Here is a 55,266-nt window from a genome sequence, read left to right as displayed (position 1 = left end):
TCGTGAGCTTGCCCAGCCCCAGCTCGCCGCCCGTCGGCACATCGGGCAGCAAGCCGCTGCGCTGCGGCAACAGCGTGACCAGCGCGCGGATGCGCCCCTCCTTCACGAAGCCTGGCGCCAGCGTGCCGGTGGTGAACATCATCTGGATCTGCCCGCCCAGCAGGTCGGTCATGGCCTGCATGTCGCCCTTGTCGCGCGCGTTGACCACCTTGCGCTCGCCCAGCAACTGCAGCATCGCGAGCTCCGAGGCGCTGTTGCTCGATGCCGAGTTGAGCGCGCCGGGCTTCGACGCCACAAGCGCCAGCAGCTCGTTCACGCTTTTCACCGGCAAGCTCGACGGCACCACGAGGAACATCGAGAACTGCCCCGCCGAGCTGATCGGCGTGAAGGCCTTGAACGGGTCGTAGGGCGAGGTCGGCCGCAGCGTGGGCGCGGCGACCATCGCGGTGTTGGTGCCCATCAGCAGCGTGTAGCCGTCGGGCCTGGCCGACGAGGTGGCCTGCGCCGCGAGCACGCCGTCGGCGCCGGGTCGGTTCTCCACGATCACCTGCTGGCCGAGCTGTTTCGACAGCCCTTCCGCGATGATGCGCGTGAGCGAATCGGCGCCGCCGCCCGCGGCAAAGCCGACGATCAGCTTCAGCGGCTTGTTCGGGTACGCGTCGGCGCTCCAGGCCGCAGCGCCGGGCAGTGCCGTGGCGGCGAGGGCCGCGAGAGTCAAGGTTCTGCGTCGCATGAAAGCCTCCTTGTTCAGAAGAGGTGCCGCACGCCGAACTCCCAGCCCGACGAGCGCATTCCGCCCGCCGGCGCGCTGCCGCCGCTTACCACGTAGCGCGCCTGCCCGCTGTTCATCAGCCGCGCGTACGTGCCGTACAGCGCGGTGCGCCGGGAGAGGTTGTGCACGTAGCCGATGCCGAACTGGCGCGCGTCGTCGCGGTTGCGCGGCATGCCGTTGGCGTTGCGCAGGCTCTCGTCGCTGCGGTCGTCCAGGTAGGCGTAGCTCACGCGGATGCGGCCGACCTCGAAGGCCGGGATGTGCGCGCCGATCTCGACGGTGTTCTTGCGCACCGTGCCGGCCGCGAGCTTCACCGTCACCTTGTTGTAAAGCGCGAAGAACTTCGCGAAGCCCGCATCCCACGAGCCGCCGATGTTGGCGTGCGTGTAGTTGCCGATGGTGGAGGTGGCGTTGAAGTGCGAGCGCGTCACGGCCGCCGCGATGTCGAACGCGCCCGAGGCGAAGCCGAAGCGCGCGCCGCCGAAGTTGCCGTCGTCGCGGTTCGGCGCGGTGGAGTTGTTCTCGCCCGTGCCGACCATCGCCATGCCGTAGAAGCCGCCCAGCTTGGCCGGCAGCCAGTAGCTCACCGTGTTGCTGCCGGTGATGGCCGTGGGCAGCGGCCCGGTGCCCGCGCCCGCGAAGGTGAGGTTGCCCGCGCGCGCCACGCCGTTGGCGTTGAAGGGGTCGAAGTAGATGCTGTTGTAGTGCGTGGGAATGAAGTCATGGCCCAGCCGCACTTCGCCCAGCGAATCGTGCGACAGGCTCACGAAGGACATGCGGTCGAAGGTGATCGGTCCCGCCGGGCCCGCGCCGCTCGTCTGGTTGTTGGTGTTGCTCGGCCGACCGGTGCCCAGGTCGGGGTTCAGGCTGCCTTCGAGCCAGAAGCCCGCGCGCAGGCCACCGCCCAGGTCTTCGGTGCCGCGAAAGCCGATGCGGCTGGTCGAGAGACCGCCGTTCGACAGCGCCTTGACCGAGCCGCCGCCCTCGCCCTTCGTGTACTGGACGCCGAGGTCCATCACGCCGAACACGGTGACGCTGGATTGCGCGTGCGCCGCACCGCTGCTGGCCAGGCCAATGGCCGACCACATCAAAAGTCTCTTCATGGTTTCTTGTCTCCTGCTCTTTTTTGGGTTGAAAACTTGGATCGCGCGCAGGGCTGCGCCACCGGGTGCGCACGGGGGTGCGCACCGGTTGGCGAAGGCCGGGGTGAAAAAGGTCTAGCTGGCGGGCTGCGGGCGCTCGGTGCGCACGAGCACGGCCCCCTTGGACAACGGGCTCACGTTGCGCCGGTACTGCTGCAGCCAGCCGGTGTCGAAGGCCGGCGGCGGCGCCTGCCAGTCGGCGCGGCGCGCGGCGAGTTCGGCGTCGGTCAATGCGATGTCGAGGCGGCGTTCGTCGAGGTCGATGGTGATCACGTCGCCGTCACGCACTAAGCCGAGCGGACCGCCCAGTGCCGCCTCGGGCGACACCTCGGCCACCACGAGCCCCTTGCAGACCAGGCCCGAGAGATGCCCGTCGGTCAGCAGCGCGACCTGGTCGCCCAGCCCCGCGCCATCGACCGCGAAGACCACGCGCGATGCGCCGCCACCCATGGCCGGCCCGCCGCACGCGCCGGCGCCGCGCATCACGACCACCTGGCCGGGGACGATCTCGTGGTTCTTGATCGCGGCGATGGCGGCATCTGAAGTCCAGAAGCACACGGCCGGCCCGGTGAAGCGCCGCACCTTGCGCTCGGCGATGCCGGTCTTGATGAGGCCCGACTCGGGCGCGAGGTTGCCGCGCAAGAGCACGATGGCCGGCAGCGGCGCGACCGGACGGTCGATGGGGCGGATCACCTCGGCGTCCATTACTTCGGCGCGGCGCAGGTTGTCGGCGACGGTACCGCCCGTCACCGTGAGCGCGCCCGTGTCGAGCAAGGGCGCGAGCTGCTTCATCAGCGCACGGCAGCCGCCCGCCGCCTCGAAGGCCTCGATCGAATGCTCGCCGATGGGTCGCACGCCGGCCAGCACCGGTGTCGTCGGGCCGAGGCTCTCGAAAAGGCCGTATACATCGACGCCGCACTCGCCTTCGGTCGATATCGCCTGCAGGTGCTTGGCCGTGTTGAGCGAACCGCCGACGGACAGCACCGCGCGCACCGCGTTGGCGAAGGCGCCGGCCGAGAGGATGTCGCGCGGCTTCAGGTCGTCCAGCACCATCTGCACGATGCGCGTGCCGGCCGCGCGCACGTCGTCCATCATCTTCGGGCTCAGCGCGGCGACCGGCGCGCTGCCGGGCAAGGCCATGCCGAGCGCCTCGCACACGATGTGCATCGAGTTGGCCGTGCCCAGGCCCGAGCACACGCCCGGCCCGCGGATCGCCTCGCGGCTCATGCCCACGAGTTCTTCCACGGGCAGGTGGCCGGTGACCGCGTGCATCGCGCCGATGAACACCTCCTCGATGTCCATGTGCTTGCCGCGGTACTCGCCGCTCGGCTGGTAGCCGCAGGGCACGAGCAATGTCGGGATGTTGAGCCGCGCGGCCGCCATGAGCTGCCCCGGCACCGTCTTGTCGCACGAAGTGAGGCAGACCATGCCGTCGAGCTGCGCGCCTTCGACCGCCACTTCGATGTCGTTGGTCACGAGGTCGCGCGCGCCGAGCATGTAGGCGCCGCGTGCGCCCGCGCCGGTGATGAAGTCGCTGGGCGCGGCCGTGCGGATCTCGAACGGCACGCCGCCCGCCGCGCGGATCGCCGCCTTGATTTCCGCCGCCACCTTGTCGAGGTGGCTGAAGCACGCAGCCAGTTCCGAGGAGCTGTTGACGATGGCGATCTTGGGCTTCTCGCAATCCTCTTCGGGGATGCCAAGCGCGCGCCAGTGCGCATTGCGCACCGACCAGAGGTAGGAGCCGCGCGGGAAGTTGCTGCGCAGGGGGCGGGTCATGAACGGTCTCCGGTCTTGTGGTTGTTCTTCTTGGTGATCTCGATCACGCCACGGTCGGCGTCCACGCGCACCCAGTCGCCGGTCTCGATGCATTCGAGGGGGTCGCGCTCAAAGTCGGTCATCGAGGGCGAATGCGTCACCACGGCGCCGAGCGCCATCTTGGTCGTCATCTCGTTGAACAGGAACGCAGCGGGCGCGGAGTTCATGAGCCGCGTCATGTGGAACATCGCGGACCAGCCCGACGAGCCCTTGGCGCCCGGGAACACCAGCACCTTGCCCGCGAAGCTCTGGCCGCGCAGTTCGTGCCGCGTCTCGATGACGGTGCCGGTGCGCGGGTCGATGCCGCCCCAGCCCGAGATGCGGTCGCGCGTGACCAGTGCCTCGCCTTCCGCCACGCCGCCGACCACCTTGCGGCCACGGATCACGATGGTCTTTTCTTCGGTCGTGACTGCGGCGTTCATGCGTAGCCCCCGTTCCAGCGGCCGGTGCAGGCCGCATCGACGCATTCGGCCGTGCTGCCGAACCACGCCTGCACGCCGAGGATGGCGGGCAGGTAATGCGCCTGCTTGGCGGAATCGAGCGCCACGGTCTTCGTGCCCTTGGGCACGGCGCGGCTCATGGCCGAGCAGCTGTCGCTCATGAGGATGCCGCCCGCGTCCTCGATGATCTTCGTGTAGCCGTTGCGGTCGGCCAGCGACTTGATGGCGCGCGGCGTGAAGATCCACAGCTCGCAGTCGGGGTGCACCTTGCGCCCTTCGATGAGCTGCGCGGCCTCCCAGATCTGCTCGATGGTGTAGTGCGGGCAGCCGAGCATCACGTACTGGACTTCGCTGTCCTTGCCGGTAACGTTGATCTTCTCGTAGGTGGCGCGGCGCTCGGCCTCGCCGTAGCGCAGCACCTCGACGGGCGCCTTGCCGCCGAGCGCCTGCTCCAGCGTCAGCGCCTCGGGCGTGACGCCGGCGATGTGGTACATCTCGACGCCGCCCGAGGACGAGGCGGCCGCGCCGAAGTGCTTGAGCCGCGGCAAATTCGGCACGCGGCCGATGCCGCGCCGGCTGTGCACCACCGGCACGCGCTCCTGCACGTGCTCGCCGATGTAGTAGCCGAGCAGGCCCCAGTCCTGCACCGACTCGACCTCGATGTCGAGCTCGATCACATGGGTCGCGCGGCGGTTCTCTTCGAGGTGGTAGCCCCAGTACGGAATGCGGCCGGTGAGCATCGCCGCGCCCGTGCTCTCGCGGCCCTCGGTGTTGGTGCGCGCGCCGAGCACCGAATTGCAATACACCACGGCCGACGATTCCATCCACGCGCAGTGCTCACCGCGCGTCGGAATGTTGCCCACCTGGTAGGGCGTGCAGGTGTTCATGATCTGCGCGCCGAGGCCGGCCGCATGGCGCTCGCTCTTGTTGTAGAACTGCACGATCTCCTCGCTCACGCCCATGCGCTCGGGCTGGCCGGGGTCGAAGCCCAGTTGCAGGTGGCTCGTGAAGACCTTGAACTTCGGGATCTCGACCGTCTCCTGGCTGTCGAGGCTGAATTCGGAGAACACCGCGTCCATGCCGCCGCCCTTGGCGAGCGCGAAGTCGCGCTGGAAAGGCGTGGTCGAGGTGATGGTGGCGCAGACGTTGCGCGTCTCGACCAGTCGCTCGGCGCCGAGGGCTTCGCCGTAGCGCATCAAGAGGTCCATCGCCTTCTGCACGGCCGGTCCGTCGCGGCCGTCGTACATGGCTTTTTCTTCATCGCTCAGGTGCATGACCTGTGTCTCCGTTCTTCTATGTCGTGGGGGATCGAACCCCGGCCGGGCTGCTAACCCGGCGAGGGGGAAGGCACATGCCCGCCGATGTCGCGCGCAATGGTGAGCGCGATGTCGTGCAGGCGCGGTGCGAGTTCGTTGCGCAACCGGTCTTCGGTGAACACGAAGGCGGCACCGCCGCCGTTGAGCGCCATCACCTCGCCGTCGGGGCCGATGAGCGGCACCGACACCGAGTTGATCTCGCGGTGGAATTCGCCGAGCGAGAGGCAGTAGCCCAGCCGCTTGGCTTCGCCGATGGCGCGCGTCATGGGCGCGGCGATGCCGTCCCACTCGGGGCCGCGCAGGAGGCGCATCGAATCGACCAGCTGGTTGCGCTGCGCGTCGGGAAGCGCCGAGAGGTACGCGCGGCCGAGCGCCGAGTTCGGCAGCGGCGCGCGCGAACCCACGTCCAGCCGTGCCGAGAGCATCGACGAGCGCGGACGGCAGGCTTCGATCAGCACCATCTCCATGCCGTCGCGCACCGCGAGGTAGACGGAGGCACCGACCTCCTCCGCCATCGCCTGCATGCTGGGCCGCGCGGCGGCGCGCACATCGAGGCTGCCGAGGAACACGCGCGAGAGCGACACCACGCCCGGCCCGAGCATGAAGCGGTCGGGCGCCTGCGCGGGCTTGAGCATGCCCAGCGAGAGCAGCGTCGCGACCAGCCGGTTGACCGTGGGGCGCGGAATGCCGGTGATGCGCGCGACGTCGGCGTGGCCGAGCACCGGGCGGTCTTCGCTGAAGCAGCGCAGCACCGAGATGCCGCGCTCCAGCGCGCTCACGGTGTCGGAACGTTCGCCGCGCGAATCGGAGGCATCGGCCGCGGAAAGAGAGCTGTCGTTTTTATCGGTGGACATGGAAGGACCCTTTGAACGCTTTGCAAGACTCTGCAATGTAGAGGCTCGCGAAAGGAGGTCGGCCGGGTTCATGGCAAAAAAGGAGCCGGGTCAGGCGCTGGCTTCGGCCGCGACGGAGGCCGCGCCCTGCCCGGCTTCGCCCCCGGCCCGCAGGTACACGCCCTGCGCCAGCAGCGCGGACTGCAACGCGCCGACATCGACGAAGCGCGGCGCGATGCCGCCCTGCGACGCCAGCGCCGCCGCCACGCCCGCGGCTTGGCCGGTGATCCAGCACTGCGGAATCTCGCGCATGAAGCCGTGCGAGTTGCGGTCGCACGAGATGTGGCGCCCGCAGGCCACGAGGCCGTCGAGCTGCTGCGGCACCAGCGCGCCGTAGGGAATGGAGATGTTCGGGAATTTCGGCGACACCGCGGGCGTCACGCCGATCTCGTCCGCCAGCGCCACGCCGTCGGGCCACTGGCTGCGCAGCACCGCGCCCACGCCGGTGAGGCGCCGCGCATGGCGCACGCCGATCTGCGGCGCGCTCAGCATCAGGTAGGCGTCCTCGAAGCCGGGCGCGTGCGCCTTGAAGTAGTCGAGGTGCGCGGCCATGGCGCGGTGCGAGCGCACTTCCACGGCCGTGAGGTCGTCCACGTCGAGCGCCGAATAGCCCGACTGGCGCGGCCCCATGAAGAGCGCCACGTCGTTGCGCCACGAGACGAAGGGCCGCTCGAACAGGCCGAGCTGCTCGCGTCCGCGCGCCATGAAGCCGGCGAAGGCCTCGGGCTGGCCGGCCTTGAAGTCGATCCAGCGGTTCATGTCCACGCCGCCGAAGAGCCACGAGGTGTTCATGCAGTGGTGCACGTCGGCCTCCTCGATGTCGTTCACGTAGGCGGCGCCGGCGCGGGCGAACAGGTCGCCATCGCCGGTGGCATCGACCACCACGTCGGCCATGATGGCCATGCGGCCTTCCTTGCTCTCGAAGACCACGCCCTTGACGGCGCCGTCCTGCACGATCGGGATCGCGGCCCACGAGTGGTAGATGAGCTTGACCTTGCGCTCCAGCACGATCTCCTGCGAGAGCAGCTTCAGGCGCTCGGGGTCGATGGTGGGCGACCAGGTGACGATGCCGTGATAGGCGGCGGTGCGCTGCGACCAGTGCGCGGCCTTGGCCACGTCCTGCGAGCCCCAGTCCGCGCGCTGCGGGCCGGCGATGGCGTCGGCGGGCAGGCGGTCGAACAGTTCTTCGGCAAAGCCGCGGATCACCAGCTTGCCTTCCCAGTCGGTCATGCGATCGATCCAGATCACGAGGCCGCCGGTCGACAGGCCGCCCAGGTGGTTGTAGCGCTCGAGCAGTGCCACGTCGGCACCGGCGCGGGCGGCGGCAGCGGCTGCGGCGGTGCCCGACGGGCCGCCGCCGACCACCAGCACGCCACAGCGGTGATAGACCGGAATGTTCTTGCCGGGCTCGGCCCAGCTGCCGTGGTCAGGGCGCTTGACGCGGCTGTCGCGGTCGAAGATGTCGGAGGACAGGATGCGCTCGTCGGTGCGGACGACAGTTTTCATGAGATGGGTGTCTTGGATGGGCTGTTTCGTCGTATTTTGATTTCAATGTTCATTTTGTCAAACACAAAAGCCAAAAAAAGGCGTTTGCTCGGGGTATTCCCTAGTCAATATGGATTTTTATGATTTTCTAAATCAATATCAGGAGGACATTCCAACGGAGACATCGATGAAGAAACTCAACGGCACCCGCCGTGCGTTCGGCACGGCGCTCGGCGCCGCGGCCTTGCTGGGCCTGGCGCCGCTCGCGTTCGCGCAGGACTTTCCGGCGCGCAACAAACCGATCCGCATCGTCGTGGGCTTCACCGCCGGCGGCGGCACCGACGCGCAGGCGCGGATCGTGGCGCAGAAGCTCGGCGAGGTGCTGGGCACCAGCGTGATCGTCGACAACAAGCCCGGTGCGAGCACCATGCTCGCGGCCAACGAGGTGTCGCGCGCCCTGCCCGACGGCTACACGCTGCTGTACGCGCCCTCTTCCACGATGGCGCAGAACCCGCACACCTTCGCGCAGGTGCCTTACGACCCGTTCAAGGACTTCACCGCCATCTCGATGGGCGGGCGCGGCCCGCTGGTGCTGTCGGTCAGCACCACGGTGCCGGTCCACAACGTGAAGGAACTCGTGGCCTACGTGAAGGCCCACCCCGGCAAGGTGAGCTACGCCTCGTTCGGCGCGGGCACCTCGTCGCACATCTACGGCGAGGCCTTCGTGAAGAAGACCGGCGTCGATGCGGTGCACATCCCCTACAAGGGCGGCTCGGACGCGGCCAAGGACCTGATCGGCGGGCGTGTGCAGTACATGTTCGACTCGGCCTCGTCGGCCATCATCACCTCGGCCACGGGCAAGGTGAAGGTGCTGGCCATCGCGGCGAATGCGCGCATCCCGGCGCTGCCCGACGTGCCCACCTTCGCCGAACAAGGCTACGCCGGGCTGGACCTGCCGAGCTGGCTCGGCTTCTACGGCCCCGCGCGCATGCCGGCGCCGGTGGTGGCCAAGCTCAACGCGGCGCTCACGCAGGTGCTGGCGATGCCGCAGGTGCGCGAGTTCTATCGCACGGGCGGCTACGAAGCCGGTGCGACGACGCCGGAAGAATTTGCCGGCATCACGCGCTCGACCTACGAGCGCTGGGGCGCGATGGTCCAGCAGGTAGGCTTGGCCAAGCAATGAGCCCTTCTTCTTTCATCACCCGACGCAGCGCGGCCGCATGGCTCGCGCTGGGCGCGATCGCCTTGCCGCTGTCTTCGTTCGCGGCCTCACCCACGGACTTTCCGGAAAAGGGCCGCAGCATCCGCATCGTGCTCGGCCTGGCGGCCGGCGGCGCTTCCGATTCGCAGGCGCGCTTCGTCGCCAACAAGCTCGGCGAGGTGCTGCAGACGCCGGTCATCGTGGAGAACCGCCCGGGCGCGAGCTTCATCCTCGCGACCGAGGAAGTGATCCGCGCGGCGCCCGACGGCTACACCTTCATGTACGCCCCCTCTTCCGTGGTGGCGCAGAACCCGCAGACGCTGGCGCAGGTGCGCTACGACCCGTTCAAGGACTTGACGCCGATCTCGCTCGGCGCGCGCGGCCCGCTGGTGCTGACGGTGCACGCGAGCGTGCCGGCGCGCAACGTGCAGGAGCTGGTGGCGTACATCAAGGCCAACCCGGGGAAGATGAGCTACGCCTCCTTCGGCACCGGCACCTCGTCGCACATCTACGGCGAGGCTTTCGCGCGGCAGGCCGGGCTCGACGTGGTGCACGTGCCCTACAAGGGCGGCGCCGATGCGGCGAAGGACTTCCTCGCGGGCCGCGTGCAGTACTACTTCGACGCGGCGCCCAACGCCATCCAGAACACGGCCACCGGCAAGGTGCGCATGCTCGCGGTGGCGGCGCCGAAACGCAGCGCGATGCTGCCCGACGTGCCGACGATGAGCGAGCAAGGCGTGAGCGGCGTCGACATGGCAAGCTGGCTCGGCTTCTACGGCCCGGCGCGCATGCCGGCGCCGGTGGTCGCCAAGCTCAATGCCGCGCTGGCGCAGGTGCTGGCGATGCCGGCCACGCGCGACTTCTTCCGCCAGGGTGCGTACGAGGCCGAATCGTCGACCCCGCAGCAGCTGGCCGACCTGACGCGCACGACCTACGACCAGTGGGCCGAGACCATCCGCAAGCTCGGCCTCACGAAGCAGTAACGGGTCGCGGCGACGTTCAGCCGAAGAACTTCAGCAGCCGCGCATTGGTCTCGTCGGCGCGTTCGTACTGCACCCAGTGCCCCGCGCCGTCGATCACCACGCCTTCGCGGCCGGGACCTTCGCTGGCCAATTGCGCCACCAGCGGACGCGAGTCGGCGGTGACGTCGAACTCGCCCCACAGCAGCAGCGTCGGCACACCCAGCGCGTCGATCGCGGCCTGCAGCCCGCCCGAGAGCGACACCTCTTTGCTGCGAAAGCGCGTGCCGTGGCACGAGAGGTCGTGGATCTCGAAGGCCAGCGGGTCGATGGCGGCCGGCGCGTGCAGCATCAGCGCGCCCAGGTTGTGCATGAGCGCGGCGCGCTCGGTCTCGCGGTCGGGGGCGGCGCGCCAGTTGATCATCTCGACTGTCATGCGGCGCAAGGTGCCGTGGCCGCCGCTGCCCATCAGCGCCAGCCGGCGGATGGCGCCGCGCCGCACCGCGAAGCGCGCGGCGGTGAGCCCGCCGAACGAAAAGCCGCCCAGGTCGATGGGCGTGCCGGCGCCGATGAGCGCATCGAGCGTGCCGCCGAGCGCGGCCAGCAGCGGCACCAGGGCGTCTTCGCCGGGCGCCACGCGCGGCAGCGCGTCGGAATCGTGAAAGCCGGGCATGTCGGGCAGGAGCAGCGTGCGCTGCGCCGACAGCGCCTCGGCGTTGCGCAGCCAGTGCATCCAGCTGCCGTGGCCGCCGTGCAGCAGCACGATGGGCGGCTGCGTCGTGTCGGAGCCGAAGCGGCGCCAGCGCACGCGAATGCCGTCGTGCACCGGGTCGTGCGAGGTGGACAGGGCTTCGATGCGGGCGATCTGGCGCCGGGCTTCGGCGGATTCGTCGGGGGTGGGAAGAGCAGGCGTGGGCATGGCTTCATTCTGCCGCGCGGCCCGCGTGCCTTCAGGCCGCGCCGAACCGGTAGCTCGACACCACGAGCCCGCCCATGAAGGCGTCCTCGTGGTAGACGCGCTCGCCGACGTCGCCTTCGGCCGCGCCCACCGCGACCATCAGCGGAATCAGGTGCTCCTCGCGCGGGTGCGCCATGCGCGCCGACGGGGCCGAGGCCCAGTCCTGCAGGCGTTGCACGCGTGCCTGCGGCGTGGCCTGCACCGCCGTCTCGTCGAGCCAGTCGCCGAAGGCCTTCGACACGCCGTGCGCCTGCGGGCCGAAGTTGCGCAGGTTGTGATAGCTCAGGCCGCTGCCGACGATGAGCACGTTCTCGTCGCGCAGCGGCGCGATGGCACGGCCCAATGCCAGGTGCTCGGCCGGGTCGAGCCCGCGCCGCAGCGACAGCTGCACCACCGGCACGTCGGCGTTCGGGTACATCGCGGCCATCGGCGAGAACATGCCGTGGTCGTAGCCGCGCTCGGGGTCGATCTGCGCCGGCAGGCCGGCGGCGGCGATCAGCGACTGCACGCGTTGCGCGAGCTCCGGCGAACCGGGCGAGGCATAGCGCACCTCGTAGGTGTGGGCCGGAAAGCCGCCGTAGTCGTAGATCATGGGCGGGCGCGGGTTGCCTTGCACGGTGAACACGGGCGACTCCCAGTGCGCCGAGACCATGAGGATGGCGGCCGGCGTGCGGCCGATCTGGCGCGGCATGTCGGCCAGCGAGGCGGCGAGCTGGTCGTAGGTGGCGCCCATCTCCTTCTTCATCCAGGGCCAGGGGCCGCCGCCGTGCGAGATGAAGTACGTGGGCAGGCGGGAAAGCGTGTTGGTGTCGTGGGTCAAGTCGATGCTCCTTGAAGGCGTTGGATCGACTGTAGACATTTCCTTTCAGGAAATCGACAGGCTACGATGCATCAAATCCTTTCTTCACAGGAAATCATCGATGGACCGCATGACCAGCCTGCGCGTGTTCCGCGAGGTCGTCGAGGCCGGCAGTTTCGTGGCCGCGGCCGAGCGCCTGGGCCTGTCGGCGCCGATGGCCAGCAAGCACGTGGCGCAGCTCGAGAAATCGCTGGGCGCGCGGCTGCTGCACCGCTCCAGCCGCCACCTGAGCCTGACCGAGGCCGGCACCGCCTGGTACGAACAGAGCCGCCGCGCGCTCGACCTGCTCGACGCGGCCGAGGCCGCCATCGGCCAGACAAGCGACGCACCGCGCGGCCAGCTCAAGGTGAGCGCGCCCGTGTGGTGCGCCACGCCGCGCTTTGCGCGCGTGCTGGCCGACTACCGTGCGGCGTACCCCGAGGTGCTGGTCGACATGCACCTGGAGAACCGCAAGGTCGATCTCGCGGCCGACGGCTACGACCTGGCCTTGCGCGCCACACAGGAGCCCTCGCCCGCGCTCATCGCGCGGCCGCTGTGCCGCGTGCCCTTTCATCTTGCAGGCACGCCGGCCTACCTGAAGCGCCACGGCGCCATGCCCGCGGTGCCGGCCGACCTCGCGAAGCTGGGCGCGATCGTGCCCAGCTACGTGAACCTGGACAACCTCGCGCTCAAGGGGCCGGGCGGGCGCATGTTCCCGCTGCGACTCACGCCCGCGATGCGCTCGGACGACACCACGCTCACGCTGCACGCGGTGCGCGCCGACATGGGCATCGCGTACCTGCCCGTGTGGCTCATCGACGACGACCTGGCACAGGGCCGGCTGGTGCGGCTGCTGCCCGCGTTCGAGGCCACGCCGGTCACGCTGTTCGCCGTGTACACGAGCCGGCAGTACATGTCGCCCAAGCTGCGAACTTTCATCGACTTCCTGAGCGCGCGGCTGGGGGGCATGGAAACAAAGGCAGCACGCACCGACGACAGCAAGGTGCGCCGCAGCTGAAGGGTTGCTGAAGGCACCGGCCGCGAACGCACCTTTTCGGGGCAAGGTCATGCATGCAGGGCTACATTCGAAGGCTCTGCTGGAGACCGATTCCTTGTTCCGCTTTTTCGAAAAACTCCTTCCCCCGTACCCCGCCGCCGAACCGACGCTGCCGCCCCAGGGCTTCTTTGCCTTCCTGTGGGCCTGCACGCACGGCGTGCGCGGCAAGATCGCCGCGATGGCGGTGCTCACGGCGGTGATGTCGACCTTCGAGGCCGCGCTGTTCGCGATCCTCGGACGCATCGTCGACTGGCTCGGCGGCCAGGTGCCGTCCAAGCTGTGGGCCGAGCGCGGCGACACGCTGCTGTGGCTGGCCGCGTTCCTGGTGATCAGCATCGGCGTGGTGGCGCTGCAGACCATCGTGAAGCACCAGACGCTGGCGGTGAACCTGCCGATGCGCCTGCGCTGGAACTTCCACCGCCTGATGCTGGGCCAGAGCATGGCCTTCTACCAGGACGAGTTCGCGGGCCGCATCACGGCCAAGGTGATGCAGACCGCGCTGGCCGTGCGCGAGACCGTGTTCGTGCTGGCCGACGTGCTGGTGGCCATGGGCGTGTACGTGGCCACCATGATCATCCTGGTGGGCGTGCTCGACGCGCAGCTGGTGTGGCCCTTCGTCATCTGGCTGGCGCTGTACATCGCCTCGCTGGTGTACTTCGTGCCGCGCCTGGGCAAGGTCGGCAAGGCGCAGGCCGACGCGCGCGCGCTCATGACCGGGCGCGTGACCGACGCCTACACCAACATCGCGACCGTCAAGCTGTTCTCGCACACGCAGCGCGAGGCCGGCTTTGCGCGCGACGCGATGCGCGAGTTCATGAAGACGGGCTACGGCCAGATGCGGCTGGTGAGCGCCTTCGAGATCGTCAACCACACGCTGAGCATGGGCCTGACGGCCGGCATGGCCGGCATGGCGCTGTGGCTGTGGTCGCACGGCACGGTCGGCGTGGGCGCGGTGGCCGCCGCCACGGCGATGGCGCTGCGGCTGCAGGGCATGTCGCACTGGATCATGTGGGAGATGACCAGCCTGTTCGAAAACATCGGCACGGTGCAGGACGGCATGAAGACGCTGTCGCGCCCGCGCACGGTGCTCGACGCGGCCGATGCCACGGTGCTCGACGTGCCGCGCGGCGAGGTGCGCTTCGAGCAGGCGAGCTTCCGCTATGGCGACGCGGGCCGCCGCGTGATCGACGACCTGAACCTCGTGGTCAGGCCCGGCGAGAAGATCGGCCTGGTCGGCCGCTCGGGCGCCGGCAAGTCGACGCTGGTGAACCTGCTGCTGCGCTTCCATGACCTGGAGAGCGGCCGCATCCTCATCGACGGACAGGATATCTCGAAGGTCACGCAGGATTCACTGCGCATGCACATCGGCATGGTCACGCAGGACACCTCGCTGATGCACCGCTCGGTGGCCGACAACATCGCCTACGGCCGGCCCGACGCGACGCTGGCGCAGATCGAAGCGGCCGCGAAGCGTGCCGAGGCGCACGACTTCATCCAGACGCTGGGCGATGCGGGCGGACGGCGCGGCTACGAGGCGCACGTGGGCGAGCGCGGCGTGAAGCTGTCGGGCGGCCAGCGCCAGCGCGTGGCCATTGCGCGCGTGATGCTGAAAGACGCGCCGATCCTGCTGCTCGACGAAGCCACGAGCGCGCTCGACTCCGAGGTCGAGGCCGCGATCCAGCAAAGCCTGTACACGCTGATGGAAGGCAAGACCGTGATCGCCATCGCGCACCGGCTGTCGACCATCGCCGCGATGGACCGGCTCATCGTGCTCGACGAAGGCCGCGTCGTCGAGGAAGGCGACCACCGCACGCTGATGGCCCAGGGCGGCCTGTATGCGCGGCTGTGGGCGCACCAGAGCGGCGGCTTCCTGGGCGACGGGCTCGAAGAAGACGAAGCCCTGCGCGCCTGAACGGGCGTCAGGTCGGCAACGCGCCGGCTTCGTACTGCTGCACGAACTCACCCGACGGCGGGATCGGCTTGATGATGTCGATCAGCACGCCGTTCGGATCGCGCGTGATGAAGTGGCGCTGACCGAAAGCCTCGTCGCGCAGCGACAGCAGGATCGGCAGGCCGGCCGCCTTCAGGCGCTCGTGCTCCGCGTCGGGGTCTTCCACCTCGAAGTTCAGCAGCAGCCCGCCCGCCACCTGCCCGCGCGCTTCGGCGGGAATGGTCTTGTGCGTGCCGTCGAGCACGGCGAGGTTCACCGAAGCATCGTCCGCCAGCTGCAGGTGCACGTACCAGTCGGTCGTGAACAGCGACACGAACCCGAAATGCGCCTGGTAGAAGGCCGCGGTGCCGGCCACGTCGTTGGTCATGATCACCGGGTAATAGCTCGTCACTTTCATGGGGTGGCTCCTTCGTGGATAAAACGTACAAACTGCATGTAAGTTAAATATTAATCCACAAACAGACTGCATGTAAATTAGGGTCATGGCCAAAACCCCGGCACGCACCAACCGCGAACGCACCGAAACCACCCGCCTCGCCCTGACCGAGGCGGCCCGCACGCTGTTCGTCAGCAAGGGCTACGGCGACACCTCGACGCCCGAGATCGCCATGGCCGCCGGCATCACGCGCGGCGCGCTGTACCACCACTTCAACGACAAGCGCGACCTGTTCCGCCAGGTGTTGCTGCTGGAAGCGCAGGCGGTCGCGGCCGACATCGATGCCGCCACGCCCGACGAGCTCGGCCCGCGCGAGGCCCTGCTCGTGGGCAGCGAGGCCTACCTGAAGGCGATGACGGTGCCGGGGCGCACCCGGTTGCTGCTGATCGACGGGCCGGCCGTCCTGGGCCTGGCGGAAATGATGTCGATGGACGACGCTACCTCGGCGAACTCGCTGCGCCAGGGGCTGGCGCGCGCCGGCATGGGCCGCGGCGAGGTGTCGCTCGACGCCCTCGCCCGCCTGCTGTCGGCCGCCTTCGACCGCGCGGCGCTGGAGATCGACGCCGGCGCCGATGCCGCCAAGGTGCGGGCGGCCATGCTGTGGCTGCTGGAGCAGGCGCTCCCGCCCAAGAGGAACTAGACCGCGCCTCGACCGCCCATGCGCACGGGCCACTTGGCGACGGTGCCGCGCTGCATCGATTCGAGCGTGGTCTGCGTGAACACGTTGATGCTCACGTGCCGCGCGAGGTAGTGCTCCAGCACCAGCCCCAGCAGGTACGGGCTCGTGCCCGAGAACCCTTCTTCGTCGACGCTCAGCGTGCATTGCACGCCGCGCCCGTAGATCAGCGGCCCCGCGCCCGGCAGGCGCCGCGTCACGGGCTCGATGCGCGAGCCGACGAGGCAATCGATCTGCCGGCGCAGCACGTCGTTGTCGGCCGTGACGAACAGCCGCAGCATGTCGCGCAGCGCCTGTGCGCCCTCGCGGTGCGGCATATCGGCCAGCGGCAGGTGGTTGAAGCCCAGCTGGCGGATCAGCCGCCACGCGATCTCGCGCTGCGCGAACGGCGACTTGGGCGTGCTCGGCGCACGGATGAGGCCCACGGCCGACACCGGGATCGAATCGGCCACCGCGAGGTCGGCCTGCCCGTTGCGCGGCACTAGGCACGGCAGGTCGCGGTTGGTGAGCATCGCCTTCACCGACAGGTAGCGCAGGCTCTCGGGGTACGGCGCCTCCTGCTGGTCGACCAGCGACAGAAACACCTCGGTGCCGATGTACGGCGTGCGCGTGCCGTACTTGCGCGCCGTTTCGGAGACCAGCCGCGGCTCGCGCCGCACCGAGAAGTAGCGGCCGTGGTTGCCCTCGTCTTCGTTGAGCGTCTGGTAGAGCGGGCGGAAGTCGATCTCGGCCGTGGTGCGCGCCTGCTGGCCGGCGATGCGCTGCACCGAATACACCTCGAAATCCATCGGCCGTGAACGGTCGGGCACGAGATGGAACTCGGTCTGCGCGCTGTCGAGTTCGATGCGGTCGGTGCGCCGCTCGAACAGGTTGACCACCGGCGTGCTGAACAGCGCGAACTGCGCCGCATCGACCAGCGCCCCCAGCGCGCCGGGCGGCTTGCTCAGCAGCACGACGATCTCGACCTCCTTGCCCGGAATGCGCGCCAGCCCCGGCGCGAGCTGCGTGAGCGTGAAGAAGTAGAAGCGCTCGGGGCACGCGAAGTACTCGTGCAGCAGGTTGTGGCCGTGGAAGGTGTTCCACGCCAGCGGCAGCAGGCCTTCGCCCGGCCCCAGCCCTTCGTGCACCAGCGCGCCTTCGGTCACGACGTGCGGACGGTCCATCAACTGGCCGGGCTCGCCGATGAAGGTCGCGACCGCCGAGGTGTGCAGCAGCTCGAACAGGTGCGACGCCACCTGCTCGTTGCTGCGCAGGTAGATCGGCAGCCGGTCTAGCCCCGACAGTGCCGAGAAGCCCATCTCGCCCACGATGCGCAGCCGCAGGCGCAGCGCGCCCGTCACCTGCACGTGCGGCGGCACGTAGCGCTCCAGCGCCGGGATGTCGGGCGGTGCGCCGGTGAGCCGCGCCTCGGCGATCTCGAAGGGCCACAACGTCACGTCCTGGCTGGAGCGGAACTCGCAGGGCGTCTGCTCGCCCGCGGGCACGCGCGCATGAAAAGCCGTGCCGCGCGGCACCACGAAGCCGCGCGTGAAGTCGCCCTCCTTCACGCTGGGATGCAGCTGCGCCACGGCCATCGACGGCGTGGGGCTCAGGTAGTTGGGGTACAGCACCTCGAGCAGGCGCTGCGTGAAGCGCGGAAATTCGGCGTCGAGCTTGATCTGCATGCGCGCCGACATGAAGCTGAACGACTCGATGAGCCGCTCCACGTACGGGTCGGCCACCTCGATGCCGTGCATGCCCAGGCGGCGCGCGATCTTGGGGTGCGAGGCGGCGAACTCGCTCGCCGCCTCGCGCATGTAGACGAGTTCCCGGTTGTAGTACTCGAGGAGTTGCGGGTCCATGACGGTGAGCCTTCCCTGGCGTGGTTGAAGTAAAGGAGAAATGAAAGACAGACAGGCTTCAGTCCGCCGCGCCGACGATGCGCATGCGGTTGGTCTCGAGATCGACCGCGCTTTGCACCGTGAAGGCCAGCGGGTACGGCTTCAGGTGGATGAGCGCGCGGATCTCGAACAGCAGCACGTTGTAGGCCTCGGCCGCGCCGTCTTCCTTCATGAGCGGCACCACCTGCACGCTGTCGGGAATCAGGCGCGGCTCGTAGTCGCGGATGGCGCGGCGGATGATGCGTTCGATGTCCGCCCACTTGCGCTCCGACAGGTAGCTGCCGGCCAGCGGCGGCACGCCGTAGTTGACGGTGGAAGACGCCGCGTCGGCATGGCGCGTGCGGTCGATCAGGTCTTCGGCGTTGGTGGTGTTGAACAGCAGGGCCAGGTCGCGCTGGATGATCTCGCGCATCCGGGCCGGCGTGGCCGTGTACTCGGACGGCAGCTCGGCGCTGCGGCCGGGCGCCTCGTCGCGCAGGCGGTCGAACAGCGTGGGCAGCAGCTGCGCGTTGACGCGCGGTGCGGCGGGTGCATCGGGCCCGCGGGGCGCGCGGGCGCCGGGGTGCGCGGGGTGGGAACCTGTGAACGGGGATTGCTCGGTGAGCCGCATGACCTGGCCTTTTCTGGAAGGGGCAGAGTCTTGCGTGGATGCCCGCCGCTCATTGCAAACAATGGTCACACAGCGGGCCAGGCGTGCACGCCCACGCCCACGTCCACGCCCATCTCGGGCATTTGTCGCCGTGTGCGCGCTTCGCGAGTCCTACAGCACGCACCGTCCCTCGCCGACACCCGCGCGACGGCGGGCGCCCGATGCTGGGTCATCGCCAACCACAAGGAGCCTTCGCGTGAATTCCATCATCTACATCGTCGGCCTGGTCGTGGTCGTCGTCGCCGTGCTGTCGTTCTTCGGCCTGCGCTGAAACCGCAAGCGCTGCGCCACGGGGCCGTTCGCGGCCCCGTTTCTCTTGGGCAGGCCTTCTGCATGCGCCGGGCATAATTTGCGCGCCCCGCCACCGCTTTGCTGCGCCGGGGCGTCATTGGCGAAGAAGAAGGGACCCTGTTGATCACCACCACCGCGCTGCGCGCACCTGCTTTTCCGGATGCGGTGATCACCGAGGCGGTCCGATGGACCGAACAGAACGGCCCGCTCGACGACGCGTCGGCCCTTCGCACCGCGGCCTCGCGCGCAGCCGACGGCCCCACCCGTATCGTTGAACGCGCCCGCCAGCTCGGCGAGCGCATGGGCCTGCAGGCCGAACTCGCGCGCGGCCGGCAATGGGCGCCGTGGGTGCTGCTGGCGCTGGTGGCGCTGGTCGTGATCGCGGGCCTGGGCCTCGCGGGCCAGGTGGTCGGCGGCAACGACCGCCACATCAACGTGATCGTCGCGCTCGTGAGCTTGCTGGGACTGCATGCGCTCACGCTGCTCTTGTGGCTGGCCGGCCTGTGGCTGCCGTCGGGCACCTTCGGCACGGCCTCGCTGGGCTGGCTGTGGCTGTCGCTCACGGCGCGCGTGGCGGGCGGCCAGCGCGGGCAGGCGCCGCAATTGGTGCGCGCGGCCACGGGGCTGCTCACGCGTGCGCGTCTGCTGCCCTGGGCCTTCGGGCTCGTGAGCCACGGCATCTGGGCGCTCTCGTTCGCCGTGGTGCTGGCCGCGATGCTGTTCGCCCTGGCCTTTCGCAGCTACACGCTGAGCTGGGAAACCACCATCCTCGAACCCGCCTTCTTCGTGCGCGTGGTGCAGGCCCTGGGCTGGCTGCCGGCGCAGTTCGGTTTTCCGGTGCCCGATGCGGCCACCGTGCAATCGGCGGCGCCGGTCGCTGCGGCCCAGCGCACCTGGGCGCTGTGGCTCACCGGCTGCATCGCGGTGTACGGCCTGCTGCCGCGCCTGGCGCTGGTGCTCCTGAGCGCCGCCGTCTGCCGCCACCGCCGCCCCGCCCTGCAGCCCGACTGGCAGGCGCCCTACTACCGCAAGCTGCTGGCCCGCTTCGCCGCGCTGGCGCCGCCCGCCATCGTCGATGCCGACCCGGGCCGCGCGCACCCCGCCGCGCCCACGGGCCTGCCGGCCTCCGAGCAGCACGACGGCCTCTTCGTCGTCGGCTTCGAACTGCCCCCCGACCTGCCCTGGCCGCCCGTCGGCTTGCCGGCATCGGCGGTCCGCATCGACGGCAGCGCCCCGGCGCGCCGCGCGCTGCTCGACCAGCTCGCGCAGGTCCACCCGCGCACCGTGCTGCTGGTCTGCCATGCGGCCTCGAGCCCCGACCGCGGCACCGAGCGCTTCCTGCGCGAGGTGCTGGCGCATTGCGGCGAATGCCGCCTCTGGCTGGCCGACGCGCCCCACGCCGCCGCCACGCAGCGCTGGCGCGACTGGCTGCGCGACGCCGGGCTGGCCCACGTGGTCGCGAGCGACCGGCTTGATGCCGTCTTCACGGAAGGCACCGCCACCACATGACCTCCCCGACTCCGATCCGCATTGCCGTCGTCGGCCACACCAACGCGGGCAAGACCTCGCTGCTGCGCACGCTCACGCGGCGCGTGAACTTCGGCGAGGTGTCGCAGCGCCCCGGCACCACGCGCCATGTCGAGTCGGTCGATCTCGAGGTGAACGGCCAGCCGGCCGTGCGCTTCCTCGACACGCCGGGCCTCGAAGATGCGGTCGCACTGCGCGAGCACCTGGCCGGCCTCGACGCCACCGCGCAAGCCACGCCGCCCGAGCGCATCCGCCGCTTTCTGCAGGGCCCCGAGGCGCACGGCGTGTTCGAGCAGGAGGCCAAGGTGCTTCGCGCGATGCTCGACATCGACGCCGCCTTTCTCGTGATCGACGTGCGCGAGCCGGTGCTGCCCAAGTTCCGCGACGAGATCGAGCTCTTGAACTCCTGCGCGCGCCCGGTGCTGCCGGTGCTCAACTTCGTGCGCGACGCAGCCAGCCGCGAGCCGGCCTGGAAAGAACTGCTCTCGGCCTACGGCCTGCACGTGCAGGTGCGCTTCGATGCGGCGGCGCCATTCGTGGGCGCCGAGCACGACCTCTACAACGACCTGGCCACCCTGCTGCGCGACCGCCGCGACGTGCTGCGCGGCGTGGTCGACGCGCTCGACGCCGAGGCCGACGCGCGCCGCCAGTCGGCCTGCACGCGCATCGCGGACCTGCTGGTCGATGCCGCGGCCATCCGCCGCACCGTGCCGGCCGCCGAGTTCGCCGACGCCACGCGCCGCCAGGCGCTGGTCGCCGGCGTGCAGAAGGACGTGTTCGACAAGGCCCAGCGCTGCACCGACGACCTGCTCGCGCTCTACGGCTTTCGCCAGGGCGACGCCGACGAAGCGCCGCTGCCGATCATCGAAGGGCGCTGGACGCTTGACTTCTTCAACCCCGAGGCGATGAAGGACGCGGGCCTGCGCCTGGGCAAGGGCGCGGTCATCGGCGCCGCCGTGGGCGTGGTGGCCGACCTCGCGGTGGCGGGGCTGTCGCTGGGCGCGGGCGCGGCATTGGGCGGCGCCATCGGCGGTGCGGTGTCGCAGGGCTGGGGGCCGCTCGGACGCAAGCTGGCCAACAAGCTGCGCGACATGCACGAGCTCACGGTGGAAGACAGCGTGCTGTTCACGCTCGCGGCGTGGCAGCTGCAGCTCGCGCAGGCGCTGGAGCGGCGCGGCCATGCGGCCGTGGAACGCATCCGGGCCGAGGCCCCGTCGTCGGACGAGGACGACACGCTGATGCGTGCCGCCGCCGGCGCCGTGCGCGCCGTGCAGCCGGCGCGCAGCCATCCCGAGTGGGAATCGACCGGCGCCCTCACGCGCAGCTTCTGGCGCCCCGCGCCGCAGCGCGAGGCGCTGGCCGGCACGCTGTCGAGCGAACTGCGGCGCGCCTTCGAGGCCTGAAGCTAGGCCTCAGCCCGCCACTTGCTCGGGCGTGACCTTGGCGAGCGACTTGTCGACAAACGCCCCCAGCCGCGTCTGCACTTCCCCGCCGGTCTGCACCACCGCCGCCATCAGCGACTCGGCGAACATGCCGTCGGTGGCCGACATGTCGGCGATGCGGCTGATCGACGTCACCATCGCGTAGTTCGACAGCGCCGCGTTCTTCGCCACGCGCTTGGCCAGCACCATCGCGGCGCGCAGGCTCTCGCCGGGTGCGGCGATCTCGTGCGCCAGGCCCAGCGTCTTGCCGGCGCGGGCGTCGAGCACGCGGCCGGTGAGCATCATCTCGACCATGCGGCCCGGCGTGATGATGCGTGCCACGCGCACCGTCGCGCCGCCGCCGGTGAAGATGCCCTTCTGTCCCTCGGGCAGCGCGAAGTAGGTCGACGGGTCGGCCACGCGCACATGCGTGGCCGCCGCCAGCTCCAGCCCGCCGCCGACCACCGCGCCGTGCAGCGCCGCGACCACCGGGATGCCGCCGTACTGGATCTTGTCGAAGGTGCTGTGCCAGCGCTGGCACACGCGCATGAAGTCGACCGCGGTGCGTTCCTTGTCGTGGTGCTCCTTGAGGTCGAGCCCGGCACAGAAATGCGGCCCCGCGCCGGTCAGCACCACGGCCTTGGCCTCGCGCGGCAGCGCACTGAACACGGCGTCCAGCGCGGCCAGCGTGGCCTCGTCGATGGCGTTGCGCTTGGCGGGACGGTTCAGGGTCACGACGGCGACCTCTTCGTCCATGTGCAGGGTGACGTTCCGTTCGATCACGGCAGGGCTCCTTGGGTTGTTGCGGGTTCCGCCACCGGAATGGGGCGCTTCAGGGCTACGATAGCCCTGCGCGCCGCGCCATTGCTTGCAGATCGCGCCCATTCATTTGCAGATTCCGCCAACCGTCTTTTGAACCCGTCATGCCGCCAGAGCGCGCCACCGTCGCCGTCAGCTTCCTGCAGCACCTGCTGAGCGGCGCGCGCCGTCAGCTGAGCCCGCGCGACATCGACCTGCTGGCCGCGCAGGCCGGCCTCTCGCCGCAGCTGCTGCGCCAGGACGGCGCGCGCGTCACGCGCGAGCAGTTCGTTCGCATGTACGAGTGCGTGTCGCTCTTCATGGGCGACGAGATGCTGGGCCTGTGGTCGCGCCCGATCCGCGCCGGCGCGCTCAAGTACCTCGGGCTCAGCCTGCTCGACGCGCCCTCGCTCATGGTCGCCATGTACCGCTTCACGCGCTTCTGGAACCTGCTGCTGGACGACCACCGCCTGCGCATGACGCGCGCCCACGGCGTGGCCACGATCGCCATCGCGCCGCACCCGGAAGCCGCCGCGCGGCCCACCACGCCCTTCGGCCATGCGCTGATGGTCAAGCTGATCCATGGCGTGGCCTCGTGGCTCATGGGGCGGCAGCTGCCGGTGCTGGGCGTCGGCTTTGCGTTCCCGCGCCCGGCGCGCTTCGACGAGTACGCCAACCTGTTCCCCGGCCCGCTGCAATTCGAGCAAGACACATCTTCGGTGCGCTTTGCCGAACCGGTGCTGCGCCAGACCTTCCAGCGCACGCGCGCCGAGCTGCTCGACTTCGTGCGCCGCGCGCCCGACGACTGGATCTTCGTCACCTTCGACCACGACACCACCAGCGCCACGGTGCGCGAGTTCGTCGCCGCGCACCTCGCCTCGGATGCCACGCTGGGCGCGGCGGCGCGCGCGGTGCACATGTCGGAACGCGCGCTGTCGCGCCAGCTCGCGGCCGAGGGCACCAGCTTTCGCGCACTGAAGGAAGAGGTGCGGCGCGACCTCGCGATCCAGCGCCTCGTGAAGACGCGCGAGCCCATCGACCGCATCGCCGCCTCGGTCGGCTTCGACAACACGCCGGCCTTCCACCGCGCCTTTCGCACGTGGACCGGCAGCACGCCGCGCGGCTACCGGCAGCGGGCCGGTTAGTTCGCTGCGCCGGCCAGCGCCTGCAGCTTGGCGAAGTCGCCCGGCCGCGCGCCCATCTGCTCGGGCGTGGAGCGCTTCGTCACGCGCTCCAGCAGCGGCATGCGGTTGACGGGCTGCACGGTCATGCCCTTGCCGCGCAGGAACTGCTCGTCTTCGAGCTCGCTGGCGATCACGCCGACGTTGGTCCACTTGGCCGTGTCGGCCAGCGTCTTCTCCACCATCGCCTGCTGCGGCGGCGTGAGCCGGGCCCAGGCCGCCTTGCCGATGACGATGCCCAGCGTGTCGTAGATGTGGCCCGTGAGCTGCACGTACTTCTGCACTTCGTAGAGCTGCTTGGCGCGCACCGTGCCCAGCGGATGCTCCTGCGCCTCGACCTCGTTCTTCTTGAGCGCGCCGTACAGGCTGTTGAAGGGCAGCGACACGGGCTTGGCGTCGAGCGCGGTGGCAAAGAGCTGGTAGGCCGCGGCGTCGGGCACGTACAGGCGCAGGTCGCGGAAGTCCTCGGGGCGCTGCAGCGGCTTGCCCGAGGTCACCTGCCGCGCGCCGTAGTAGACCGACGCGACCATGCGGTTGCCGCTGCGCTCGTTGTAGCCCTTCATCAGGTCCGCGAGCAGCGGGCTCGCGAGGTACTTGCGCACGTGGTCCAGGTCCTTGAAGGCGAAGGGGTAGCTGCCCAGGCCCAGCGGCGGATAGCCCTCGGCCAGCGTGGCCTGCCCGACGTAGGCGATCTGCATGGAATCGTTGGCGAGCATCAGCGCGTAGTCGCGCTCCTGCCCCAGCTTGGAGGCGGGCAACACCTCGATCTTGATCTTGCCCTCGGACTGCTCGGCGAGCTTGCGCGCCGCCAGTTCGGCCTGCTGGTGAAAGATGCTCGCGGGCTCGTAGATGTGGCCCCACTTGAACTGCTGCACCTGCGCACAAGCGACAGCGGCGCTCCCCATGGCGACGCACAGGACAGCAGCCCGGCGCCACGACATCAAACTTTTTTTCATCGGCAGTCCCTCGCGGTGAGAAGGCCCGCCGGCGCGGGTGCGCCAAAGCACGCGGCGGGTGTCGGGAACGCATCCCGGCCGCTGAATGTAAACATTTGCAACCAAAATCCAGACAGGGTTTGCCCGGTCACGGGGCAGTCATGGCCCTTCCCTAGCATCCGCGTGCGCCCGACGCGCCCACTTCCTCACCGCACCTCAGCACCTCATGTACCCCGGCGAACGACTCAACGGCTACAGCCACCTGTTCGGCCTGCTGCTCGCACTGCCGGCGGCCGCGTTGCTGCTCGCAAAGACGCTGCCCACGGGCGACCCGGCGCGCATCGCGGGCGGGCTGGTGTTTTCGCTCTCGGCGGTGGCGCTGTACGCGGCCTCCACGCTCTTTCACAGCACGCGCGGCCGGAGCAAGCGCCTGTGGGAGCGCGCCGACCACTGCGCGATCTTTCTGCTCATCGCGGGCACCTACACGCCCTTCGCGCTCGTCACGCTGCAAGGCCCCTGGGGCTGGCTGCTGCTCGCGGCGATCTGGAGCGCGGCGTGCTTCGGCATCTGGCGCGAGCTGAAACCCGCTGCGGCCGACGCGGCGAAGAAGCCTTCGCTGCCGCTGTACATCGGCATGGGCTGGCTCGGCGTGCTGGCCGCCGCGCCGCTGGCGGCCAAGCTGCACGCCACCGGCCTGGCCTGGCTGGTCGCGGGCGGCGTGCTCTACACGGTGGGCACGGTGTTCTATCGCAACCGGCGGGGGCTGCGCCACGCGCACGGCGCCTGGCACCTGTTCGTGCTGGCCGGCACCACGAGCCACTACGTGGCCGTGGGATGGTTCGTGCTCTGAAGCCTGCTTCTTACAGCGGCTGCAGCTTCGCGGTCTTCATCATCCGCTCGGTCAGCTCCATCTCGCTCGCGAAGCCCTGCACGTAGGCCTCGGTCGTCGAGGGGCTCACCTCGCTGCCCAGCTCCGTCAGCGCGGCGATCACCGACGGCTGCTTCAGCGCCTGCCCGAACACCTCGTAGATGCGTGCAGCGATCGCGTCGGGCGTGCCCGCCGGCAGCGAGACGCCGCCCCACGACGTGAGCTCGACACCGCGCAGCCCCAGTTCGGCCAGCGTCGGCACCTGCGGCAAGGCTGCGTTGCGCTTGGCGCCGGCGACGCCCAGGGCGCGCAGTTTGCCGCCCTGCACGTGCGGCAGCGCCACCGAGAAGATCGGCATGCCGAAGTTCACCTGGTTGCCCAGCACCGCGTTGACGATTTCCGACGCGCCCTTGTACGGCACGTGCGTGGCCTGCACGCCCGCGGCCTGCAGGAACAGCTCCACGCCCAGGTGCGAGGGCGTGCCGACGCCGCCCGAGGCGTAGTCGAGCTTGCCGGGGTTGGCGCGCGCACGTGCCACGAGTTCCTGCAGGGTCTGGATGCCCGAGCCCGCATTCACCACCAGCAGCACGTCGGAGGTGGTGAGCCGCATGATGTGGCGGAAGTCCTTGAGCGCGTCGTAGCCGGGGTTCTGCTGCATGCGCATGTTGGCGGCCATGGGCGCGCTCGAGTAGATCCAGGTGTAGCCGTCGGGCGCGGCCCGTGCGACCTGTCGCGCGCCGATGTTGCCGGCCGCGCCGCCCCGGTTCTCGATGACGACCGGCTGCCCCAGCAAGGGACCGAGCGCTTCCGCGAGGATGCGCGCGGCGTTGTCCGGGCCGGTGCCGGCCAGGTACGGCACGACCCACTTGACCGGGCGGGTCGGCCGCCAGGGGGCGGTGGTTGCACCGGCCGCGCGCGCGATGGCCGGCAGCAGTGCCGAGGCCGCGATCGCGCCGCACAGCGCGCGGCGATTGGCATTGATGAGAGTCATGGCTTGTGGTGTCTCCTGATTTTCTGGTTCGGCCTCAGGCCGCATCGCCGATCAGCTCGCGCGCGATGATGTTCTTCTGGATCTCGCTCGTGCCCGTGAGCACGCGGTACATGCGCAGCATGCGGAACAAAAACTCCACGCGCCGCCCCTGCACGATGCCTTCGCCGCCGTGGATCTGCACCGCCGCGTCGGCCACGCGGAACGCGGCCTCCGAGCAGAACAGCTTGGCCATCGAGGCCTCGGCGCGCGGGTCGCCGCCGGCGTCGATCTGCCGCGCGGTCGACAGCATCAGCGCGCGCGCCGCGCACAGCTGCGTCGCCATGTCGGCCAGCGAATGCTGGATCGCCTGGAACTGCGCGATGGCGCGGCCGAACTGGCGGCGCGTGCGCGCGTAGTCGCGTGCGTCCTTCAGCGCCACGGTCGCCAGCCCCACCATGCCCGGGCAGTGCAGCAGCCGGTTGACCGTGATGCGCCCCAGCGCCAGCGCCAGCCCCTTGCCGGGCTCGCCGATGAGGTTCGCGGCCGGCACGCGGCAATCGGTGAGCACGATGTCGCCCGTGGTCGACTGGCCCGCCATGGTCTTGTAGCCCGCCTGCACCTGGACGCCCGGCTGCGTCAGGTCGACGAAGAACGCCGTCACCTCGCGGCGCGCCGGATCGTCCGAGGTGGACGCCATGAGCACCGCGAGATCGGCAAAGGGCGAGCCCGAGATGAAGCGCTTGCGCCCGTTGAGCACGTACACGTCGCCCTCGCGCCGCGCCTGCGTCTGCACCGCGCCGGCATCGGAGCCGGCCTCGGCCTCGGTGAGCGCGAAGCAGATCGCCTTCTCGGCCTGTGCCACGGGACGGATGAACTTCGCCATCTGCTCCGGCGTCGCAAACTTGGCCAATGCGCCGACGCGCGGCGGCCCGCTGAGTTCGCCGAACACATGCGGCGCGAGCGGCGAGCCGCTGGCGTAGATCGATTCCTTCACCAGCACATGGTCGAGCAGCGACAGGCCCAGGCCGCCCATCGCCGGTGGCAGCGTCATGCCGTAGAAGCCCATCGCGTGCGAACGGCGCCAGACGTGGCGCAGCGTCTCCCTGTCGGGCCCGTGCTCGTGGTCGATGCCCTTCTCGCGCACCAGGTCGGCCAGTTCGCCGTTCAGGAAGTCGCCGATGCGGGCGATCAGCTCGGCCGCGCGCGGCGAGCCCTCGAAGGGACCGTCGAACAGCGGCGCGCGGATGGCCGAAGCCTCGGTGGGTGCTGCGGAAGGGGTCAGCGTGGTGTCCATGTCGTTCTCTTTCAATTGACGCGCCGCGCGTGGCCGGCCCAGTACGGCGTCTGGATCGCCTTGCGCGCGACCTTGCCGTTGGCGTTCTTCAGCAGCGAATCGACGAACTCGATGCGGCGCGGCCGCTTGAAGCCCGCCAGCCGCGCGGCGCAGAAGTCGTCGAGCCCGGCCGTGTCGGGCGAGGCGCCCGGCTTCAGCACGATGTGCGCGGCCACCGCCTCGCCCCACTTGTCGTCGGGCACGCTGAACACGCAGGCCTCGGCCACCGCCGCATGCTGGTACAGCACGGCCTCGACCTCCGAGGGGTACACGTTGAAGCCGCCGCTGATGACCATGTCCTTCTTGCGGTCGACGATGTAGATGTAGCCCTCGTCGTCGGCGCGCGCGAGGTCGCCCGTGTGGTAGCGGCCCTCTTTGAGCACCTCGGCCGTGAGCTCGGGCGCGCGCCAGTAGCCGGCGAAGATGTCCTCGCCGCTCACCACGATCTCGCCCACCTCGCCGGGTGCGACCGGCCGGCCTTCGTCGTCGACGATCTCCACCAGCGACTCCAGGAAAGGCCGCCCGCACGAGGCCAGCCGCTCGGGCATGGCGGCGCGCGCGAACAGGTGGTCTTCCACCGAGAGGCCGCACACGCCCGAGGTGGTCTCGCCCGCGCCGTAGCCCTGCGACAGCACGGGGCCGAACACGTCCATCGCCTGCATGATCCGCGCGGGCGCCATCGGCGCGGCGCCGTAGCCCAGGCGCTGCAGGTCGGGCAGCGGCCGGTAGCGGCCCTGCAGCTCGGCCAGCAGCATGTTGATCATGGTGGGCACCATGAAGGTGTGGGTCACGCGCTCCTTCTTCATGTCGTCCAGGAAGCGCGCGGGCTCGAAGCCGGTGAACAGGCGGATGGTCGCGCCGCTGCACAGCGCCGGCACGATCTGCATGCCCGAGGCGTGCGTGATCGGCCCCACCAGCCCCAGCAGGTCGCCGGGGCGCAGGCCTTCGCTGCGCGAGAGGAACTTGCGCAGCTGGGCCAGCCGGTTGCCGAAGGTCTGCATTGCGGCCTTGAGCACGCCGCTGGAGCCCGAGGTGTAGTGCAGCACGGCCAGCTCGTCGGCACGCACGCGCTCGCAGGTGAAGGCGTCGCTCGCGCGTGCCAGCTGACCTTCGTAGGAAGCGGGCGTGCCTTCGGCCGCGTCGAGCAGCAGCAGCTTCGGGGCCGCGCCCTTCAGCAGCGGCAGGAAGGTCTCGGCGCGCGCGGCGGTGGTGACGATGAGCGCGGCGTCGCTGTTCTCGATGACCTCGGCCACCTCGACCGGCGCGAGCCGCGCGTTCATCGGCGCCTTCACCAGCGCGGCCTTGTAGCAGGCCAGCTCCAGCTCGACGATCTCGACGCAGTTGGGCAGGTACACGCCCACGCGGTCGCCGCGCTGCAGGCCGAGCCCGCGCAGGGCATTGGCCAGGCGGTTGGCGCGCCGGTCGAGCTGTTCGTAGGTGCAGGCGCGCTGCGGGCTGGTCACGGCGATCTGCCGCGCATGCAGGCGGGCGGCGCGGGATGCGAGTTCGCCGACGTTGGCGACCTCGGGCGAAAGTGAGGGCAAGTTGTCTCCTTGAGGCCGGTGCCTGTGCACCGTGGGGAGAACTTTCGCAAACAACGCCGCCGCACAACAAATACCGATTGCTGATGCGTAGCCATCACAAAAGATGATGGCCGCGGCGCGCGATCTTCCTGCCCGCGATGGCTATGGCTTGCCGTCGCCCAGGAACTGCGCATCCCAACGCCCCGAGGCGATCATCGAGCGCGCTTCGTCGGCCAGCGCCTGCCTCACGACCTGCGTGGCCGCGTCGGGCGCCTTGCCGGCCGGCGTCGCCAGGTGGTAGGTACGCGCCAGCTCGGGCTCGACGATGCGTGCGATCAACCAGTTCGGCTGATCGCCCGGCCCGTCCGCGAGCGCGCAGGCGGGCGTGACCGTGAAGCCCGCGCCCGCCAGGTAGAGCGAGCGCAGCACGCGCGCCGAGTCGTGCTCGTGCACCACGTTGAGTTCCACGCCCACGGCCTCGGCGGCCGCCTCGACACGCTGGCGGATGCTGAAGCGGCGCGACTGCAGCACCAGCGGCAGGCTCGCGGCGCGTGCGAAAGGCACCGTGGGGCGCACCGGTGCGCCCTTCTTCGCGCGCCCACCCTTCGCACTTTTTCCGAGCAGTGCCGCCACCTCGCCCTTCGCATCGAAGCCGCAGAGGAACATGCCTTCGCGCACGAAGGGGCGCACGTCCAGCCCCTCGACGCTCGGGGTGTCGACGAGCAGGCCGATGTCGGCGCGGCGATCGACCATCGCCTTGCGCACCATCAGGCTCAGGTCGTCGATCACGAACACGCGGATGCGTGGGTGCGACTGCTTCAGCCGCGCCAGCACCGGCCCGAGCAGCAGCGAGGCCAGCAGGAACGGCACCGCCACCGTGACCGAGCCCTCGGGCCCGTCGGGCGCGCGCTGCAGCCGCTCGCGCATCGCCGCGGCATCCGACAGCAGGCGCCGCGCGTCCTGGTACAGCTGCAACCCGGCGGCCGTGGGCGTGACGCCCACATGCGAGCGGTCGAACAGCTGCGTGCCGAGCTCGGCCTCGAGCTTCTTGATCTGCGCGGTCAGCGCGGGCTGCGCCACGTACAGCGACGCCGCCGCGCGCGACAGGCTGCCGGCTTCGAGCACCGCGATGAAATAGCGAAGAGACCTCAGGTCCATGGGGCGACGGGGAAAGATGGGGCGCCCATTGTGGCCCCGTCGCCGACTCAGCTCGCGAGGGCCCTCACTGCAATGCGCGTGGCCTCGGCGACCACGTCGTTGCGGTTCTTCGCGTCCTTGTCGGGGAAGGTCAGGTAGACCGACAGCACCAGCGGCGCGCCCGACGGCGGCCACAGCACGCCGACGTCGTTGGTGCTGCCGTATGAACCCGCGCCGGTCTTGTCGCCCACACGCCAGCCCTTGGGCACGCCGGCCAGGAAGCGCTCGGTGCTGGTGGTGTTGCCGAGCAGCCATTCGCGCATCTGCTCGCGCTGCGGCGCGCCGAGCGCATCGCCCAGCGCCAGCCGCTGCACGGTGTCGGCCATGGCCGCAGGGCTGGTCGTGTCGCGCGGGTCGCCGGGAATGGAGGTGTTCAGCTCGGGCTCGGTGCGGTCGAGACGGAAGGTGGTGTCGCCGATGCGCCGCGCGAACGCGGTGACGGCGGCCGGTCCGCCCAGCACCTTCAGCAGCAGGTTGGCGGCGGCGTTGTCGCTGTACTGCATGGTGGCGGCGCACATCTCGTTCACGGTCATGCCGGTGGCGAGGTGCTTCTCGGCGACCGGCGAGTGCGACACCAGGTCGCCCTTGCCGACACTGATGCGGCGCCCGAGCAGGCTGGCGTCGGTCGCGCTGCGTTCGAGCACGGCCGCGGCGAGCACTAGCTTGAAGGTGCTGCACAGCGGAAAGCGCTCGTGCGCGCGGTGCTGCAGGCGTGCGCCGCTGCCGGTGTGGAAGCCCGACACGCCCAGGCGCCCGCCGCAGGCGCGCTCGAGTTCGGCGAGCTGCGTTTCGGCGTCCGACTGCGCGCCCTTCTTCGGCCATGCGCTGCAGGCGCCGGCGAGCGGGGTCACGGCGGCGGCGAGCAACAGGGTGCGGCGCTGGATCAGAGGGTTCATGTGCGTGTGTCTTTCTTTTCGCGAGTGGATGGAATGAAAGGCATCGTAGGAGCGCCGCCCTCGCGCTTCCAGCGCCCGGAGCGCGCACGGCGTCCCGGGTGTATCAGGTGTAACGCCACTTCATCATTCAACCTTCGGGTTGAATTTTCTTCGCGACCGATCTATATTCAACTTCATGGTTGAACTTGAAATCGAAGACGAACGGCTCGACGCCGTGTTCCACGCCCTGGCCGACAGCACGCGGCGCACCATGCTGCAGCTGCTTGCGCAGGGCGAATGCAGCGTGGGCGAGCTGGGCGCGCCGTTTCGCATGTCCTTCGCGGGCGCCTCCAAGCACGTCAAGACGCTGGAGCGCGCGGGGCTGGTGTCGCGCACCGTGCAGGGCCGCGCGCACGTGTGCCGGCTGGAGCCGGCGGCGCTCGCCACGGCCGATGCGTGGCTGCGTGCGTACGAAGTCTTCTGGAACCACCGCCTGGACGCCCTGGCGGATGCGCTGCGGCGCGATGCCCACGACGACGGCCACAGCCGCGCGTGAGCGCCTTCTCTCCCCTCATTCACCCAAGGAGCACCGACCCATGACCACGACCTTGAAGCACAGCCTGGGCACGCAGACCGAGCCCGGCACCCTGCGCATCGAGCGCACCCTGCCCGGCCCCATCGACCGCGTGTGGACCTACCTCGTCGATCCCGAGAAGCGCCGCAGCTGGCTGGCCGGCGGCACGATGGCGCAGGCGCCGGGCGCGGTGTTCGAGCTGCGCTTCCAGCACACCGAGCTGTCGGGCGAAGTCGCGCCCGAGCGCTTCGCGGCCCACCGCGAGACCCATGTGCAGCACTCGCGCGTGCTGCGCATCGAGCCGCCGACCCTGCTGGTCATCAGCTGGGGCAGCGAGCGCGAGGACGCGTCCGAGGTCAGCTTCGAACTGTCGCCGCAGGGTGCGCAAGCGACGCGCCTGGTGCTCACGCACCGCCGCCTGCCTGACCGCAAGGAAACGCTGAGCGTGGCCAGCGGCTGGCACGCGCACCTGGGCGTGCTCGACGAGGTGCTGCACGGGCGCGCGCCGCAAGGCTTCTGGACGCAGCTGGAGGCCGCCGAGGCGGCCTACGCGACGCACATCCGCTGAAGGCCGTCAGGCGGTGTCAGGCCCGGCGGGCGGGCTGCGAAGGCGCGCGGCAGGGCTGCACGCGGACCGCGCGGCTGATCACCTGGCGCTGCTCGCGCGCGCCCTTGAGCAGGCGCTCGGCCGCGACCCTGCCGTGGGGCAGCGGCGCGCCCTCGCCCATTTCCGACACGGCCACGAACACCGTCTGCCCGCCTTCGAGCACGGCCTGCGTCTTCGGTTGCGACTTGCCCGCGTACAGCGGCGCGTCGTCGATGTAGGCCTCCAGCGAATGCGCGCCCGGCGCCACGCACAGGCGCGTGAAGCCGTTGGGCATCAGCGCGGCATGGAACTCGCCGTCGACATACACATGCGCCGCGCCCGTGCTGGGCGTGGACGTGGCGCGGCGGAAGAACACGACCTGCGCCAACTCGGGCACCACCGCGGGCGCGGGCCGGTACACAGCCCCCTTGCGCGAGCTCGTGGCCGACACCGCGACAGGCACGGACATGTTCATCGGCTCGGAGGGCGGCGGCATCGGAGGCAGCGGCACGTACGGCGTGACGGCGACGGGGCCGCAGCCCGCGACCAGCGTGGAGGCGGCAAGCAGCCAGCGGCCCGCGCGCAGGCGGGGATGGAAGGAAAGGAATCTGGACAAGGACATGGCGTGCTTCGAGCGCCTTCAAGAAAGAGGCGGCCATCTGACGAAAAGAAGGAAGAGCGGGGCAGCCGGAAAACAGCCAGCGCTCAGGGAACGAAGCACTCTAGGAAAAACCACCGAGGCAGGCCATCGGACGAATCCGAAAGCGATGCGCGATGGCGTGGGCCCGCGCTGAAAACGCGGGCCCGGCGGCGCGTCAGCTCAGGCCGCGCGCAGCCGACGGGCCGCGATGCGCACCGGCATCGACAACAGGATCTGCGCCATGCTCTTGCCCAGCGGGTCGGTGCGCAGCGATGCCATGCCGCCGCCGCCCAGCGCCGCTTCGCAGACGAAGTTGAAGGCGCCGATGCCGGGCAGCTCGTAGCGCGTCACCTCGCCTTCGACCAGGTGCGCCATGTAGGCGCGCACGGCCTGCGCGCTGAGCTGCTCGCGCAGCACGGGCAGGTAGTGCGGTTCGCGCGCGAGGATGCCGATGTTCGAGACGTCGCCCTTGTCGCCGCTGCGGCCATAGGCCAGGCGGATCAGCGGCACTTCGAGCCATTCGTCGTCCGTGTCCGGGTCGCCGGCGTCTGCCTGCGGCGCCACCTCATCGGCCATGGCAACCTCCGCCACCTGCGCCCTCACGGCCACGGGCCACGACTCGCCCGCCATCTCGACCACGGGCGTGAACAGCGCCTTGTCCACGAGCAGCGGAAACTGCCGGATCGACAGCGCCACCGACGGCCGTCCGCCGCCCAGGCCCGTGGTGCCGGGCGCCCACGAGGTGCCGGCCGCCGAGATCTCGCGCGCGAAGAGTTCGAGCGGCGCCTTGTCCACGTGCGTCACAGCCACGCGCAGCACCGCCTGGCGCGGCGGCTGGGCGGTGGCGTGCGGGCCGTAGCACTGCTCGGCGCCCAGCACGTCGATGTGGGTGGCCGAGAAGTCGGCCCAGCCGCTCTGCGCGAACAGGTCGCGCGTGCGGCGCAGCATCGCCTCGCCGCTGCGCCGCGCCTTGGCGGCGGCGTCGAAGCCGACGATCAGCAGTTCGGCGTTGCAGCGGTAGCCTGCGGCGTAGGTGGCCGTGACCTTGTAGCGACCCGAGGGCGCACGTCCTTTCGCGCCCGAGACGCGCACCCGGTCCGCGCCCACGGCCTCGATCTGCACGGTGCGAAAGTCGCAGGTCACGTCGGGCAGCAGGTAGGCCGCGGGGTCACCGATCTCGTACAGCAGCTGCTCGCCCACGGTGGCGCGGCTCACCAGCCCGCCGGTGCCGGGCGGCTTGCCGACGACGAAGCTGCCGTCGGCCGCACATTCGACCACCGGGTAGCCGATGTGGGCCCAGTCGGGCACCTGCTCCCAGTCGGTGTGCAGGCCGCCGGTGGCCTGCGCGCCGCATTCGATGATGTGGCCGGCCAGGCTGCCGCCCGCGAGGCGGTCCCAGTCGTCGTCGGCCCAGCCGAATTCGTGCATCAGCGCGCCGAGCGTGACGGCGCTGTCGACGCAGCGGCCGGTGATGACGATCTGCGCGCCGGCATCGAGCGCCCGCGCGATCGGCACGGCGCCCAGGTAGGCGTTGGCGCTCACGAGGCGTTCGGGCAGCGGTGCGCCCGTGCTCATGTGGCCGATGCCCTGCGCGCGCAGCGCTTCGGCATGCGGCAGCGCATCGTCGCCCATGACCACGGCGATGCGCGGCGCGAGCCCCATGCCGGCCGCCAGTTGCGTGAGCGCGGCGGCGCAGGCGCGCGGGTTCACGCCGCCGGCGTTGGCGATCACGCGGATGCCCTGGCGCATCACGTCGGGCAGCACGGCGGCCATGGCGGTGGTGACGAAGTCGGTGGCGTAGCCGGCGTCGGGGTTCTTCAGCTTGGCGCCGGCCAGCAGCGACATCGTGAGTTCGGCCAGGTAGTCGAACACGAGGTAGTCGATGCCGCCGTGCGCCACAAGCTGCGGCGCGCCCGTGCTGCTGTCGCCCCAGAAGCCCGAGGCGCCGCCGATGCGCACGGTCTTCTTGTGCGTCTCCGGGGAGTTCATCGCGCCGCTCACTCGGGCTCGATGCCGGCGGCGCGGATCACGCGGCCCCACTTCTGCGACTCGGCGGCCTGAAACTTCGCGAGCGCCTCGGGCGTGCCGGTGGCGGCCTCGCCGCTGGAGATGGCCTGGTAGGCGACGATGGCCGGCGAAGCCGACACCTTCACCAGCATTTCGTTGAGCTTGCGCGTGACGGCCGCGGGCGCGCCCGGCGGCAGGTAGACGGCGGTCCAGTACGACATGTCGTAGCCCTTCACGCCCGCCTCGGCCACGGTCGGCAGAGCGGGCACGGCGGCCAGGCGCTTGTCGCCGCTCACGGCCAGCGCGCGCAGCTTGCCGCTCTTGACGTGCGGCAGCGCCGTGGGCGCGTCGGCGAACATGAAGTCGACCTGCCCGCCCAGCAGGTCGGTGATGGCCATCGGGTTGCTCTTGTAGGGCACGTTCACCATGTCGATGCCGGCCATCTGCTTGAGCAGCTCGCTCGCCACGCGGCTCGACGAGCTGCCGCTGCCGAAGTTGAGCTTGCCCGGCGACTTCTTCGCCGCCGCCACGAGGTCGGCCACCGACTTGATCGGCGAATCGGCCCCCACCAGCAGCAGCATGTGTCCCTTGGACAGCAGCGCGACGGGGGTGAAGTCCTTCACCGGGTCGTAGGGCAGCTTCTTGTACAGGTGCTCGTTGGCGGCGTGCGTGGTGTTGGTGGTCATGAGCAGCGTGTAGCCGTCGGGCGCGGCCTTGGCGACGTACTGCGCGGCCAGGAAGCCGCTGGCGCCGGCGCGGTTCTCCACGATCACCGGCACCTTGTATTCGACGGTCAGGGCCTGCGCGAAGCTGCGCGCCTGCTGGTCGGTGCCGCTGCCGGCCGCGAAGGGCACGACGACGGTGAGCGCCTTGGAGGGATAGTCCTGCGCGTGGGCAGGTGCCGCCGCCGCGACCGCGAAGGCCAGGACCGCGCCGAGGCGGAAGATGGAAGTGCGCATGGGTGATGTCTCCGGTGGGATGTAGTTTTAAGAAGGGAAAAGGTGCGGCCGCTCAGGCGCCGTCGCGCGGCGGCACCGGCGGTGCGCCGAGCGCCGCGTTGTGCTCGCCCAGCCGGGGCGCGACCGCGCGGTGCGCGGGCCGCACGCCGTCGATGGACATCGGCAGCGCCGTGAGGCGGAAGTCTTCGCCCGGCACCGCTTGCAGCATGCCCAGCGCCTCGACCTGCGGATGCGCGACGGCCTCGGGCACGGTGTGCACCGGCGCGCAGGGCACGCCGGCGGCGGTGAAGCGCGCCATCCAGTCGGCGCGGGTGCGCGCGCGCAGCAGCGGACCGATCTCTTCGAACAACGCCGCCTTGTGCTGCAGCCGCTGGCGGTTGCCGGCAAAGCGCGCGTCGGTGGTCCAGTCGTCGCGCCCGAGTTCGTGCGCGAACTTGGCGAAGAGCCGGTCGTTGCCGCAGCAGATCAGCAGCGGTGCATCGGCGGTATCGAAAGATTCGTAAGGCACGAAGCCCGGATGGCCCGAGCGGTGGCGCTCGGGCAGTCGCCCTTCGTTGACGTAAGCATCGGCTTTCTGGCCGGTCCAGACCAGCGCGGTCTCCAGCAGCGAGGTGCTCACCACCCCGCCCCGCCCCGTGAGGTGGCGCCGCTGCAGCAGCGCCAGCGCGCCGATCACGGCCCACATGCCGGTGCCCTGGTCGCAGACCGAGGCGCCGGTGCGCATGGGCGGATCGTCGGGCCCGCCGTTGATGCTCGACAGCCCGCTGAAGGCCTGGATCAGCGGCTCGTAGCCCGGCTGCATGCGCAGCGGGCCGGTGTGGCCGAAGGCCGAGATCTCGCAGTAGATGAGCCTCGGATGGCGCGCGCACAGCGAGGGGCCGTCGATGCCCATCGACTGCGTGACGCCCGGGCGCAGGTTGTGGATGAGGATGTCGGCGCCGGCCGCCAGGGTCTCGAAGGCGGCCATGCCCTCTTCGCTCTTCAGGTCGATGGCGACCGAGCGCTTGCCGCGGTTGAAGACGTGGAAGTTGAGCGCGTCGCCGTGGCGAAACGCCGGTCCCATGTGGCGCGCGTCGTCGCCGCCCTCGACGCGCTCGAGCTTCACGACGTCGGCGCCGAGGTCGGCCAGGATCGCGCCCGCGAAGGGCCCCGCCAGCACCTGTCCGAGCTCGAGCACCCGGATGCCTTCCAGAATTTTGGTGTCCATGTCACGGGGGCGCGTGAGCCCCTTGTCTCCGTGTATCGAATGCGCCAGTCTCGGCGCCGTGCATTGATCTGTGAAGAACAATATTCCTATATCTGTGATAACTTGGATGGATCAATCCACAGCCACTCCGGGAAGGCCGCGTCCGTGCGAGTCGACATCACGCTGCAGCAGCTCGAGGCCTTCGTCGAAGTCGCGAAGACCACCAACTTCCGCGCCGCCGCGCAGGCGCTGCATGTGTCGCAGCCGGCGCTGAGCCGCACGGTGCGCATCGTCGAAGACCTGGTGGGCGCGCGCCTGTTCGACCGCGACACGCGGCACGTCGAGCTCACGCCGGCGGGGCGCGAACTGCTGCCGATCGCGCTGCGCATCCTGGAGAACTTCAACAGCTCGTTCAGCGAGCTGTCGCAGTTCCTCGAAGGGCGCAGCGGCCACCTCACCATCGCGGCACTGCCCTCGACCGGCGTGGCGCTGCTGCCCGGCGCCATCGCCGAGTTCCGCCAGCAGCATCCGCAGGTGCAGTTCTCGCTGATCGAAGGGCCGGCCGAAGCGGTGCGCGCCGCGGTGGACGAAGGCCGCGCCGACTTCGGCCTCAGCGTGCGCCCCGGCGCGCACGAGCCCCTGCTGTACCGCCACCTGCGCGACGACCCCTTCGTGCTGCTGTGCCGGCGCGACGACCCGCTGGCCGCGCGGGCCTCGGTGTCGTGGTCGGTGTTCGCGACGCGGCCCTTCATTGCGAGCAGCTTCCAGAGCAGCATCCGCCCGATCACCGACGCCGCCTTCCTGCAGCGCGGCCTGCAGGTGCAGCCCGCGCTCGAATACCCGAGCGTGGCCGTGGCGGGCGCGCTGGTGGCGGCCGGGCTGGGGCTCACCGCCCTGCCCCGGCTCGCCCTGCAGCTGTCGCAGAACGACGAGCTGGCCACCGTGCCGCTGCAGCGCCCGCTGATGTCGCGGCCCATCGGGCTGGTCACGCGCGCGGGGCGCTCGCCCTCGCCCGTGGGCCGCGCCTTCATGGACCTGCTGCACCGTCGGGAATCGTCCCGCAGCTGACCGGCGCACGGTGCGCTGCGGCATGATCGACGCCATGCACAGCACGCCCCCGTATCCCCTGGTCATCGTCAAGGTCGGTGACACCCATGACGCGCTGCGCGAAGGCCGCGGCGACTTCGAGCACTGGATCGCCGACGGCCTCGGCACGCAGACCCTGCCTCTGGTGGTGGTCGACCCGCGCCGCGGCGACACGCTGCCCGCGCCCGGCCAGGTCGCGGGCGTGGTCGTCACCGGCTCGCACGCGATGGTGTCGCACAGAGAACCCTGGAGCGAAACCACCGCCGCCTGGCTCGCCGAACTGGTCGCGCGCGACACGCCCGTGCTCGGCATCTGTTACGGCCACCAGCTGCTGGCGCACGCGCTCGGCGGCGAGGCCGGCCACCACCCGCAAGGGCCGGAGGTCGGCACGGTCACCGTCACGCTCGATGCCGCAGCCGCCGGCGACGCCCTGCTGGGCGACCTGCCCGCGCAGTTCCCGGCGCAGGCGATCCACTGGCAGAGCGCGCTGCGCCTGCCCGACGGCGCGGTGAAGCTGGCCCACAGCGCGCACGAACCCGTGCACGCCTTCCGCGTGGGCGCGCAGGCCTGGGGCCTGCAGTTCCACCCCGAGTTCGACGCCCGGACCATGGGCGGCTACATCGAACTGCTGGCCCGCGACCTCGCCGCGGACGGGCTCGATGCCGCGGCGCTGCGCGAAGGCGTGCGCCCCACCGACGCGGCGGCGGGCCTGCTCGGGCGCTTCGCACGGATCGTCGAGGCCAAGGCGCAGCCAGCCGCCTGAGCGCGCCGACGGGGCGTCGGCGCGCGACTACAAAAAGCGGGCCCCGCTTGGGTTAAGGTGCGGTTCCTTTCGCAGCTTTCCCCGCCTCATGACCACGCCTTCGTCCCCGCCGGCCCGCAAGCACTTCTCGATGATCCGCGGCTTTCACCTGGCCGATGTGTTCACGCTCGGCAACGCGGCCTGCGGCGTCGGGGCGGTGTTCTTCGCGATGGCCTTCATGCGCAGCCAGTCGCTCGCGCACTTCTACTGGGCCGCGGCGCTCGCCCCGGCCGCCTTCATCTTCGACGTGCTCGACGGCCGCATCGCGCGCTGGCGCCAGACCCAGTCGGCCCTCGGGCGCGAACTCGACTCGCTGGCCGACGTGATCTCCTTCGGCGTGCTGCCCGCCGCGCTCGGCTTCGCCGCCGGCCTGGACGGCGGCTGGGACTGCGCCGTGCTCATCTATTTCGTGGGCTGCGGCGTGAGCCGGCTCGCGCGCTACAACGTGACGGCCGAGGCCCTCTCGGCCGGCGCCGACAAGGTGAAGTACTTCGAAGGCACGCCGATCCCGACCAGCGTGGTGCTGGTGGGCGTGCTGGCCTACGCGGCCTCGAAGGGCGCCCTCGGCGCCCACGTGTGGGGCGGCGCCTGGACGCTCGGCCCCTGGCAGCTGCATCCGCTGGTGCTGCTGTTCGCGCTCTCGGGCACGCTGATGATCAGCAAGACCCTGCGCATTCCCAAGTTCTGACAACCCGCCCATCTCACCCACCTGACAAAGGGGACCCCGCATGGCGATGAAGCTGTATTTCGACCCGCGCAGCCGTGCGCAGGTCGCCAAGTGGATGCTCGACGAAGCCGAGGTCGACTACGAGATCGTGCCCACCCTCATCCGGGAGGGCGCCCACAAGCGCCCCGAGTTCCTGAAGATCAACCCCGCCGGCAAGCTGCCCGCGCTGGTCGACGGCCGCACCCGCATCTTCGAGAACGCGGCCATCTGCATGTACATCGCCGAGAAGTACCCCGGCAAGCGCCTGGCGCCGGCCGTGGGCACGCCCGAGCGCGGGCGCTACCTGTCGCTCATGGTCTATTCGACCGCGCAGCTCGAGCCCTCGATGGGCGACAGCCTGCTGAAGATCAAGAGCAACAACAGCGCGCGCGGCTGGACCGATTTCGAGCAGGCCAAGGACGCCGTCGAACGCGAGCTCGGCGACGGCCCCTACCTGTTCGGCGCCCAGTTCACGGCCGCCGACGTGATGATCGGCTCGATGCTCATCTGGCACCGCGCCTTCGGCGGGCGCACCAACCGGCCCAAGCTCGACGCCTACATCCACCGGTTGCAGGCGCGGCCCAGGGGCATGAAGTTCGGCTGAGGTAAGTGGCAAGGCGTGCCGCGCTGGCGACAGTGCGCGGCAGAGGTTCATCCTCTAATCGGTCCCTCTTTTTCGACCCTTTTCCCCACCACGCCCGCCCCATGACTTCGAACACCTCGCGCTCCCGGTTCTCGTTGACGGCCCTCTCTCTGGGCCTGGTCGCCCTGCTCGGGGCCTGTGCCAGCACGCCGCCGCCCGGCAGCCGCAGCGTGAGCATCGAGCGCACCACCTTCGGCATCGCGCACATCACGGCGCCCGACTACGAAGGCCTGGCCTACGGTACCGCCTACGCGCATGCGCAGGACAACGTCTGCCAGACCGCCGAGCACCTGCTGACGCTGCGCGGCGACCGCGCGCAGTTCCTCGGGGCGCAGAACACCGGCGACTTCGGCCTGGGCCGCATGCCCAACGCGCAGATCGACCTGTTCGTGCGCTACCACATGGACGACGCGGCGCTGGCCCGCGCGGCGGCCACCACCAGCGACGAGGTGAAGGCCGCGCTGCGCGGCTACGTGGCGGGCTACAACCGCTACCTGCAGGATGCGGGCCCCAATGGCCTGCCCGAAGCCTGCCGCGGCAAGCCCTGGGTGCGCCCGATGACGGCCGCCGACCTGGCGCGCGCCACCGAGCAATCGATGATCCAGGGCGGCCTGGGCGCACTGGCCGGCGCGGTGCTGGCCGCCGTGCCGCCGGCCCCGGGCGCAAAAACCGGTGCGGCGCCGGTCGCGCTCAAGCAGGCGGTGGCCGAGATCGGCCGCCACAGCTTCAACGCCAACCCCGAAGGCGGCGAGCTGGGCTCCAACGGCTGGGCCTTCGGGCGCAACGCCACGCCCGACGGCAAGGGCCTGCTGCTGGGCAACCCGCATTTCCCTTGGAACGGCACCAACCGCTTCTGGCAGATGCACCTGACCATTCCCGGCCAGCTCGACGTGATGGGTGCCACCGGCGGCCTGAGCCCGGTGGTGTCGATCGGCTTCAACAAGGACGTGGCCTGGACCCACACCGTGTCGACCGGCAAGCGCTTCACGCTGTACGAACTCAAGCTCGACCCCAACGACCCGACCGTGTACTGGGTCGACGGCCAGCCGAAGAAGATGGTCGCGCGCACCGTCGCACTGCCGGCCGCCGCCACGGCGGGCGGCGCGCCCGTGCAGCACACCTTCTATGCCACCGACTGGGGCCCCGTGGTCTCGCTGCCGCGCGCCGGCCTGGGCTGGACCGCCCAGAAGGCCTATGCGATCCGCGACGCCAACACGCTCAACGTGCGCTCCGCCGAAAGCTGGATGAAGATGGGCCGCGCCCGCAACGTCGCCGAGCTGCGCGCCGCCATGGGCAACCAGGGCATCCCGTGGATCAACACCCTGGCGGCCGACCGCGAAGGCAACGCGATGTACGCCGACCTGTCGGTGGTGCCCGACGTGTCGGCCGAGATGCTCAAGGCCTGCGCGCCCTCGCCGGCCGCCGCCGCGCTGCTCAACGCCGCCGGCCTGCCCGTGCTCGATGGCTCGCGCAGCGCCTGCGCCTGGCACCGCGACCCCAGCGCCGCCGCGCCGGGCATCATCGCGCCAGCCCGCATGCCCGTCGTCGTCACGCCGGACTGGGTGCAGAACAGCAACGACAGCTTCTGGCTCAGCAACCCGCGCGTGCCGCCGATGGCCGGCGTGTCGCCGCTGGTCGGCCCCGTCGGCGTGCCGCAGCGGCTGCGCACGCGCAGCGGCATCATGGAAATCGAAGGCCGACTGGCCGGCACCGACGGCCTGCCCGGCAACCGCATGGGCGCGGCCGAGCTGCGCAGCGTGATCTTCCGCGACAGGAACCTCGCCGGCATGCTGGTGATGGACGACCTGAAAGCCGCGTGCACCGCCACCGGCGCCGCGCTGAGCGCCGACCAGGCCCTGGGCTGCCGCGTGCTCTCCGCCTGGGACCGCACCAGCAACGCCGAGTCGAAGGGCGCGGCGCTGTTCCGCGAGTTCTGGCGCAAGGCCAAGGACCTGCCGAAGGTCTGGCGCGTGCCCTTCGACCCGGCGCAGCCCGTGACCACGCCCACCGGCCTGGACATGGCCACGCCCGCCACGCGCGAGGCGGTGTTCAAGGCGCTGGGCGACGCGGTCGGCACCGTGCGCACCGCCGGCTTCGCGGCCGATGTGGCGCTGGGCGTGCCGCAATCGCGCACCGTGCGCGGCCAGAAGATCGCGCTGCCCGGCGGCGACGAGTTCGAGGGCGTGCTCAACAAGCTCGAATCGCAGGGCCAGCCGCTGATCGACCCGAAGGGCTACGCCGTCAACTACGGCAGCAGCTACATGCAGGTCGTGACCTTCGACGCGCGTGGCCCCGTGGCGCAAGGCCTGCTCACCTACGGCCAGAGCAGCGACCCGGCCTCGCCGCGCGCTTATGACCAATTGCCGCTGTTCGCGGCCAAGCAGTGGCATCCGCTGCCCTTCCACCCGGCCGACGTGCAGGCGCAGCGCGAAGGCAAGCCGCTGCAGCTGGCGTACTGAACCATGTCCTCGAGCCCCGTTCCCTTTCCCGCCCACGCCGCCACAGGCATCGACCTGCTGAACCGCCTGGCCGCCGAGCAGCCGCTCACCCCGGCCTGTGACCACTTCTACTTCCTGCGCCACGGCCAGACCGGGCGCAATGCGCTGCGCGTCTTCCAGGCGCCCGACGAGCCCCTGAGCGCGCTCGGCGAGCAGCAGGCGGTGCAGGCGGCCGAGCTGCTGGCCGGCGAGCCGATCGGCGCCATCGTGTGCAGCGACGCGCGCCGTGCCTTCGACACCGCCCACACCGTGGCGCGCGCCCTGGGCCTCGTGCCCAGCGCGCACGAGAACCTGCGCGAGCGCAACTTCGGCGCACTCATCGGCACCTCGTCGGCGAACATCGACTGGGCCTGCGAGCCCGAGGGCGGCGAGACGCTGGCGCAGTTCGTCGACCGCAAGCGCCAGGCGCTGGCTGCCGCGCTCGCCGCGCAGCCCGCGCCGGTGCTGGTGGTGGCGCACGGCGGCACGCTCTACGCGCTGGCCGCGCTGCTGGGCGTGGCGGTCGATGCGAGCATCTTCGGCAACGCGCAACCCTTGCGCTTCACACGTGCCGGCCCCACATGGGCCGTGACGCCGCTGCAACAGCGGCACGCCGACGGCGGAGCAGCCCTGGCCTGACCTGGCTCCCGGTTGATCTGTACGCCGTCCTGAAAGGAATCACCACCCACCATGGAATTCAAGGACTACTACAGCGCACTGGGCGTCGAACGCACCGCGTCCGACGACGAGGTGCGCAAGGCCTACCGCAAGCTCGCCCGCAAGTACCACCCCGACGTCAGCAAGGAGCCCGACGCCGAGCAGCGCATGCGCGACATCAACGAGGCCAAGGACGTGCTCGGCGACAAAGAGAAGCGCGCCGCCTACGACGCGCTGGCCGACCGTGTCGCGCGCGGCGGCCGCCCCGACGGCAGCTTCGAGCCGCCGCCCGGCTGGGACACCGGCTACGAGTTTCACCGCGGCCCGCGCCAGGGCCCGGCCGACCACGCCGACTTCAGCGAGTTCTTCTCGTCGATGTTCGGCGACGCCGAACGACGCGGCGCCACGCGCCAGAACTACCGCGCGCGCGGCGAAGACCACCACGCGGCGATCGAGATCACGCTCGAAGACGCGCTGAACGGCGCCGAACGCGAACTCACGCTGCGCGCCCAGACACTCGACGCGCAGGGCCACCCGCAGTGGGAGAACCGCACGCTCGCCGTGAAGATCCCGCCCGGCGTGCACCCTGGCCAGTTCATCCGCCTCGCAGGCCAGGGCATGCCCGGCCACGGCGGCGAGCCGGCCGGCGACCTGTACCTCGAGGTGCGCATCGCGCCGCACAAGCTGTACCGCGTGGAAGAGCGCGACCTGTACATGACACTGCCCATCACGCCCGCCGAGGCCGCGCTGGGCGCGCAGGTGCAGGTGCCCACGCCCACCGGCGGCGTGGTCGAGGTCACCGTGCCGCCCAACGCGCGCGGCGGCATGAAGCTGCGGCTCAAGGGCCGCGGCTTCGCGGGCAAGACGCCCGGCGACCTGTACCTGCTGCTCGAGATCGCACTGCCGCCCGCCGACAGCGAGGCCGCGCGCAACGCCTACGCACAACTCGCGCAGGCGACCTCCTCGTTCAACCCCCGCCAGCACCTGGGAGTCTGAGCATGGCGAACTTTTCTTCCGTGACCACCACCACGGCCATCGGCGTCTCGCACCCGCTGGCCGCGAACGAACTGGCGCACGCCTGCGGCGCCGACACCGCCTGGGTCGTGCAACTGGTCGAAGTGGGCATCGTGCAGGTCACCACGACCGACGCACCGCCCGAACGCTGGGAGTTCTCCAGCACCGACCTGCAGCACGCGCTCGAAGCGCGCCGGCTCGAACGCGACTTCGGCGTGAACCTGGACGCCGCCGCGCTGATCCTCGACCTGCAGCACGAGGTGCGGCGGCTGAAGGCGGTGCTGCAGGCGCACGGCGTGGGCTGAAAGGCGCTGCGCGCGCGTCGCGGGTCACGCGCGTGCAATGACTGCCAGATTCGCACAGCCGCCCGCCATTTGCGAACAGGATCGGTGAGCCCTCGGCCCTAGATTGCCACTGCCTGCGGAATTTCGCATGGCAGGCCGGCGCGCAGGCAACCCTTCACACACGCCCGGCCTCCTCACACAGGAGACAAGAAGGCATGACCTCGCACAGGCTGAAGACCGCGCTCGACGCAACGCTGCACCAGACCGTTCACCGCCACGGCGGCGCCCCCGGCGTCGTCGCGATGGCGACCGACCGCACGGGCAATTTCTACGAAGGCGCCGCCGGCACGCGCGAACTCGGGCTCGACCGGCCGATGGCCACCGACAGCGTGTTCGCCATCTTCTCGACCACCAAGGCGATCACGGGCACCTGCGTGATGCAGCTGGTCGAGGAAGGCAAGATTTCTCTCACCGACCCGGCCGGCGCCTACGTGCCCGAGATCGACGAACTGCAGGTGCTCGACGGCTTCGACGCCGACGGCCGGCCGCGCACGCGCGCGCCGCGCCGGCGCATCACGGTCAACGACCTGATGCTGCACACCTCGGGCCTGGGCTACGAGTTCTTCAGCGAAGACGACCTGAAGTACCGCGCCGCGCTGAACATTCCCACGGTGGTGTCGGGCAGCTTCGAATCGATCCGCACCGTGCTGCTGCACGAGCCGGGCGCGGCCTGGACCTACGGCGCCAACATCGACTGGCTGGGCCGCATCGTCGAGCAGCAGCGCGGCAAGCGCCTGGGCGAGGTGATGAAGGAGCGCGTCTTCGAGCCGCTGGGCATGCAGGACATCGGCTTCGGCATGTCCGAGTCGATGAAGGCGCGCCGCGTGACCATCCACGACCGCGCGGCCGACGGCCGGCTCACGCCGCTGCCCGAGCTGGTGCTACCCGAGCCGCCGCCGATGGACATGGGCGGCCACGGCCTGTATGCCACCGTGGGCGAGTACATGAAGTTCATCCGCATGGTGCTGAACGACGGCGCCGGGCCGCACGGGCGCGTGCTGAAGGCCGACACGGTGCAGCGCATGGCGCAGGACGGCCTGGCCGCCATGGACCTGTCGGTGGGCGGCTGGCGCACGTCGGTGCCGGCGCTGAGCAACACGGGCGAGTTCCTGCCCGGCACCGACAAGGGCTGGGCCTACACCTTCATGACCAACCGCGAGCGCGCGCCCACGGGCCGCGCCGCGAACTCGCTGATGTGGGCGGGCCTGGCCAACAGCTTCTTCTGGATCGACCGCGAGAACGGCATCGGCGGTTACTGGGCGACGCAGATCCTGCCCTTCCAGGACTGCGCGAGCTACCCGGGCTTCGTGGCTTTCGAGACCGCGGTTTACCATCACCGCTGAGCCGTTGCCCCGGGCCGCGGCGCCTTCTTCTCCTTGAACCGAGGTGCGCGATGGATGCGATCCGCAACGTGCTGGTCACCGACGCCCGCGGGCAGCCGAGCGAGCGCCACCGCCTGGTGGCCTCGCACGACTGGGACGACATCCGGCGCTGGTCGGACCGCATCTACATGCCCTACCGCGTCACGCCCATCGGGCGGGCGCGCACGCCCGACTCGGTACTCGACGCCACGCGCATCGGGCACTTCACGCTGAGCCGGTTCCACTACGGCATTCCGGTGAACATCAAGGACTTCTCGCCCGACAGCGGCGTCGGCATGGTGCTGACGACCGTGCGCGGCGCGGGCCGCCACTGGTCCGAAGCCAATGCCTATGCCGACACCGGCGTGGGCGACGCCTTCGTGGTCGACACCTCGCGCACGCACTACTGGGTGGACTTCGACGCCAACCACCTGCAGGTGAACCTCAGCTTCTCGCACGACGCGCTGGCCGCGCTGCACGCACGCTGGTTCGGCGCACCCGCCGACGAGCGGCTGTGGACGCGCAAGTTCAAGTTCGGCGGCGCCCAGTCGAGCTGGATCGCGCTGCTGTCGTATGCCTGCCGCTGCGTCACCGAGCTGCCCGAGGCGGTCGACACCGGCCCGCTGGGGCGGCACCTCGAAGAGATGATCGGCGTGCACGTGCTGACCCAGTGGCGCGAGCAGTTGGAGCACCCGGCCGAAGCGGTACAGCACCGCATGGCACCGCGGCATGTGCTGGCGGCCGAGCGCCACATCCGCGAGCACGCACAGCATGCGCCCACGCTCGGCGAACTGGCGAGCGTGGCGGGCGTCAGCGTGCGCACGCTGAACAGCGCCTTTCGCGAATACCGCCAGGCCACCCCGATGCGCGCGCTGCGCGAGCAGCGCCTGCAGGGCGTGCGCGCCGAACTGCTGATGGCCGACGCCGGCGCGACGGTGCGCTCGGTGGCGCAGGCATGGGGCTACGCCAACTTCGGTCTGTTCGCCGCGGCCTACCAGCAGCGCTTCGGCGAGCTGCCTTCTGCCACGCTGCGTTCACGCAAGACGGGCTGAGCCTTCATCTGATCTTCAGCTTGGAGCGCGTTGGCGCTCCCACAATTCCAGCGGGCGGGACACCTCGCCTTGCCTGGAAATCCCGGTCGCCATCGCCGCCGGGACATCCCCCTTCTTCCGATGGCATCCGGCATCGCGTCCGGGCCTGGATGCGACCGATGCCGAGCACCTCTTGAGCGAATGAACAACCCTCGCCCTTCCTTCTTCCCGGCCTGCGCGTCGATCGCGGCCACCTTTGTCCTCACGGCCTGCGCCGCCTCCATCCGGCCGGCCAGCGACGACCCCGACGTCGTGCAGGAGCAGGCCCTGCAGCACTCGCTGTCGCTGAACCACCGCATGACGCTGCAACGCCGACTCGACGACGTGGCGATCCCGCTCCTGGAGCACAGCGCGCCGTTCTGCGGCGGCGACGTGCGGGCCAGCCTGGGCGCGCACATCGCCAGCCTGTGGAGCTTCGAGAAGGAAGAACGCGCGGCGGCGAAACAGACCCTGCACCTGGACGACCGGCTGAGCGTGCTGTGGACGCTCGACAGGAAGCAGGCGCCGGCCACGCCGCTGCGCGCCGGGGACATGCTGCTGTCCGTCGGCGGCAAGCCGCTGCCCGCCGGCGAGAAAGGGATCGATCGGCTCAACGACGTGCTGATCGACGCCGCGCGCGCCAAGCCCGCCAAACGCGAAGGCTGGCTGGACGCCGTGGTGCAGCGCGAGGGCCAGTCGACGGCGCTGCGCCTGCCGTACACCACGGCGTGCAACTACACCGCCGTCACGCGCATGAAGAACGAGGTCCATGCGGAGAACGACGGGCACGAGATCCTCGTCAACTCGGCGCTGATGCGCTTCTTTCCCGACAACCGCGACCTCGCGATCGTGCTGGGGCACGAGCTGGCCAACGGCGTGCTGTCGCATGGCGGCAAGACGCGCGCGGTGGGCATCGCGGCCGGCATCGTGGATGGCGCGCTGGGCGGCACCGGGCTGGCGCAAGAGGCGCTGTCGTCGCCCTTCTCGCAGCAGTTCGACGCCGAGGCCGACTACCTCGGCCTCTACATGGTGGCCGCGGCGGGCTACGACATCGACGGCGCCGAACGGATCTGGCGCGAGCTCGGGGTGCACACGGCCGGCGCGAAAAAGAAGGGCTTCATGAGCGCCGCGCCGAGCTCCGCCAAACGCTTCGTCGCGATGCGGCGCACCATCGCGGAAATCCAGGCCAAGACGAAGAACGGGGCCCCCCTGGTGCCCCTGGCGACATCGAAGTCCTGACGCGCTGCGCCCCAGCGCCGGCCGCTACTGCATCTGCTGCAGGTTGCCGATGCGCACCAGCATCTCGGTGAACATCTGCATGTCGGCGTCGAGGTCGGGCACTTCCTTGTATTCCTTGGCGTTGTGCGCCGTGTACTTCTTGCCGGGCATCGCGGGGCCGAAGTTGATGGCGTTGGGCATCAGCTTGGCCGTGGTGCTGCCGGCGGTGGGCACGGGCTTGGCTTCGAGGCCGGTGGTGTCGCCGAAGATGTTGAGCAGGGTCGAAAGCCACGCGCCCTTCGGGTCGCGCGCCATCCAGTTGCCCTGGTCGTAGGACAGCTCGAGCTTCACCTGGCTGGCCGTGGCCCAGCCGTTGACCTTGGCCGCCACCTGCCCCTTCAGTTCGTCGGGCGTGCGGCCGCGCGGCATGCGCACGTTGGCCGTCACCTCGAGGCGGCCGTCGGCGCCCATGCGCACCAGCGTGGGCGACATCGTGAGCGGGCCCATGAAGTCGTCCTGGTAGCCCAGCCCCATCTTCTCGCCGAGGTAGCCGGTGCCGTAGAGCGCGTCGATGTACTGCACGGCGCGCAGGTAGGGGTTGGCCGCCAGCGGCACGCCGGACTCCTTCAGGAACAGCGCCAGCCGCGGCACGGGGTTCACGCCTTCTTCGGGTCGCGAGCCGTGGGCCGAGGTGCCCGTGACCTTCAGCTCGACGGCCTCGGCGCCGCGCGCGATGTCGATCGCGAACTTGCCGCCCTGGCTTTCGTACTTGCGCACGAAGGCGGCCTTGGCGGCCTCGAGCTTCGCGGCCACGGCCGCGAGGTCGCCGCCCTTGAGCGTGGCGGTCGCGGTCTGCGGGATCGCATTCGCTGAGGCCGCGCCGCTCATCGCCGTGATGGCGGTTGCGGCAGGGTCGGCCGCTTCCGCGGGGAAGAACACCTTGAGCGCGCCCGAGCCCTTCTCGGCCACGACCGCGGGGTACTTGCTGTCGAGCACGATGTTGTAGGCCGGCAGCGGCGTCTTGTCGCGGTAGTACTGCATCGCGTCGCCGCCGGTTTCCTCGGTGGTCTCGATCATCAGGCGCACGCCGCGCTCCACCGGCAGGCCGCTGTCCTTCACGGCTTTCATGGCGTAGAGCACGGCGGCGATGGAGCCCTTGTCGTCGATGGTGCCGCGCCCGTAGAGGAAGTCGCCCACGCGCGTCATCGCGAAGGGATCCAGGCGCGTGCCGTCGTCGAGCACCCATTCGGACAGCACGGCCGGCACCACGTCGGCGTGCGTGAGGATGCCGAACTCCTCGCTGCCGCGGCCCTTGAGGCTCACTTCGAAGATGCGGCCGTCGACGTTGCGGTAGCCCAGCCCGAAATCTTTCGCCATCTTCTCGACCAGCTGGCCGAACGCGACCATCGGCGGGCTCTCGTGCGGCGGCACCTGCACGTTGCGCACGGTGGGCAGCGCCACCATGGTGCCGATGCTGGCGATCACGGCCTGCTGGTTCTGCAGCCAGTTGTACAGGCCGAGCAGGCGCGCGATGTTGACGAGGTCGTCGCCCGCCAGTGCCTTGCCGCCGGTGTAGCCCGCCACGCTGGGCTGCAGCGCGGGCTGGGCCTGCGCGGCCTGGGCCAGGAAGGCCTTGAAATCGGGCGCCGTGCGGCCGCCCTTCCAGGCGGCGGCGAGCTGGTCGAGCGCGGGCTTCTTGAGGGTCTCGGCACCGGCCGGGACAGCGACGACGAGCGCCATGAGAGCCAGCGAAAGCGCCGACAATGAAAAACGAGACTGCTGCATCAGGGTCACCCCCTCATTCCGAAAACATTCCCCGACGATAGCCGAGCCATGCCTCACGACGACAGCCTTTCCTCACCCCCGCGATGCGCCTGGGCCCGCACCGATCCGCTGCTGGCCAGCTACCACGACGCCGAATGGGGCGTGCCCGAACGCGACAGCCGCGCGCTGTGGGAAAAGCTGATGCTCGACGGCTTCCAGGCCGGCCTGTCGTGGCTCACCATCCTGCGCAAGCGCGATGCCTTCCGCGCGGCCTTCGAGGGCTTCGTGCCCGAGACGGTGGCGCGCTTCACGCCGGCCGACGTCGAGCGCCTCATGCAGGACGCGGGCATCGTGCGCTCGCGCGCCAAGATCGAGGCCGCCATCGGCAACGCGAAGGCCTACCTGGCCATGCAGGCGGCGGGCGAAGATTTCTCCGATTTCGTCTGGGGCCTGGCGGGCGGCCAGCCGGTCGTCAACACCACGGGCACGGTGCCCACGCAGACGCCGCTGTCCGAAACGATGTCCAAGGCGCTGAAGCAACGCGGCTTCAAGTTCGTCGGGCCGGTGATCGTCTATGCCTGGATGCAGGCCACGGGCATCGTCGACGATCACGCGCCCGACTGCCATTGCCACCGTGACCATCGCGACCACCGCCGCGCCTGAACAGGCATGAAAAAACCGGACAGTGCTGTTGCACGGTCCGGTTCTTTCGGGTGGTGGTCTTGCTAACCGAGGCGGCTTGCGCCGCCGTCGATCACAGGCCAGCCTGGCGCGTGAAGCTGCGTGCCTGCGAGGGGATCACGCTGCCGGCGAAGGATTCGCGGCGCAGGTTCTGGCCGGGAGCGTGGGCGGCTGCCACGGCTTCGGCGCGGACCGAAGCGCGGTCCACCGACGAGGCCAGCACGGGGGCCACGCTGGCCGACACGGCGTCGCTGTATTCGTTGCCGGCACGGGCGGCGGCCACGGCTTGCGGTGCCACGTCGGCGCGGCTGTAGCCGGAGGTCACGGCGTGAACGCCTTCGTAGGTCTCTGCGTGGGCGGCGCCAGCGGCGGCGAGCAGGGAGAGAGCGGCGGCGGCGAGGATGTTCGAGGTCTTCATTTCAATTCCTTCTTGATCGGGCTTTGGATGCCCTGAAGTGTGCGCCAAATTCCTAGGGTAAACCCCAGTCATTCTGAATCGCAGTGTTCACGGAATTGAAACAATCACGGGGAACTTTCCGGCATGCGGGGTTCGCGTGAAACTTTTTCGTACAAACGTCCCCGAGTTTGCAAACTTTGGCGCGCTTTCGTCAAGCCTCAGGGCCGCCCCCAGCTGCGCACCAGCGTGCGGATCGCGACCGCGCCGCTGCCCTTGACCTCGGCGCGGTAGCTGCCGAGCAGTGCCTCGCGCTCGGCGGCGGCCTGCGGTTCGTTGCGCCAGGCGAGCAAGGCGGCCACGTCGGCGTCGGGCAGCGCCAGCAGCAGCGCCTGCGTGACCAGCTTCTCGAACTCGCGCGCCACGGTCATCAGGTTGCGCGGTCGCGGCGAGGTGACGCCGCGCGACCACAGCGAATCGAGCGCGGTGTCGAGCGTGCGGTCGGGCAGCGAACTGAACTGCCCGGCATTCCCGCGCGCCAGCTGCTTGACCACCGCGCTCATGAGCAGCTGGCTCGAGAAATCGATCTCGCGCGCCTCGGCCACCGTCATGCGCGACAGCAGTTCGACGCGCGCCGGGTCGGCCGGCCGCGCGTGCTGCTGATGGAAGAAGGTCACCTTGCCGGGCTCGTCCATCGCGGCGTAGTCGGCGCGCAGCTTCGCCAGGCGCGCCACGGCTTCCAGCACCGGAGGCGTCGGCGCAGCGGCGCCTTGCCCGGCCGCCGCCACGTCCTGCCGGATCGCGGTCACCGAGGCGTTCACGTCGAAGGCGCGACCGGCCGCCACGTCGAGCGACTGCAGCGCCTTGTCGGCCATGGCCAGGTCGGGCGGTTCCAACAGCTCGCGCGCGCCGCGCGACACGGCGCCAGGGCCGTAGGCGTTCTGGTAGCGCGCCTGCACGCCCTCGAACTGGAGCAGGGCCTGCGCGCGGTCCTGCGTCCACCCCGTCAAGGGGGCGAGAAGCAACGACAGCAACAAGAGGCAACGGGGCGACGACAGGCGGGACAGCAAGGACATCCCGCATTATTGGCACGCCGCGATCCCGCGCCCTTCATCAGGCCTGCGCCAGCTCCCCGCGCAGCAGCTTCGCGGCCGCCACCATGTTCGACAGCGCCGCCTCGGTCTCGGGCCAGCCGCGGGTCTTGAGGCCGCAGTCGGGGTTGATCCAGAGGTTCTCGCCCGGCACCACCTGCGCGGCCTTGCGCATGAGGCGCACGATCTCGTCGACCGAGGGCACGCGCGGCGAGTGGATGTCGTACACGCCCGGGCCGATCTCGTTCGGGTAGCGAAAGCCGCCCTCTCCGCCGAAGCCGCGCAGCAGCTCCATGTCCGAGCGGCTGGTCTCGATGGTGATCACGTCGGCGTCCATCGCGGCGATCTCCGGCAGGATGTCGTTGAACTCCGAATAGCACATGTGCGTGTGGATCTGCGTCTGGTCGCGCACGCCCGAGGCGCTGATGCGGAAGGCGCGCGTGGCCGCCTTCAGGTACGCCGGCCAGCCCGCGCGGCGCAGCGGCAGGCCTTCGCGGATGGCAGGCTCGTCGATCTGGATGATGCCGATGCCGGCGCCCTCGAGGTCGTTCACCTCGTCGCGGATTGCCCAGGCGATCTGCTCGCAGGTGGTGGCGCGCGGCTGGTCGTCGCGCACGAAGGACCACTGCAGGATGGTCACGGGGCCGGTCAGCATGCCCTTCATCGGCAGCGTCGTGAGGCTCTGCGCATAAGCGGTCCACTCGACCGTCATCGCGGCCGGACGCGCCACGTCGCCGAAGATCACCGGCGGCTTCACGCAGCGCGAGCCGTACGACTGCACCCAGCCGTTGGCCGTGAAGGCAAAGCCGTCGAGCTGCTCGCCGAAGTACTCAACCATGTCGTTGCGCTCGGCCTCGCCATGCACCAGCACGTCGATGCCGAGCTCTTCCTGCTTGCGCACAGCGAGGGCGATCTCGGCGCGCATCTTCTCGCGGTAGCCGGGGGCATCGAGCTCGCCGCGCTTGAAGGCGGCGCGGGCCGCGCGGATCTCGGCGGTCTGCGGGAACGAGCCGATGGTGGTGGTCGGCAGCGCGGGCAATGCGAAGCGCGCGCGCTGCACCTGCTGGCGCTGCGGGAAAACGGACACGCGGCGGTCGTCACCAGCCACGCTGCGCGCCAGGCGCAGCGCCACGTCGGCGCGGTGCACGCGCGGGCTGGCGCGGCGCGCAGCCACGGCGGCACGGGCGGCTGTGAGATCGGCGGCCACCGAGGCTTCGTTGCCCTCGACAGCCGCACGCAGCACGCGCAACTCATCGAGCTTCTCGATCGCGAAGGCGAGCCACGATTTCAGTTCGGTGTCGAGCTTCGTCTCGGCCGCGAGGCTGAACGGCACATGCAGCAGCGAGCACGACGGCGCGATCCACAGCTCGCCCTGGTGCTTCTCCGCCACGGGCCTGAGCTTGCCCAGCGCCACATCGACGTCGGTGCGCCAGATGTTGCGGCCGTCGACCACGCCGACCGACAGCACCTTGTGCGCCGGCAGCCAGTCGGCCACGCCGGTCAGCTCCTGCGGCGCGCGCACGGCGTCGACGTGCAGGCCGGCCACGGGCAGCTGGCAGGCCAGGCGCAGGTTCTCGGACAGCGGCGAGAAGTAGCTCGCCAGCAGCAGCTTCGGCGCATTGCGCGCGATCTGCCAGTACACGCGCTCGAAGGCGTTGCGCCAGGCCTCGGGCAGGTCGAGGCCCAGGATCGGCTCGTCGATCTGCACCCACTCCACGCCCTGCTGCTTGAGCCTACCGAGCACCTGCTCGTACACGGGCAGCAGCGATTCGAGCAGCGAGAAGCGGTCGAAGCCGGCCGCCTTCTCCTTGCCCAGGTACAGGAAGCTCAGCGGCCCGAGCAGCACGGCCTTGACCGCGTGGCCGGCCTGCTGCGCCTGCGCGACCTCGTCGAACAGCCGCGTCGATGCCAGCCTGAACTGCGTGGCCGCATCGAACTCGGGCACGAGGTAGTGGTAGTTGGTGTCGAACCACTTGGTCATCTCGAGCGCGAAGGTGCCTTCGGCGCCGTGGGTGCAGCTGTCGTCGTGCACATGGCCCGCTTCGTCTTCTACGCCGCGCGCCATCTTGAAGTAGCGCGACAGCTCGGGCTCGTCGCCGCTGAAGCCGAAGCGCGCCGGCTCGCAGCCCAGCAGCTGGATGTGATTGGCCACGTGGTCGTAGAAGGCGAAGTCGCCCACGGTCACGAAGTCGAGCCCCGCGTCGCGCTGCGCCTGCCAGTGGCGCGCGCGCAGCGCCTCGCCGACGGCTTCGAGCGCGGCGTGGCCGGTTTCGCCGCGCCAGTGCTTCTCGAGGGCGAACTTGAGTTCCCGGTGGGCGCCCATGCGCGGAAAGCCGAGGATGTGGGTACGGGTGGTCATTGCAGGTAATCCGGTCGCTGGTCTTGGAAACCGGTGATCCTCGGCGTTTGGCGCATATGATTCAAACGAAACCTTTTGCCCGTTCGCTTGAATCATTTTCATGATGCAGTCCATCCTCGAGATCCGCCACCTGCGCACGCTGACCGCGTTGCGCGACACCGGCAGCCTGGTGCGCGCGGCGCAGCTGCTCAACCTCACGCAGTCGGCGCTGTCGCACCAGATCAAGCTGCTCGAAGAGCGCTACGGCGCGCAGCTGTTCG

Annotated in this window: 51 protein-coding genes (2 of these 51 cut by a window edge); 24 read left to right on the top strand and 27 right to left on the bottom strand. The window is 70.2% G+C overall.

Going from position 1 to position 55,266, the window contains the following annotated elements; all coding sequences use genetic code 11:
* The 7 genes from AC1RGU_RS07335 to AC1RGU_RS07305 all read right to left on the bottom strand — a co-directional run.
* Window positions 1-733, bottom strand: the 5' portion of a protein-coding gene (locus tag AC1RGU_RS07335) for a Bug family tripartite tricarboxylate transporter substrate binding protein (RefSeq protein WP_492695710.1). It extends 230 nt beyond the left edge of the window; only the first 733 of its 963 coding nucleotides appear in the window; its start codon is at window positions 731-733; its stop codon lies off the left edge, out of view.
* 14 nt (window positions 734-747) lie between these two features.
* A complete protein-coding gene (locus AC1RGU_RS07330; RefSeq protein WP_492695708.1) occupies window positions 748-1,875 on the bottom strand; it encodes a porin in 1,128 nt (375 codons plus the stop codon).
* A 114-nt stretch (window positions 1,876-1,989) separates the two neighbouring features.
* Window positions 1,990-3,690 (bottom strand): dihydroxy-acid dehydratase, encoded by a 1,701-nt coding sequence (ilvD, locus tag AC1RGU_RS07325; protein WP_492695706.1) that lies wholly within the window; start codon window positions 3,688-3,690, stop codon window positions 1,990-1,992.
* Window positions 3,687-4,151: an aconitase X swivel domain-containing protein gene (locus AC1RGU_RS07320; protein ID WP_492695704.1), complete on the bottom strand. Its 465-nt coding sequence runs from the start codon at window positions 4,149-4,151 to the stop codon at window positions 3,687-3,689. Before AC1RGU_RS07320 ends, ilvD begins: the two co-directional genes overlap by 4 nt.
* On the bottom strand, window positions 4,148-5,443 hold the full coding sequence (locus AC1RGU_RS07315) for an aconitase X (protein WP_492695702.1): 1,296 nt from the start codon (window positions 5,441-5,443) through the stop codon (window positions 4,148-4,150). Before AC1RGU_RS07315 ends, AC1RGU_RS07320 begins: the two co-directional genes overlap by 4 nt.
* Window positions 5,444-5,496: 53 nt before the next feature.
* Window positions 5,497-6,339, bottom strand: a complete 843-nt coding sequence (locus AC1RGU_RS07310; protein ID WP_062475657.1) for an IclR family transcriptional regulator — start codon at window positions 6,337-6,339, stop codon at window positions 5,497-5,499.
* A gap of 90 nt (window positions 6,340-6,429) precedes the next feature.
* Window positions 6,430-7,884 (bottom strand): FAD-dependent oxidoreductase, encoded by a 1,455-nt coding sequence (locus AC1RGU_RS07305; protein ID WP_492695700.1) that lies wholly within the window; start codon window positions 7,882-7,884, stop codon window positions 6,430-6,432.
* A gap of 166 nt (window positions 7,885-8,050) precedes the next feature.
* On the opposite strand from AC1RGU_RS07305, the gene AC1RGU_RS07300 reads away from it, so the two are divergent.
* Both AC1RGU_RS07300 and AC1RGU_RS07295 read left to right on the top strand, forming a co-directional pair.
* Window positions 8,051-9,046 (top strand): Bug family tripartite tricarboxylate transporter substrate binding protein, encoded by a 996-nt coding sequence (locus tag AC1RGU_RS07300; protein WP_492695698.1) that lies wholly within the window; start codon window positions 8,051-8,053, stop codon window positions 9,044-9,046.
* On the top strand, window positions 9,043-10,047 hold the full coding sequence (locus tag AC1RGU_RS07295; protein ID WP_492695696.1) for a Bug family tripartite tricarboxylate transporter substrate binding protein: 1,005 nt from the start codon (window positions 9,043-9,045) through the stop codon (window positions 10,045-10,047). Before AC1RGU_RS07300 ends, AC1RGU_RS07295 begins: the two co-directional genes overlap by 4 nt.
* A 16-nt stretch (window positions 10,048-10,063) precedes the next feature.
* On the opposite strand, the gene AC1RGU_RS07290 is transcribed toward AC1RGU_RS07295, so the two are convergent.
* Together AC1RGU_RS07290 and AC1RGU_RS07285 are read right to left on the bottom strand one after the other, a co-directional pair.
* Entirely contained in the window at window positions 10,064-10,942 is an 879-nt protein-coding gene (locus AC1RGU_RS07290; protein ID WP_492695694.1) for an alpha/beta fold hydrolase, read from the bottom strand.
* 31 nt (window positions 10,943-10,973) lie between these two features.
* Window positions 10,974-11,801 (bottom strand): DODA-type extradiol aromatic ring-opening family dioxygenase, encoded by an 828-nt coding sequence (locus tag AC1RGU_RS07285; protein ID WP_369647440.1) that lies wholly within the window; start codon window positions 11,799-11,801, stop codon window positions 10,974-10,976.
* A gap of 100 nt (window positions 11,802-11,901) precedes the next feature.
* On the opposite strand from AC1RGU_RS07285, the gene AC1RGU_RS07280 reads away from it, so the two are divergent.
* Together AC1RGU_RS07280 and AC1RGU_RS07275 are read left to right on the top strand one after the other, a co-directional pair.
* Window positions 11,902-12,837, top strand: coding sequence for a LysR family transcriptional regulator (locus AC1RGU_RS07280; protein WP_492695691.1), 936 nt, complete (start codon window positions 11,902-11,904; stop codon window positions 12,835-12,837).
* Between the two features lie 49 nt (window positions 12,838-12,886).
* Window positions 12,887-14,788: an ABC transporter ATP-binding protein gene (locus tag AC1RGU_RS07275; RefSeq protein WP_492695689.1), complete on the top strand. Its 1,902-nt coding sequence runs from the start codon at window positions 12,887-12,889 to the stop codon at window positions 14,786-14,788.
* Between the two features lie 7 nt (window positions 14,789-14,795).
* On the opposite strand, the gene AC1RGU_RS07270 is transcribed toward AC1RGU_RS07275, so the two are convergent.
* A complete protein-coding gene (locus tag AC1RGU_RS07270; protein ID WP_492695686.1) occupies window positions 14,796-15,224 on the bottom strand; it encodes a VOC family protein in 429 nt (142 codons plus the stop codon).
* Between the two features lie 85 nt (window positions 15,225-15,309).
* On the opposite strand from AC1RGU_RS07270, the gene AC1RGU_RS07265 reads away from it, so the two are divergent.
* The gene (locus AC1RGU_RS07265) at window positions 15,310-15,903 is read left to right on the top strand and encodes a TetR/AcrR family transcriptional regulator (protein ID WP_492695684.1); all 594 of its coding nucleotides are present in this window, start codon (window positions 15,310-15,312) and stop codon (window positions 15,901-15,903) included.
* Here AC1RGU_RS07265 and tssF read toward each other — a convergent pair.
* A complete protein-coding gene (tssF, locus tag AC1RGU_RS07260) occupies window positions 15,900-17,780 on the bottom strand; it encodes a type VI secretion system baseplate subunit TssF (protein ID WP_492695682.1) in 1,881 nt (626 codons plus the stop codon). The two genes, AC1RGU_RS07265 and tssF, sit on opposite strands and share 4 nt — an antisense overlap.
* A 58-nt stretch (window positions 17,781-17,838) precedes the next feature.
* Window positions 17,839-18,429, bottom strand: a complete 591-nt coding sequence (gene tssE, locus AC1RGU_RS07255) for a type VI secretion system baseplate subunit TssE (protein WP_083258999.1) — start codon at window positions 18,427-18,429, stop codon at window positions 17,839-17,841.
* Window positions 18,430-18,879: 450 nt separating this feature from the next.
* Here tssE and AC1RGU_RS07250 point away from each other — a divergent pair, with 450 nt between their 5' ends.
* Both AC1RGU_RS07250 and AC1RGU_RS07245 read left to right on the top strand, forming a co-directional pair.
* The gene (locus AC1RGU_RS07250; RefSeq protein ID WP_492695680.1) at window positions 18,880-20,268 is read left to right on the top strand and encodes a DUF2868 domain-containing protein; all 1,389 of its coding nucleotides are present in this window, start codon (window positions 18,880-18,882) and stop codon (window positions 20,266-20,268) included.
* Window positions 20,265-21,689: a GTPase/DUF3482 domain-containing protein gene (locus tag AC1RGU_RS07245; protein ID WP_492695678.1), complete on the top strand. Its 1,425-nt coding sequence runs from the start codon at window positions 20,265-20,267 to the stop codon at window positions 21,687-21,689. Before AC1RGU_RS07250 ends, AC1RGU_RS07245 begins: the two co-directional genes overlap by 4 nt.
* 9 nt (window positions 21,690-21,698) lie before the next feature.
* On the opposite strand, the gene AC1RGU_RS07240 is transcribed toward AC1RGU_RS07245, so the two are convergent.
* The gene (locus tag AC1RGU_RS07240; RefSeq protein WP_255221122.1) at window positions 21,699-22,490 is read right to left on the bottom strand and encodes a crotonase/enoyl-CoA hydratase family protein; all 792 of its coding nucleotides are present in this window, start codon (window positions 22,488-22,490) and stop codon (window positions 21,699-21,701) included.
* Window positions 22,491-22,630: 140 nt separating this feature from the next.
* Between AC1RGU_RS07240 and AC1RGU_RS07235 the strand changes: the two genes are divergently transcribed.
* A complete protein-coding gene (locus AC1RGU_RS07235) occupies window positions 22,631-23,650 on the top strand; it encodes an AraC family transcriptional regulator (protein ID WP_062475623.1) in 1,020 nt (339 codons plus the stop codon).
* On the opposite strand, the gene dctP is transcribed toward AC1RGU_RS07235, so the two are convergent.
* A complete protein-coding gene (gene dctP / locus AC1RGU_RS07230) occupies window positions 23,647-24,642 on the bottom strand; it encodes a TRAP transporter substrate-binding protein DctP (RefSeq protein WP_492695676.1) in 996 nt (331 codons plus the stop codon). The two genes, AC1RGU_RS07235 and dctP, sit on opposite strands and share 4 nt — an antisense overlap.
* Window positions 24,643-24,847: 205 nt before the next feature.
* Here dctP and trhA point away from each other — a divergent pair, with 205 nt between their 5' ends.
* A complete protein-coding gene (gene trhA, locus AC1RGU_RS07225) occupies window positions 24,848-25,471 on the top strand; it encodes a PAQR family membrane homeostasis protein TrhA (protein WP_070059305.1) in 624 nt (207 codons plus the stop codon).
* Between the two features lie 10 nt (window positions 25,472-25,481).
* On the opposite strand, the gene AC1RGU_RS07220 is transcribed toward trhA, so the two are convergent.
* From AC1RGU_RS07220 to bla, 5 genes are all read right to left on the bottom strand, one after another.
* Complete coding sequence (locus AC1RGU_RS07220) at window positions 25,482-26,480, bottom strand: Bug family tripartite tricarboxylate transporter substrate binding protein (RefSeq protein WP_492695673.1); 999 nt, start codon at window positions 26,478-26,480, stop codon at window positions 25,482-25,484.
* 34 nt (window positions 26,481-26,514) lie between these two features.
* Window positions 26,515-27,753: an acyl-CoA dehydrogenase family protein gene (locus tag AC1RGU_RS07215; RefSeq protein ID WP_369632412.1), complete on the bottom strand. Its 1,239-nt coding sequence runs from the start codon at window positions 27,751-27,753 to the stop codon at window positions 26,515-26,517.
* 11 nt (window positions 27,754-27,764) lie between these two features.
* On the bottom strand, window positions 27,765-29,336 hold the full coding sequence (locus tag AC1RGU_RS07210; protein ID WP_492695670.1) for an AMP-binding protein: 1,572 nt from the start codon (window positions 29,334-29,336) through the stop codon (window positions 27,765-27,767).
* Window positions 29,337-29,477: 141 nt separating this feature from the next.
* A complete protein-coding gene (locus tag AC1RGU_RS07205) occupies window positions 29,478-30,473 on the bottom strand; it encodes a LysR family transcriptional regulator (RefSeq protein WP_492695669.1) in 996 nt (331 codons plus the stop codon).
* Between the two features lie 47 nt (window positions 30,474-30,520).
* Entirely contained in the window at window positions 30,521-31,408 is an 888-nt protein-coding gene (bla, locus tag AC1RGU_RS07200; RefSeq protein WP_492695667.1) for a class A beta-lactamase, read from the bottom strand.
* Window positions 31,409-31,583: 175 nt separating this feature from the next.
* On the opposite strand from bla, the gene AC1RGU_RS07195 reads away from it, so the two are divergent.
* Window positions 31,584-31,943, top strand: a complete 360-nt coding sequence (locus AC1RGU_RS07195) for an ArsR/SmtB family transcription factor (protein ID WP_062475607.1) — start codon at window positions 31,584-31,586, stop codon at window positions 31,941-31,943.
* A gap of 40 nt (window positions 31,944-31,983) precedes the next feature.
* Window positions 31,984-32,529, top strand: coding sequence for an SRPBCC family protein (locus AC1RGU_RS07190; protein ID WP_492695665.1), 546 nt, complete (start codon window positions 31,984-31,986; stop codon window positions 32,527-32,529).
* Between the two features lie 16 nt (window positions 32,530-32,545).
* Here the strand turns inward: AC1RGU_RS07190 and AC1RGU_RS07185 are convergent, their stop codons facing one another.
* The 4 genes from AC1RGU_RS07185 to AC1RGU_RS07170 form a co-directional block, all read right to left on the bottom strand.
* Entirely contained in the window at window positions 32,546-33,169 is a 624-nt protein-coding gene (locus AC1RGU_RS07185) for a hypothetical protein (RefSeq protein WP_492695664.1), read from the bottom strand.
* A gap of 198 nt (window positions 33,170-33,367) precedes the next feature.
* A complete protein-coding gene (locus tag AC1RGU_RS07180) occupies window positions 33,368-35,176 on the bottom strand; it encodes an acyclic terpene utilization AtuA family protein (RefSeq protein ID WP_492695663.1) in 1,809 nt (602 codons plus the stop codon).
* Between the two features lie 8 nt (window positions 35,177-35,184).
* On the bottom strand, window positions 35,185-36,153 hold the full coding sequence (locus tag AC1RGU_RS07175) for a Bug family tripartite tricarboxylate transporter substrate binding protein (protein WP_492695661.1): 969 nt from the start codon (window positions 36,151-36,153) through the stop codon (window positions 35,185-35,187).
* 52 nt (window positions 36,154-36,205) lie between these two features.
* Window positions 36,206-37,360, bottom strand: coding sequence for a CaiB/BaiF CoA transferase family protein (locus AC1RGU_RS07170; RefSeq protein WP_492695660.1), 1,155 nt, complete (start codon window positions 37,358-37,360; stop codon window positions 36,206-36,208).
* A 144-nt stretch (window positions 37,361-37,504) separates the two neighbouring features.
* On the opposite strand from AC1RGU_RS07170, the gene AC1RGU_RS07165 reads away from it, so the two are divergent.
* The 11 genes from AC1RGU_RS07165 to AC1RGU_RS07115 all read left to right on the top strand — a co-directional run bounded on the left by AC1RGU_RS07165 (window position 37,505) and on the right by AC1RGU_RS07115 (window position 48,738).
* Entirely contained in the window at window positions 37,505-38,407 is a 903-nt protein-coding gene (locus tag AC1RGU_RS07165; RefSeq protein ID WP_354347703.1) for a LysR family transcriptional regulator, read from the top strand.
* Window positions 38,408-38,441: 34 nt separating this feature from the next.
* On the top strand, window positions 38,442-39,188 hold the full coding sequence (locus tag AC1RGU_RS07160) for a glutamine amidotransferase (RefSeq protein WP_492695658.1): 747 nt from the start codon (window positions 38,442-38,444) through the stop codon (window positions 39,186-39,188).
* Between the two features lie 88 nt (window positions 39,189-39,276).
* Window positions 39,277-39,915, top strand: a complete 639-nt coding sequence (locus tag AC1RGU_RS07155; protein WP_492695656.1) for a CDP-alcohol phosphatidyltransferase family protein — start codon at window positions 39,277-39,279, stop codon at window positions 39,913-39,915.
* 40 nt (window positions 39,916-39,955) lie between these two features.
* On the top strand, window positions 39,956-40,537 hold the full coding sequence (locus tag AC1RGU_RS07150) for a glutathione S-transferase family protein (protein ID WP_070059319.1): 582 nt from the start codon (window positions 39,956-39,958) through the stop codon (window positions 40,535-40,537).
* Window positions 40,538-40,638: 101 nt separating this feature from the next.
* Complete coding sequence (locus AC1RGU_RS07145) at window positions 40,639-43,035, top strand: penicillin acylase family protein (RefSeq protein ID WP_492695654.1); 2,397 nt, start codon at window positions 40,639-40,641, stop codon at window positions 43,033-43,035.
* A 3-nt stretch (window positions 43,036-43,038) separates the two neighbouring features.
* The gene (locus tag AC1RGU_RS07140; RefSeq protein ID WP_492695652.1) at window positions 43,039-43,692 is read left to right on the top strand and encodes a histidine phosphatase family protein; all 654 of its coding nucleotides are present in this window, start codon (window positions 43,039-43,041) and stop codon (window positions 43,690-43,692) included.
* A gap of 51 nt (window positions 43,693-43,743) precedes the next feature.
* A complete protein-coding gene (locus tag AC1RGU_RS07135) occupies window positions 43,744-44,706 on the top strand; it encodes a DnaJ C-terminal domain-containing protein (RefSeq protein WP_492695651.1) in 963 nt (320 codons plus the stop codon).
* Between the two features lie 2 nt (window positions 44,707-44,708).
* Complete coding sequence (locus tag AC1RGU_RS07130; protein WP_062481866.1) at window positions 44,709-45,029, top strand: chaperone modulator CbpM; 321 nt, start codon at window positions 44,709-44,711, stop codon at window positions 45,027-45,029.
* Window positions 45,030-45,223: 194 nt separating this feature from the next.
* Complete coding sequence (locus AC1RGU_RS07125) at window positions 45,224-46,411, top strand: serine hydrolase domain-containing protein (protein WP_492695648.1); 1,188 nt, start codon at window positions 45,224-45,226, stop codon at window positions 46,409-46,411.
* Window positions 46,412-46,461: 50 nt separating this feature from the next.
* A complete protein-coding gene (locus tag AC1RGU_RS07120) occupies window positions 46,462-47,481 on the top strand; it encodes an AraC family transcriptional regulator (RefSeq protein WP_487847227.1) in 1,020 nt (339 codons plus the stop codon).
* 180 nt (window positions 47,482-47,661) lie between these two features.
* A complete protein-coding gene (locus AC1RGU_RS07115; protein ID WP_492695646.1) occupies window positions 47,662-48,738 on the top strand; it encodes a M48 family metalloprotease in 1,077 nt (358 codons plus the stop codon).
* A 24-nt stretch (window positions 48,739-48,762) separates the two neighbouring features.
* On the opposite strand, the gene AC1RGU_RS07110 is transcribed toward AC1RGU_RS07115, so the two are convergent.
* Window positions 48,763-50,502: a dipeptidase gene (locus AC1RGU_RS07110; protein ID WP_492695644.1), complete on the bottom strand. Its 1,740-nt coding sequence runs from the start codon at window positions 50,500-50,502 to the stop codon at window positions 48,763-48,765.
* Window positions 50,503-50,550: 48 nt separating this feature from the next.
* Between AC1RGU_RS07110 and AC1RGU_RS07105 the strand changes: the two genes are divergently transcribed.
* Window positions 50,551-51,144, top strand: a complete 594-nt coding sequence (locus AC1RGU_RS07105) for a DNA-3-methyladenine glycosylase I (RefSeq protein WP_492695642.1) — start codon at window positions 50,551-50,553, stop codon at window positions 51,142-51,144.
* A gap of 91 nt (window positions 51,145-51,235) precedes the next feature.
* On the opposite strand, the gene AC1RGU_RS07100 is transcribed toward AC1RGU_RS07105, so the two are convergent.
* The 3 genes from AC1RGU_RS07100 to metE form a co-directional block, all read right to left on the bottom strand.
* Window positions 51,236-51,580, bottom strand: coding sequence for a hypothetical protein (locus AC1RGU_RS07100; RefSeq protein ID WP_062481853.1), 345 nt, complete (start codon window positions 51,578-51,580; stop codon window positions 51,236-51,238).
* A 197-nt stretch (window positions 51,581-51,777) separates the two neighbouring features.
* On the bottom strand, window positions 51,778-52,632 hold the full coding sequence (locus AC1RGU_RS07095; protein ID WP_492695640.1) for a hypothetical protein: 855 nt from the start codon (window positions 52,630-52,632) through the stop codon (window positions 51,778-51,780).
* Window positions 52,633-52,669: 37 nt separating this feature from the next.
* Window positions 52,670-55,006 (bottom strand): 5-methyltetrahydropteroyltriglutamate--homocysteine S-methyltransferase, encoded by a 2,337-nt coding sequence (gene metE, locus AC1RGU_RS07090; protein ID WP_492695638.1) that lies wholly within the window; start codon window positions 55,004-55,006, stop codon window positions 52,670-52,672.
* A 100-nt stretch (window positions 55,007-55,106) separates the two neighbouring features.
* Between metE and AC1RGU_RS07085 the strand changes: the two genes are divergently transcribed.
* Window positions 55,107-55,266: the start of a LysR family transcriptional regulator gene (locus tag AC1RGU_RS07085; RefSeq protein WP_492695636.1), read on the top strand. The gene runs 767 nt beyond the window's last position; 160 of the gene's 927 nt are visible here — the first part of the coding sequence; it begins with the start codon at window positions 55,107-55,109; its stop codon lies off the right edge, out of view.

The organism is Variovorax sp. GW823-FHT02B07 (assembly GCF_058797695.1).
This window is presented reverse-complemented; position numbering and strand designations above follow the sequence as displayed.

Excerpts from the sequence above, each read along its gene's own strand:
- AC1RGU_RS07095 (WP_492695640.1), bottom strand. The coding sequence starts at position 52,632 with ATGTCCTTGCTGTCCCGCCTGTCGTCGCCCCGTTGCCTCTTGTTGCTG.
- AC1RGU_RS07155 (WP_492695656.1), top strand. The coding sequence starts at position 39,277 with ATGACCACGCCTTCGTCCCCGCCGGCCCGCAAGCACTTCTCGATGATC.
- AC1RGU_RS07295 (WP_492695696.1), top strand. The coding sequence starts at position 9,043 with ATGAGCCCTTCTTCTTTCATCACCCGACGCAGCGCGGCCGCATGGCTC.
- dctP (WP_492695676.1), bottom strand. The coding sequence starts at position 24,642 with ATGAAAAAAAGTTTGATGTCGTGGCGCCGGGCTGCTGTCCTGTGCGTC.
- AC1RGU_RS07190 (WP_492695665.1), top strand. The coding sequence starts at position 31,984 with ATGACCACGACCTTGAAGCACAGCCTGGGCACGCAGACCGAGCCCGGC.
- AC1RGU_RS07175 (WP_492695661.1), bottom strand. The coding sequence starts at position 36,153 with ATGCGCACTTCCATCTTCCGCCTCGGCGCGGTCCTGGCCTTCGCGGTC.
- AC1RGU_RS07300 (WP_492695698.1), top strand. The coding sequence starts at position 8,051 with ATGAAGAAACTCAACGGCACCCGCCGTGCGTTCGGCACGGCGCTCGGC.
- AC1RGU_RS07150 (WP_070059319.1), top strand. The coding sequence starts at position 39,956 with ATGGCGATGAAGCTGTATTTCGACCCGCGCAGCCGTGCGCAGGTCGCC.
- AC1RGU_RS07120 (WP_487847227.1), top strand. The coding sequence starts at position 46,462 with ATGGATGCGATCCGCAACGTGCTGGTCACCGACGCCCGCGGGCAGCCG.
- AC1RGU_RS07145 (WP_492695654.1), top strand. The coding sequence starts at position 40,639 with ATGACTTCGAACACCTCGCGCTCCCGGTTCTCGTTGACGGCCCTCTCT.
- AC1RGU_RS07140 (WP_492695652.1), top strand. The coding sequence starts at position 43,039 with ATGTCCTCGAGCCCCGTTCCCTTTCCCGCCCACGCCGCCACAGGCATC.
- AC1RGU_RS07160 (WP_492695658.1), top strand. The coding sequence starts at position 38,442 with ATGCACAGCACGCCCCCGTATCCCCTGGTCATCGTCAAGGTCGGTGAC.
- AC1RGU_RS07105 (WP_492695642.1), top strand. The coding sequence starts at position 50,551 with ATGCCTCACGACGACAGCCTTTCCTCACCCCCGCGATGCGCCTGGGCC.
- AC1RGU_RS07265 (WP_492695684.1), top strand. The coding sequence starts at position 15,310 with ATGGCCAAAACCCCGGCACGCACCAACCGCGAACGCACCGAAACCACC.
- AC1RGU_RS07115 (WP_492695646.1), top strand. The coding sequence starts at position 47,662 with ATGAACAACCCTCGCCCTTCCTTCTTCCCGGCCTGCGCGTCGATCGCG.
- AC1RGU_RS07290 (WP_492695694.1), bottom strand. The coding sequence starts at position 10,942 with ATGCCCACGCCTGCTCTTCCCACCCCCGACGAATCCGCCGAAGCCCGG.
- tssF (WP_492695682.1), bottom strand. The coding sequence starts at position 17,780 with ATGGACCCGCAACTCCTCGAGTACTACAACCGGGAACTCGTCTACATG.
- bla (WP_492695667.1), bottom strand. The coding sequence starts at position 31,408 with ATGAACCCTCTGATCCAGCGCCGCACCCTGTTGCTCGCCGCCGCCGTG.
- AC1RGU_RS07110 (WP_492695644.1), bottom strand. The coding sequence starts at position 50,502 with ATGCAGCAGTCTCGTTTTTCATTGTCGGCGCTTTCGCTGGCTCTCATG.
- AC1RGU_RS07245 (WP_492695678.1), top strand. The coding sequence starts at position 20,265 with ATGACCTCCCCGACTCCGATCCGCATTGCCGTCGTCGGCCACACCAAC.
- AC1RGU_RS07310 (WP_062475657.1), bottom strand. The coding sequence starts at position 6,339 with ATGTCCACCGATAAAAACGACAGCTCTCTTTCCGCGGCCGATGCCTCC.
- AC1RGU_RS07180 (WP_492695663.1), bottom strand. The coding sequence starts at position 35,176 with ATGAACTCCCCGGAGACGCACAAGAAGACCGTGCGCATCGGCGGCGCC.
- AC1RGU_RS07330 (WP_492695708.1), bottom strand. The coding sequence starts at position 1,875 with ATGAAGAGACTTTTGATGTGGTCGGCCATTGGCCTGGCCAGCAGCGGT.
- AC1RGU_RS07220 (WP_492695673.1), bottom strand. The coding sequence starts at position 26,480 with ATGACTCTCATCAATGCCAATCGCCGCGCGCTGTGCGGCGCGATCGCG.
- AC1RGU_RS07275 (WP_492695689.1), top strand. The coding sequence starts at position 12,887 with ATGCATGCAGGGCTACATTCGAAGGCTCTGCTGGAGACCGATTCCTTG.
- ilvD (WP_492695706.1), bottom strand. The coding sequence starts at position 3,690 with ATGACCCGCCCCCTGCGCAGCAACTTCCCGCGCGGCTCCTACCTCTGG.
- metE (WP_492695638.1), bottom strand. The coding sequence starts at position 55,006 with ATGACCACCCGTACCCACATCCTCGGCTTTCCGCGCATGGGCGCCCAC.
- AC1RGU_RS07135 (WP_492695651.1), top strand. The coding sequence starts at position 43,744 with ATGGAATTCAAGGACTACTACAGCGCACTGGGCGTCGAACGCACCGCG.
- trhA (WP_070059305.1), top strand. The coding sequence starts at position 24,848 with ATGTACCCCGGCGAACGACTCAACGGCTACAGCCACCTGTTCGGCCTG.
- AC1RGU_RS07270 (WP_492695686.1), bottom strand. The coding sequence starts at position 15,224 with ATGAAAGTGACGAGCTATTACCCGGTGATCATGACCAACGACGTGGCC.
- AC1RGU_RS07315 (WP_492695702.1), bottom strand. The coding sequence starts at position 5,443 with ATGCACCTGAGCGATGAAGAAAAAGCCATGTACGACGGCCGCGACGGA.
- AC1RGU_RS07130 (WP_062481866.1), top strand. The coding sequence starts at position 44,709 with ATGGCGAACTTTTCTTCCGTGACCACCACCACGGCCATCGGCGTCTCG.
- tssE (WP_083258999.1), bottom strand. The coding sequence starts at position 18,429 with ATGCGGCTCACCGAGCAATCCCCGTTCACAGGTTCCCACCCCGCGCAC.
- AC1RGU_RS07280 (WP_492695691.1), top strand. The coding sequence starts at position 11,902 with ATGGACCGCATGACCAGCCTGCGCGTGTTCCGCGAGGTCGTCGAGGCC.
- AC1RGU_RS07205 (WP_492695669.1), bottom strand. The coding sequence starts at position 30,473 with ATGGACCTGAGGTCTCTTCGCTATTTCATCGCGGTGCTCGAAGCCGGC.
- AC1RGU_RS07305 (WP_492695700.1), bottom strand. The coding sequence starts at position 7,884 with ATGAAAACTGTCGTCCGCACCGACGAGCGCATCCTGTCCTCCGACATC.
- AC1RGU_RS07320 (WP_492695704.1), bottom strand. The coding sequence starts at position 4,151 with ATGAACGCCGCAGTCACGACCGAAGAAAAGACCATCGTGATCCGTGGC.
- AC1RGU_RS07125 (WP_492695648.1), top strand. The coding sequence starts at position 45,224 with ATGACCTCGCACAGGCTGAAGACCGCGCTCGACGCAACGCTGCACCAG.
- AC1RGU_RS07235 (WP_062475623.1), top strand. The coding sequence starts at position 22,631 with ATGCCGCCAGAGCGCGCCACCGTCGCCGTCAGCTTCCTGCAGCACCTG.
- AC1RGU_RS07170 (WP_492695660.1), bottom strand. The coding sequence starts at position 37,360 with ATGGACACCAAAATTCTGGAAGGCATCCGGGTGCTCGAGCTCGGACAG.
- AC1RGU_RS07195 (WP_062475607.1), top strand. The coding sequence starts at position 31,584 with ATGGTTGAACTTGAAATCGAAGACGAACGGCTCGACGCCGTGTTCCAC.
- AC1RGU_RS07215 (WP_369632412.1), bottom strand. The coding sequence starts at position 27,753 with ATGGACACCACGCTGACCCCTTCCGCAGCACCCACCGAGGCTTCGGCC.
- AC1RGU_RS07100 (WP_062481853.1), bottom strand. The coding sequence starts at position 51,580 with ATGAAGACCTCGAACATCCTCGCCGCCGCCGCTCTCTCCCTGCTCGCC.
- AC1RGU_RS07185 (WP_492695664.1), bottom strand. The coding sequence starts at position 33,169 with ATGTCCTTGTCCAGATTCCTTTCCTTCCATCCCCGCCTGCGCGCGGGC.